This window comes from Streptomyces sp. NPDC048419, from assembly GCF_043200415.1.
Lineage (GTDB): Bacteria > Actinomycetota > Actinomycetes > Streptomycetales > Streptomycetaceae > Streptomyces.
The window spans coordinates 180,028-234,981 of record NZ_JBICXT010000010.1; the positions used below are offsets into that span (position 1 = coordinate 180,028).

52 protein-coding genes and 2 pseudogenes (2 of these 54 cut by a window edge) are annotated in these 54,954 nt (G+C 72.7%); 28 read left to right on the forward strand and 26 right to left on the reverse strand.

Features of this window, described 5'->3' with window-relative positions; genetic code table 11:
- The 3 genes from ACGFYN_RS22210 to ACGFYN_RS22220 all read left to right on the forward strand — a co-directional run.
- Positions 1-1,033, forward strand: the 3' portion of a protein-coding gene (locus ACGFYN_RS22210) for an SWIM zinc finger family protein (protein ID WP_393867570.1). Its footprint begins 374 nt before the window's first position; only the last 1,033 of its 1,407 coding nucleotides appear in the window; its start codon lies beyond the left edge, outside the window; it ends in the stop codon at positions 1,031-1,033.
- The gene (locus tag ACGFYN_RS22215) at positions 1,030-3,690 is read left to right on the forward strand and encodes a DUF6493 family protein (RefSeq protein WP_393867571.1); all 2,661 of its coding nucleotides are present in this window, start codon (positions 1,030-1,032) and stop codon (positions 3,688-3,690) included. Before ACGFYN_RS22210 ends, ACGFYN_RS22215 begins: the two co-directional genes overlap by 4 nt.
- A gap of 155 nt (positions 3,691-3,845) precedes the next feature.
- The gene (locus tag ACGFYN_RS22220) at positions 3,846-5,120 is read left to right on the forward strand and encodes a GNAT family N-acetyltransferase (protein ID WP_393867572.1); all 1,275 of its coding nucleotides are present in this window, start codon (positions 3,846-3,848) and stop codon (positions 5,118-5,120) included.
- Between the two features lie 20 nt (positions 5,121-5,140).
- Here ACGFYN_RS22220 and ACGFYN_RS22225 read toward each other — a convergent pair whose 3' ends face one another.
- Positions 5,141-6,340, reverse strand: coding sequence for a trans-sulfuration enzyme family protein (locus tag ACGFYN_RS22225; RefSeq protein ID WP_393867573.1), 1,200 nt, complete (start codon positions 6,338-6,340; stop codon positions 5,141-5,143).
- Positions 6,341-6,399: 59 nt separating this feature from the next.
- Here ACGFYN_RS22225 and ACGFYN_RS22230 point away from each other — a divergent pair, with 59 nt between their 5' ends.
- Together ACGFYN_RS22230 and ACGFYN_RS22235 are read left to right on the forward strand one after the other, a co-directional pair.
- A complete protein-coding gene (locus ACGFYN_RS22230; protein ID WP_393867574.1) occupies positions 6,400-6,891 on the forward strand; it encodes an Lrp/AsnC family transcriptional regulator in 492 nt (163 codons plus the stop codon).
- 33 nt (positions 6,892-6,924) lie between these two features.
- Positions 6,925-8,616, forward strand: coding sequence for a DUF885 domain-containing protein (locus ACGFYN_RS22235; protein WP_393867575.1), 1,692 nt, complete (start codon positions 6,925-6,927; stop codon positions 8,614-8,616).
- A 12-nt stretch (positions 8,617-8,628) separates the two neighbouring features.
- Here the strand turns inward: ACGFYN_RS22235 and ACGFYN_RS22240 are convergent, their stop codons facing one another.
- The 3 genes from ACGFYN_RS22240 to ACGFYN_RS22250 all read right to left on the reverse strand — a co-directional run bounded on the left by ACGFYN_RS22240 (position 8,629) and on the right by ACGFYN_RS22250 (position 10,601).
- Positions 8,629-9,474, reverse strand: a complete 846-nt coding sequence (locus ACGFYN_RS22240) for an SDR family oxidoreductase (RefSeq protein WP_393867576.1) — start codon at positions 9,472-9,474, stop codon at positions 8,629-8,631.
- Between the two features lie 90 nt (positions 9,475-9,564).
- Entirely contained in the window at positions 9,565-10,077 is a 513-nt protein-coding gene (locus ACGFYN_RS22245; protein ID WP_393867577.1) for an immunity 21 family protein, read from the reverse strand.
- A 47-nt stretch (positions 10,078-10,124) separates the two neighbouring features.
- On the reverse strand, positions 10,125-10,601 hold the full coding sequence (locus ACGFYN_RS22250; RefSeq protein ID WP_393867578.1) for a rhodanese-like domain-containing protein: 477 nt from the start codon (positions 10,599-10,601) through the stop codon (positions 10,125-10,127).
- A 94-nt stretch (positions 10,602-10,695) separates the two neighbouring features.
- Here ACGFYN_RS22250 and ACGFYN_RS22255 point away from each other — a divergent pair, with 94 nt between their 5' ends.
- Positions 10,696-11,142, forward strand: coding sequence for an Lrp/AsnC family transcriptional regulator (locus ACGFYN_RS22255; protein ID WP_384262051.1), 447 nt, complete (start codon positions 10,696-10,698; stop codon positions 11,140-11,142).
- Between the two features lie 21 nt (positions 11,143-11,163).
- Here ACGFYN_RS22255 and ACGFYN_RS22260 read toward each other — a convergent pair whose 3' ends face one another.
- The 6 genes from ACGFYN_RS22260 to ACGFYN_RS22285 all read right to left on the reverse strand — a co-directional run bounded on the left by ACGFYN_RS22260 (position 11,164) and on the right by ACGFYN_RS22285 (position 17,790).
- Positions 11,164-14,157, reverse strand: coding sequence for an AAA family ATPase (locus ACGFYN_RS22260; protein ID WP_393867579.1), 2,994 nt, complete (start codon positions 14,155-14,157; stop codon positions 11,164-11,166).
- Positions 14,154-15,317: an exonuclease SbcCD subunit D gene (locus tag ACGFYN_RS22265; protein WP_393867580.1), complete on the reverse strand. Its 1,164-nt coding sequence runs from the start codon at positions 15,315-15,317 to the stop codon at positions 14,154-14,156. Before ACGFYN_RS22265 ends, ACGFYN_RS22260 begins: the two co-directional genes overlap by 4 nt.
- A gap of 107 nt (positions 15,318-15,424) precedes the next feature.
- A complete protein-coding gene (locus ACGFYN_RS22270; protein ID WP_393867581.1) occupies positions 15,425-16,051 on the reverse strand; it encodes a YigZ family protein in 627 nt (208 codons plus the stop codon).
- A gap of 25 nt (positions 16,052-16,076) precedes the next feature.
- Positions 16,077-16,631: a SixA phosphatase family protein gene (locus tag ACGFYN_RS22275; RefSeq protein WP_393867582.1), complete on the reverse strand. Its 555-nt coding sequence runs from the start codon at positions 16,629-16,631 to the stop codon at positions 16,077-16,079.
- The gene (locus tag ACGFYN_RS22280) at positions 16,628-17,392 is read right to left on the reverse strand and encodes a hypothetical protein (protein WP_393867583.1); all 765 of its coding nucleotides are present in this window, start codon (positions 17,390-17,392) and stop codon (positions 16,628-16,630) included. Before ACGFYN_RS22280 ends, ACGFYN_RS22275 begins: the two co-directional genes overlap by 4 nt.
- A 65-nt stretch (positions 17,393-17,457) precedes the next feature.
- Positions 17,458-17,790, reverse strand: coding sequence for a DUF190 domain-containing protein (locus ACGFYN_RS22285; protein WP_393867584.1), 333 nt, complete (start codon positions 17,788-17,790; stop codon positions 17,458-17,460).
- A gap of 155 nt (positions 17,791-17,945) precedes the next feature.
- Between ACGFYN_RS22285 and ACGFYN_RS22290 the strand changes: the two genes are divergently transcribed.
- From ACGFYN_RS22290 to ACGFYN_RS22300, 3 genes are all read left to right on the forward strand, one after another.
- Complete coding sequence (locus ACGFYN_RS22290) at positions 17,946-18,353, forward strand: CoA-binding protein (protein ID WP_393867585.1); 408 nt, start codon at positions 17,946-17,948, stop codon at positions 18,351-18,353.
- Between the two features lie 174 nt (positions 18,354-18,527).
- Positions 18,528-20,165 (forward strand): APC family permease, encoded by a 1,638-nt coding sequence (locus tag ACGFYN_RS22295; protein ID WP_393867586.1) that lies wholly within the window; start codon positions 18,528-18,530, stop codon positions 20,163-20,165.
- An 83-nt stretch (positions 20,166-20,248) separates the two neighbouring features.
- Entirely contained in the window at positions 20,249-21,469 is a 1,221-nt protein-coding gene (locus ACGFYN_RS22300; RefSeq protein WP_393867587.1) for a 4-hydroxybenzoate 3-monooxygenase, read from the forward strand.
- Between the two features lie 15 nt (positions 21,470-21,484).
- Here the strand turns inward: ACGFYN_RS22300 and ACGFYN_RS22305 are convergent, their stop codons facing one another.
- Positions 21,485-21,844 (reverse strand): ArsR/SmtB family transcription factor, encoded by a 360-nt coding sequence (locus ACGFYN_RS22305; RefSeq protein ID WP_393867588.1) that lies wholly within the window; start codon positions 21,842-21,844, stop codon positions 21,485-21,487.
- Positions 21,845-21,905: 61 nt separating this feature from the next.
- Here ACGFYN_RS22305 and ACGFYN_RS22310 point away from each other — a divergent pair, with 61 nt between their 5' ends.
- Positions 21,906-22,988 (forward strand): cation diffusion facilitator family transporter, encoded by a 1,083-nt coding sequence (locus tag ACGFYN_RS22310; RefSeq protein ID WP_393867589.1) that lies wholly within the window; start codon positions 21,906-21,908, stop codon positions 22,986-22,988.
- A gap of 266 nt (positions 22,989-23,254) precedes the next feature.
- Here the strand turns inward: ACGFYN_RS22310 and ACGFYN_RS22315 are convergent, their stop codons facing one another.
- Both ACGFYN_RS22315 and ACGFYN_RS22320 read right to left on the reverse strand, forming a co-directional pair.
- Positions 23,255-23,809 (reverse strand): YbaK/EbsC family protein, encoded by a 555-nt coding sequence (locus tag ACGFYN_RS22315; RefSeq protein WP_393867590.1) that lies wholly within the window; start codon positions 23,807-23,809, stop codon positions 23,255-23,257.
- Between the two features lie 33 nt (positions 23,810-23,842).
- Positions 23,843-24,415: a helix-turn-helix domain-containing protein gene (locus ACGFYN_RS22320; RefSeq protein WP_393867591.1), complete on the reverse strand. Its 573-nt coding sequence runs from the start codon at positions 24,413-24,415 to the stop codon at positions 23,843-23,845.
- 136 nt (positions 24,416-24,551) lie between these two features.
- Here ACGFYN_RS22320 and ACGFYN_RS22325 point away from each other — a divergent pair, with 136 nt between their 5' ends.
- Positions 24,552-25,409: an EamA family transporter gene (locus ACGFYN_RS22325; protein WP_393867592.1), complete on the forward strand. Its 858-nt coding sequence runs from the start codon at positions 24,552-24,554 to the stop codon at positions 25,407-25,409.
- Between the two features lie 23 nt (positions 25,410-25,432).
- Here ACGFYN_RS22325 and ACGFYN_RS22330 read toward each other — a convergent pair whose 3' ends face one another.
- On the reverse strand, positions 25,433-26,197 hold the full coding sequence (locus ACGFYN_RS22330) for an acyltransferase (RefSeq protein WP_393867593.1): 765 nt from the start codon (positions 26,195-26,197) through the stop codon (positions 25,433-25,435).
- Positions 26,198-26,354: 157 nt separating this feature from the next.
- On the opposite strand from ACGFYN_RS22330, the gene ACGFYN_RS22335 reads away from it, so the two are divergent.
- The 6 genes from ACGFYN_RS22335 to ACGFYN_RS22360 all read left to right on the forward strand — a co-directional run bounded on the left by ACGFYN_RS22335 (position 26,355) and on the right by ACGFYN_RS22360 (position 30,106).
- Complete coding sequence (locus ACGFYN_RS22335; protein WP_393867594.1) at positions 26,355-27,005, forward strand: hypothetical protein; 651 nt, start codon at positions 26,355-26,357, stop codon at positions 27,003-27,005.
- Positions 27,002-27,448, forward strand: a complete 447-nt coding sequence (locus tag ACGFYN_RS22340) for an RDD family protein (RefSeq protein ID WP_393867595.1) — start codon at positions 27,002-27,004, stop codon at positions 27,446-27,448. Before ACGFYN_RS22335 ends, ACGFYN_RS22340 begins: the two co-directional genes overlap by 4 nt.
- A gap of 126 nt (positions 27,449-27,574) precedes the next feature.
- Positions 27,575-27,991, forward strand: a complete 417-nt coding sequence (locus ACGFYN_RS22345) for a hypothetical protein (RefSeq protein WP_393867596.1) — start codon at positions 27,575-27,577, stop codon at positions 27,989-27,991.
- Positions 27,992-28,009: 18 nt separating this feature from the next.
- Positions 28,010-28,978, forward strand: a complete 969-nt coding sequence (locus tag ACGFYN_RS22350) for a polyphosphate kinase 2 family protein (RefSeq protein WP_393867597.1) — start codon at positions 28,010-28,012, stop codon at positions 28,976-28,978.
- Positions 28,975-29,412, forward strand: coding sequence for a cation-transporting P-type ATPase (locus ACGFYN_RS22355; RefSeq protein WP_393867598.1), 438 nt, complete (start codon positions 28,975-28,977; stop codon positions 29,410-29,412). The genes ACGFYN_RS22350 and ACGFYN_RS22355 overlap by 4 nt, the downstream gene beginning before the upstream one ends.
- Before the next feature lie 559 nt (positions 29,413-29,971).
- Positions 29,972-30,106, forward strand: coding sequence for a hypothetical protein (locus ACGFYN_RS22360; protein WP_393867599.1), 135 nt, complete (start codon positions 29,972-29,974; stop codon positions 30,104-30,106).
- A 15-nt stretch (positions 30,107-30,121) separates the two neighbouring features.
- Here the strand turns inward: ACGFYN_RS22360 and ACGFYN_RS22365 are convergent, their stop codons facing one another.
- Entirely contained in the window at positions 30,122-31,438 is a 1,317-nt protein-coding gene (locus ACGFYN_RS22365) for a diacylglycerol/lipid kinase family protein (protein WP_393867600.1), read from the reverse strand.
- Positions 31,439-31,598: 160 nt separating this feature from the next.
- Here ACGFYN_RS22365 and ACGFYN_RS22370 point away from each other — a divergent pair, with 160 nt between their 5' ends.
- Entirely contained in the window at positions 31,599-32,132 is a 534-nt protein-coding gene (locus ACGFYN_RS22370; protein ID WP_393867601.1) for a gamma carbonic anhydrase family protein, read from the forward strand.
- Between the two features lie 18 nt (positions 32,133-32,150).
- Here the strand turns inward: ACGFYN_RS22370 and ACGFYN_RS22375 are convergent, their stop codons facing one another.
- The 4 genes from ACGFYN_RS22375 to ACGFYN_RS22390 all read right to left on the reverse strand — a co-directional run bounded on the left by ACGFYN_RS22375 (position 32,151) and on the right by ACGFYN_RS22390 (position 38,908).
- Positions 32,151-32,807, reverse strand: coding sequence for a DedA family protein (locus tag ACGFYN_RS22375; protein ID WP_393867602.1), 657 nt, complete (start codon positions 32,805-32,807; stop codon positions 32,151-32,153).
- 83 nt (positions 32,808-32,890) lie between these two features.
- Complete coding sequence (locus ACGFYN_RS22380) at positions 32,891-34,450, reverse strand: carboxylesterase/lipase family protein (protein WP_393867603.1); 1,560 nt, start codon at positions 34,448-34,450, stop codon at positions 32,891-32,893.
- Positions 34,447-36,912, reverse strand: coding sequence for a beta-glucosidase (locus tag ACGFYN_RS22385; RefSeq protein WP_393867604.1), 2,466 nt, complete (start codon positions 36,910-36,912; stop codon positions 34,447-34,449). The genes ACGFYN_RS22380 and ACGFYN_RS22385 overlap by 4 nt, the downstream gene beginning before the upstream one ends.
- A gap of 217 nt (positions 36,913-37,129) precedes the next feature.
- Positions 37,130-38,908 carry an RICIN domain-containing protein gene (locus tag ACGFYN_RS22390; protein ID WP_393867605.1) on the reverse strand — a complete coding sequence of 593 codons (1,779 nt, stop codon included), beginning with the start codon at positions 38,906-38,908 and terminating at the stop codon, positions 37,130-37,132.
- 360 nt (positions 38,909-39,268) lie between these two features.
- Between ACGFYN_RS22390 and ACGFYN_RS22395 the strand changes: the two are divergent.
- Positions 39,269-40,210 (forward strand): annotated as a pseudogene (locus tag ACGFYN_RS22395) (UTP--glucose-1-phosphate uridylyltransferase); the annotation flags it as partial.
- A 95-nt stretch (positions 40,211-40,305) separates the two neighbouring features.
- On the opposite strand, the gene ACGFYN_RS22400 reads toward ACGFYN_RS22395, so the two are convergent.
- Positions 40,306-40,758 (reverse strand): DUF4442 domain-containing protein, encoded by a 453-nt coding sequence (locus ACGFYN_RS22400; RefSeq protein ID WP_393867606.1) that lies wholly within the window; start codon positions 40,756-40,758, stop codon positions 40,306-40,308.
- A 71-nt stretch (positions 40,759-40,829) separates the two neighbouring features.
- Between ACGFYN_RS22400 and ACGFYN_RS22405 the strand changes: the two genes are divergently transcribed.
- From ACGFYN_RS22405 to ACGFYN_RS22415, 3 genes are all read left to right on the forward strand, one after another.
- Complete coding sequence (locus ACGFYN_RS22405; RefSeq protein ID WP_393867607.1) at positions 40,830-41,798, forward strand: hypothetical protein; 969 nt, start codon at positions 40,830-40,832, stop codon at positions 41,796-41,798.
- Between the two features lie 75 nt (positions 41,799-41,873).
- Positions 41,874-42,977, forward strand: a complete 1,104-nt coding sequence (locus ACGFYN_RS22410; protein WP_393867608.1) for a hypothetical protein — start codon at positions 41,874-41,876, stop codon at positions 42,975-42,977.
- Positions 42,978-43,048: 71 nt separating this feature from the next.
- Positions 43,049-44,356 carry an MFS transporter gene (locus tag ACGFYN_RS22415; RefSeq protein ID WP_393867609.1) on the forward strand — a complete coding sequence of 436 codons (1,308 nt, stop codon included), beginning with the start codon at positions 43,049-43,051 and terminating at the stop codon, positions 44,354-44,356.
- On the opposite strand, the gene ACGFYN_RS22420 is transcribed toward ACGFYN_RS22415, so the two are convergent.
- The 3 genes from ACGFYN_RS22420 to ACGFYN_RS22430 all read right to left on the reverse strand — a co-directional run bounded on the left by ACGFYN_RS22420 (position 44,318) and on the right by ACGFYN_RS22430 (position 47,448).
- Positions 44,318-45,163, reverse strand: coding sequence for a spermidine synthase (locus ACGFYN_RS22420; RefSeq protein WP_393867610.1), 846 nt, complete (start codon positions 45,161-45,163; stop codon positions 44,318-44,320). The two genes, ACGFYN_RS22415 and ACGFYN_RS22420, sit on opposite strands and share 39 nt — an antisense overlap.
- Positions 45,164-45,272: 109 nt before the next feature.
- Positions 45,273-46,442 (reverse strand): elongation factor Tu, encoded by a 1,170-nt coding sequence (tuf, locus tag ACGFYN_RS22425; protein WP_393867611.1) that lies wholly within the window; start codon positions 46,440-46,442, stop codon positions 45,273-45,275.
- A 283-nt stretch (positions 46,443-46,725) separates the two neighbouring features.
- Complete coding sequence (locus tag ACGFYN_RS22430; protein ID WP_393867612.1) at positions 46,726-47,448, reverse strand: DNA alkylation repair protein; 723 nt, start codon at positions 47,446-47,448, stop codon at positions 46,726-46,728.
- A gap of 49 nt (positions 47,449-47,497) precedes the next feature.
- Here ACGFYN_RS22430 and ACGFYN_RS22435 point away from each other — a divergent pair, with 49 nt between their 5' ends.
- Positions 47,498-48,265 (forward strand): TVP38/TMEM64 family protein, encoded by a 768-nt coding sequence (locus tag ACGFYN_RS22435; protein ID WP_393867613.1) that lies wholly within the window; start codon positions 47,498-47,500, stop codon positions 48,263-48,265.
- A 7-nt stretch (positions 48,266-48,272) separates the two neighbouring features.
- On the opposite strand, the gene ACGFYN_RS22440 is transcribed toward ACGFYN_RS22435, so the two are convergent.
- Entirely contained in the window at positions 48,273-49,442 is a 1,170-nt protein-coding gene (locus tag ACGFYN_RS22440) for a thiolase family protein (protein WP_393867614.1), read from the reverse strand.
- 107 nt (positions 49,443-49,549) lie between these two features.
- Between ACGFYN_RS22440 and ACGFYN_RS22445 the strand changes: the two genes are divergently transcribed.
- The 3 genes from ACGFYN_RS22445 (at position 49,550) to ACGFYN_RS22455 (ending at position 51,338) form a co-directional block, all read left to right on the forward strand.
- Positions 49,550-50,020: a winged helix-turn-helix transcriptional regulator gene (locus ACGFYN_RS22445; RefSeq protein WP_393867615.1), complete on the forward strand. Its 471-nt coding sequence runs from the start codon at positions 49,550-49,552 to the stop codon at positions 50,018-50,020.
- A 123-nt stretch (positions 50,021-50,143) separates the two neighbouring features.
- Positions 50,144-51,019 (forward strand): undecaprenyl-diphosphate phosphatase, encoded by an 876-nt coding sequence (locus tag ACGFYN_RS22450; RefSeq protein WP_393867616.1) that lies wholly within the window; start codon positions 50,144-50,146, stop codon positions 51,017-51,019.
- Between the two features lie 133 nt (positions 51,020-51,152).
- On the forward strand, positions 51,153-51,338 hold the full coding sequence (locus ACGFYN_RS22455; RefSeq protein WP_393867685.1) for a hypothetical protein: 186 nt from the start codon (positions 51,153-51,155) through the stop codon (positions 51,336-51,338).
- A 77-nt stretch (positions 51,339-51,415) separates the two neighbouring features.
- On the opposite strand, the pseudogene ACGFYN_RS22460 reads toward ACGFYN_RS22455, so the two are convergent.
- Positions 51,416-52,306, reverse strand: a pseudogene (locus ACGFYN_RS22460) (MsnO8 family LLM class oxidoreductase); the annotation flags it as partial.
- 122 nt (positions 52,307-52,428) lie between these two features.
- Between ACGFYN_RS22460 and ACGFYN_RS22465 the strand changes: the two are divergent.
- Both ACGFYN_RS22465 and lnt read left to right on the forward strand, forming a co-directional pair.
- Positions 52,429-52,926, forward strand: a complete 498-nt coding sequence (locus ACGFYN_RS22465; protein ID WP_393867617.1) for a nuclear transport factor 2 family protein — start codon at positions 52,429-52,431, stop codon at positions 52,924-52,926.
- Between the two features lie 71 nt (positions 52,927-52,997).
- On the forward strand, positions 52,998-54,572 hold the full coding sequence (gene lnt / locus ACGFYN_RS22470) for an apolipoprotein N-acyltransferase (protein WP_393867618.1): 1,575 nt from the start codon (positions 52,998-53,000) through the stop codon (positions 54,570-54,572).
- On the opposite strand, the gene ACGFYN_RS22475 is transcribed toward lnt, so the two are convergent.
- A protein-coding gene (locus tag ACGFYN_RS22475) for a Gfo/Idh/MocA family protein (protein WP_393867619.1) crosses the window boundary here: on the reverse strand, positions 54,496-54,954 show its 3' portion. 447 nt of this gene lie beyond the right edge of the window; 459 of the gene's 906 nt are visible here — the last part of the coding sequence; its start codon lies off the right edge, out of view; it ends in the stop codon at positions 54,496-54,498. The two genes, lnt and ACGFYN_RS22475, sit on opposite strands and share 77 nt — an antisense overlap.

Genomic DNA, 54,954 nt, shown 5'->3' on the forward strand with positions numbered 1-54,954 from the left:
CGTCAACAACCCTTTGCGCGAGGCGCTTTCACGGATCGGCTCCAACGATCCGCTCCATCTGCGCGTCGGACCGGAAGAGCTGGCCGTGACGACGCTGGACGGCCCGGTCGTGGAGAAGAAGGTGCCGCTTCCGGACCGGTGGCTGCGCGGTTTCGCGGAGGCTCAGGTGATCGCGGCGGGCTTCGATCTGCGGGCGGAACTGCCCGCGGCGGAGGCCGTGCGGTTCCTGCGCGCACTGCCGCGCGGCGGAGGGCGCGGCGCTTCGGCGGGCCCGCGGTGGGTGGTGCCCGCGGGCCGCACCCTGCGGCCGACCACCCGGCCCGTGCCCGGCGCGGTGTGCCTGCCCGGTCCGGAGCGGCTGATCGCCCTCCAGCGCGTGCTGCGCCACGCAACCGCCCTGCGGGTCTACGGCCCCGCGGTCGCCGGTGCCGCCTCCGCGGCCGGCGCCTGGGAGGCCGTCCTGCCCGGGATGCGGCTGACGCTCACGCTGTCGCCGGACGCCTCACGCGGGTTCTCCGGAGAGGGCGGCGTCCTCGACGCGCTCGTCACCGAGGAGGCGGCCGAGGACGCGGAGCTGATCTCGGTGCTCCTCGCCTGGGAGCCCCGCATCGACGTCGCCGGCCTGGCCGCCTCCTCGGGTCTGACGGCCGAGCGGGTCCGTGCGGCCCTGGTCCGGCTCGGCACCTCGGGGCGGGTCGGCTACGACACGGCGGAGGCGGCCTACTTCCACCGTGAACTGCCGTACGACGCCGAGCGCGTGGAGCGTCACAACCCGCGCCTGCGGGCGGCCCGGACGCTGGTGGAGGCGGGCGCGGTCGCCCTGGACGGCGCCATGGGGACGGTGACCGCGGACGACGGTCACGTGCACCGGGTGCGGGACGAGGCGGGGGTGCTCAGCTGCAGCTGTCTGTGGTGGGCGAAGTACCGGGGCGGGCGCGGACCGTGCAAGCACGCGCTGGCGGTGCGGATGGTGCGGCGGGGCGGCGCCGCGGTGGAGCAGGGCAGGACTCGGGTCGACGGGGGTGTGCGATGAGCGTGCTGGCGGATGCGGTAAGGGCGGGCCGGACGGCCGAGGTGGTGAGCCTGCTCGACGAGATGACGGATGCCGAACGACGTTCGGTGTTCGGTGAGTTGAAGACCGTGCGCAAGGAGCTGCGAGCAGCGCCCTGGGATGCCCACTCCCGCCGCGCCTATCCTCCGTTGTACGTTGCCGGGGTGGCGTGCCAGACGGGTGCCGCGGCCGTCGCGACCTGGATCGCGGCCGCCGACATGCGCTGGTCGCGGACGTCACCGGCGCTGCTGCTGCGCATCCTGGGCGACCGCGACCGGCAGTGGCTCGGCGACCTGACGCACCGGCTGGCGCAGCGTCCCGAGAGCGCCGGGGTGCCGTACGAGCTGATGGCCGGGCTGGTGCGTCTGTCGGGCTGCCCGGTGCCGACGACTGACGCGTACGTACGGGGCTGGCTGGGCCACGTCGCCGGAACCTGGCAGCGCGAGGAGACGGTCCTGGACCGGCTTCGGCAGGACCCGTATCTGCCGCAGCTCGTGGCCGCGCTCTTCGAGACAGACGACGTCGGCGGGTTCTTCGGATGGCTGGCCGGGGACGGCCCGAACAGCTGGTACGGCGCGCTGACGCAGCTCGCCGACGAGGGCACCCTGGACCGCCCGACGATGATCGGCGCCTGTGTGGCCCGGCTGCTGCGGGGCGGTTCCGCCGCCGATCAGCGGGCGTTCCTGCGCCTGTTGAAGGATCTGTCCCTCACTTCGGGTGAGCAGCGGGAGCGGACCGCTGACTGGCTGGCCCTCGCCTCCGACGCTGCCTCCCCGGTGGCCTCGCACGCCCAGTCGGTGCTCGGCACCCTCGCCCTTGCGGGCGAGCTGACGCCCCCGCAGCTGGCGGAGATGTCCGACGCGGTGCTGTTCCGTCCCGAGCGGAAGCTGGTGCGCGCCCAGCTCGTCCTGCTCGGGAAGGTCCTCGCCCGGGACGCCTCCGGTGCCCAGACGCTGTTGCCCGCCCTCGCGCAGGCCTTCGGACACGAGGACCCCGATGTGCAGGAGCGGGCGCTCAAGCTGGTGGAACGCCATCTGAAGAAGGCCGGTTCGTCGGATGTGCGGGCCGAACTGGCTGCCGCGGCGGGCCAGTTGCTCCCGGCGCTGCGCGCGCGGGCGGTCTCCACGCTCGGCGCCGAGCGGACGGCACCCGAGCCTGTGGCGTACGAGGAGGTGCTGCCTCCGGCCCCGCAGCCGGTCCGTGTGGCGCCCGCACCGCAGTCGGCGGCGGAGCTCGCCGAAGAGGTCAGTGCGCTGATGGCCGCGGAGGGGGACGTGGCCACGTTCGAGCGGGCGCTGGACGGTCTGGTGCGGCACGCCCACCGGGATCGGGGCACCCTGCTCGAGGCGCTGACCCCGGTGGTCGCCCGCCGCTGGTGGCACAGCGCGGACTCCGGGTACGTCCTGCACCCGGACGCCCACTTCAGCCGGGCCAACCGCGTCCACACCGCCGCGGACGGACTCGACCTCCTCCTCGCCACCCTCCAAGGACGCCTGCGCACCGCGACCCTTCTCGCGTCGGTCCAGCACGGGACCGCGGCCGATGCCTGCATCCACAGCCCGTTCCCCCGGGCCTTCGACGCCCGCCTGTGGGAGGTGGCGTACCGGCTGCGGACCGAGCCGCTGCCGTTCCTGCTGTCGACGCCCACCTGGAGCACCGGCCTGCTGGAGCCGGACGAACTGGTGGCCCGCCTGGACGAGTACCGGCGCCTGGGCGCGCGGGTCTCGGCGGCGGACTTCGCGCAGGCACTGCTGCGGGTGCGCCGCGCGGACCGGTCCGCGGCCGCGGCGGCCGCAGAGCGCGCGGCGGCGCTCGGTACGGCGGAAGGTGCGCGGCTCGCCCGGTGGCTGACCTACGAGGGCTCCGGTCTGCCGGCGGACCGGCGGCGCTCGTCGGGCGCCCGCATCCTGCTCGAACACGGTGAACTCCGGGAGATTCAGGAGGACTTCCCCGCGGAGTTCCGGCCGCTGGACGGGCCGGTGAGCGTGTTCAGGGAGCGCTGGTACTGCTACCACTGGGGCCTGGGCATGCGCGGTCACTGGCTGGCACTGCTGCCCGAGCGGCGTGAGCTGGTGGCGATGCGCATGCTGCGCGACGCATCCACCGCGGCCGTGGACGACGTGCGGGGCGCCGCCGCCTTCCTGCCCCTGCTGGCCGAGTCGGGCGGTGAGGCGGGCGAGGCCGTCCACCTGTGCCTGGCGTACGGTCTCGGTGCCCGGCAGCCGGAGGACCGGCTCGCCGCGGTGGACGCGCTGCTGACGCTGGCGGCGCGCGGGCAGCTCGACGGTGCCCGACTGGGCGCGGATCTGGGCCAGTTGATACGCCGCGGGGCGGTGAAGCCCCTCCGGCTCGCGGAGTCGGCCCGCACCGCGGCGGCCACGGGGGCGAACGCCACGATCTGGGGGATGCTGCGGCACACCCTGCCCGTGCTGCTGGCCGAGCTCGCGGTGGGCGGCACGGGCGCGTCGGCTCGCGGCCTCGGTGAACTGCTGGCGGTGGCCGCGGAGTGCGCCGAGCGTTCCGGGGCGCGGGGCGAACTGCCGCACCTGACGCAGACGGCGCAGCGCCGGGGCTCGTCCCGGCTGGTTTCGCAGGCCCGTCGACTGCGCAGCGCGCTGGCGCCGGAGCTCGCCGCCTGACCTCGTGCGGCCGGGCGCATTGTCCGCGCGCCCCACCGCACGACGCAACAGTCAAAATTTCCACAAAAGGAGCATTGAGATGCTTTACCCATCGGTCACAAAGCGTTCGTGATCACGCAACACCCTTCCTTCACAGTGGTTGCATGAGTCGAGACATGTCTGACGTGACGCGTGCGAAGCAGGGTCGTTCTGTGCGGACGGCGGTCCGGGACGCCAGGGAGGGGTTCCGGACGTGGTGGACACGCCGCCACGATCACGCACCCCCGTCGAGCGATACCGGCGCCCGGTCGCTGCCGCTGGAGCAGCAGGCCGGGCCGTCCGTGGAGCGTTCGCTGTGGCGGATGCGGACGACGGTGCAGGACGAACCGGGGTCGCTGGCCAGGCTGTGCACGGCGCTGGCCGGGCGGCAGGTCGACATCCTGAGCCTGCAGACGCATCCGCTGGGCGAGGGAACGGTGGACGAGTTCCTGCTGCGGGCTCCCGGTGAGCTCATGGCGGCCGAGCTCACCGAGGTGGTGTCGCTGGCCGGGGGCGCCGACACCTGGCTCGAGCGGGCCGACGCCCACGACCTGGTGGACGCGCCCACGCGGGTCCTGGGCCTGGCCGCGCGTACCGCCCTGGACTCGGCGGAACTGCCGCTCGCACTCCGGCAGTTGCTGGGCCGCTGCACCATCCGTCAGCTGCCGGCCGTGCCGGTCGGCGGCGGCCGGGCGGCACAGGGCGTGCCCGTCGAGGGAGCGCTGGAGGACACCGTCATGCGGCTGCGCGCGCCGGACGGCGGAGTGATCACCGTGGAGCGGCCGTATCTGACCTTCACGCCCACCGAGTTCGCCCGGGCGCGGGCGCTGGTGGAGCTGGACGCCCGGCTCGGGCCGCGCCTGCCGCACGGGCAGGACGTGCTGACGCTGCCCGAGGGCAACGAGATCACCGTGCGCCGGGCCGACGAGCGCGACCTGGAGGCCGCGAAGGCCATGCACGAGCGGTGCTCGTCGCGGACGCTCGGCCTGCGCTACCACGGGCCGGTCGGCGACGCGGCCCGCTACCTCAACCACTTGCTCAGCCCGCGTTTCGGCCGCACCTTGGCGGTGCAGACCGCCTCGGGGCGCATCGTCGGCCTCGGCCATCTGCTGTGGGACGGGGACGAGACGGAGGTCGCGCTGCTGATCGAGGACAAGTGGCAGCGCCGCGGCATCGGCGGTGAGCTGCTGGAGCGGCTGGTGTCGATGGCGGTCGAGGCGCGCTGCGAGAGCGTGTACGCCGTGACGCAGGCGTCCAACACCGGCATGGTGGGGGCGATGCGGGGCCTGGGGCTCCCCCTCGACTATCAGATCGAGGAGGGCACCCTGGTGATCACGGCCCGGCTGGACGAGTGCGCTGCGCGCGGAGAGCTGTCCGGTGCTGGCGAGTTCGGGCGGTCCGAAGCGCCGTAGGACTGCGGGTCGTCGGACGGCTACAGGCTCGCTGTGGCATGGCGCGCGGTTCCCCGCGCCCCTGCGGGGGCGCTCGCGCGTCCCAACGCCCCGTCCAGGTCCGTCCAGAGGTCCTCCACGTCCTCCAGGCCCACCGACAGCCGCAGCAGGCGGTCGCTGACGCCTGCGCCTCGGCGGTCGTCGGCGTCCACGATGCGGTGACTGATGGAGGCCGGGTGCTGGATGAGGGTGTCGACGCTGCCCAGGCTCACGGCCGGGGTGATCAGGCGGACGGCGGCGATGACCTCGTGCGGGTCGCCGGTCACCTCGAAGGCGATCATCGCGCCGCCGATGCGCGGGTAGTGGACGCGGGAGACACGGGGGTCGGCGGCGAGGCGGCGGGCGAGTTCGGCGGCGTTCGCGGAGGCCGCGCGCACCCGCACCGGAAGGGTCGCGAGGCCGCGCAGCAGCAGGTAGCCGGCGAGCGGGTGCAGGACGCCGCCGGTGGCGAACCGGACCTGCCGCAGCTGCCCGGCGAGCTCCTCGTCGCAGGCCACCACGCCCGCCATCACGTCCCCGTGCCCGCCGAGGTACTTGGTGGCGCTGTGCAGCACCAGCCGCGCCCCCTGTTCGGCCGGGCGCTGCAGCACCGGAGTGGCGAAGGTGTTGTCGGCGAGCAGCGGGACCGTGCCGCAGGCGTGGGCGACGGCCCGCAGGTCCAGTTCGGCGAGGGTCGGGTTGGCCGGCGTCTCGACCAGCACCAGGCCGGTGTCGGGGCGCAGCGTGTCCGTGATCCCTGCGGGGTCGGTCCAGGTCACCTCGGAGCCCAGCAGGCCGGCGGTCAGCAGATGGTCGCTGCAGCCGTACAGAGGGCGTACGGCGACGACGTGGCGCAGGCCCGCCGACGCCCGCACCAGCAGGACGGCGCTCAGCGCGGCCATGCCGCTGGCGAACGCCACGGCGGACTCGGTGCCCTCGAGGCGGGCCAGCGCGGTCTCGAAGCGGGCGACCGTCGGATTGCCGAGGCGTCCGTAGACGGGCGGACCCTCCGGCTCGGCACCGGTGGTGGCGAAGGCGTCGATCCGGGCGGCCTCGCCCCGGCTGTCGTACGACGGGTAGGTCGTCGACAGATCGATCGGCGGAGCGTGCAGTCCCTGCCGGGCGAGGTCGTCGCGGCCGGCATGGACGGCTTCGGTGGCCAGTGCTCTCGGCGAGCCGGGCAGTGCTCTCGTGGAGTCCATGAGCGCAGAATGAACAACCACCGGGCCTCGCGGGCCGGACACCGTGCTACGTTCGGCCGATGGCCGAATCTGTCGTACTGGATCCGGTGGACCTCGATCTGCTGCGGCTCCTGCAGAACGACGCCCGGACCACCTACCGCGACCTCGCCGCGCAGGTCGGCGTGGCGGCGTCGACCTGCCTGGACCGTGTGACGCGGCTGCGCCGCGCGGGCGTGATCCTCGGGCATCAGCTGCGGCTCGATCCGGCCAAGCTCGGGCGGGGTCTGGAGGCGCTGCTCTCGGTACAGGTCAGGCCGCACCGGCGGGAGCTGGTGGGGCCGTTCGTGGACCGGATCCGGGCGCTGCCGGAGTCCCGTACGGTCTTCCATCTCACCGGACCCGACGACTATCTCGTGCATGTCGCGGTGGCCGACATGGCTGATCTGCAGCGGCTGGTCCTGGACGGGTTCACCTCGCGGCGCGAAGTGGCGCGCGTGGAGACCCGGTTGATCTTCCAGCAGTGGGACTGCGGACCGCTGCTCCCGCCTTCGCCCTCGGCACAATCCACGTGACGTGCGGTGTCCCCTCGTATGAGGATGGACCGCATGTCACAGACCACGAACCCGCTGCCCCGAGAGGTCGCCGACGCCTACGTCGACGAGCTCATCGCCCTCGACCCGGTGACCGGCACGTACCTCGGCGTGAAGGAGAGTTCGAGCAGACTGCCCGATCTGTCTCCCGCGGGCCAGGAGGCGCAGGCGGAGCTGGCGCGGCGGACGCTGGCGCGCCTCGACGAGGCCGAGCGGCAGCCCGGCGCCGACAGTGACATCGAGCGCCGGTGCGGCCGTCTGCTGCGTGAGCGGCTGACCGCCGAACTCGCCGTGCACGAGGCCGAGGAGGGCCTGCGCGCGGTCGGCAACATGGCGACTCCCGCCCATTCGGTGCGCGACGTCTTCACCGTGACGCCGAACCAGTCCGACGAGGACTGGGCGGCGATCGCCGAGAGGCTGCGGGCGGTGCCCACGGCTCTGGCGGGCTACCGCGAGTCCCTCACGCTCGGCCTGGAGCGCAAGCTGTACGCGGCTCCGCGTCCGACGGCCACGTTCGTCGGGCAGCTCACCGAGTGGTCGGACACGAACGGCGAGGGCCGCGGCTGGTTCGAGGACTTCGCCTCGGCGGGCCCCGAGTCACTGCGGGCGGAGCTGGACGAGGCCGCCCGTACGGCGACCACGGCCCTGGTGGAGCTGCGCGACTGGATGCGCGACGTGTACGCGCCCGCCGTCGAGGGCGCGCCGAACACGGTGGGCCGCGAGCGGTACGCACGCTGGGCGCGCTACTTCAACGGCACGGACCTCGACCTGGACGAGGCGTACGCGTACGGCTGGTCCGAGTACCACCGGCTGCTCGGCGAGATGAGGCTGGAGGCCGAGAAGATCCTGCCCGGCGCTGCGACACCGTGGGTGGCGCTCGCCCGTCTCGACGAGCACGGCAAGCACATCGAGGGCGTCGACGAGGTCCGCGACTGGCTGCAGGGCCTGATGGACCAGGCGATCGACGAACTGGACGGCACGCACTTCGAACTCGCCGAGCGGGTGCGGAAGGTGGAGTCGTGCATCGCCCCGCCCGGCGGCGCGGCGACGCCGTACTACACGGCCCCCTCGGAGGACTTCTCCCGCCCCGGCCGTACATGGCTGCCGACGATGGGACAGACCCGTTTCCCGGTCTACGACCTCGTGTCGACCTGGTACCACGAGGGTGTTCCGGGGCATCACCTCCAGCTCGCGCAGTGGGCCCACGTCGCCGGGAACCTCTCCCGCTACCAGGCCACCCTCGGCGGCGTCAGCGCCAACGCAGAGGGCTGGGCGCTGTACGCGGAGCGGCTGATGGACGAGCTCGGCTATCTCACGGACGCGGAGCAGCGGCTCGGCTACCTCGACGCGCAGATGATGCGGGCGGCCCGGGTCATCGTCGACATCGGCATGCACCTGGAGCTGGAGATCCCGGCGGACTCGCCCTTCCACCCCGGCGAGCGCTGGACCCCTGAGCTCGCCCAGGAGTTCTTCGGTGCGCACAGCAGCCGCCCGGCGGACTTCGTGGAGAGCGAGCTGACCCGCTACCTCACCATCCCCGGCCAGGCGATCGGCTACAAGCTGGGCGAGCGCGCCTGGCTGCTGGGCCGCCAGAAGGCCCGCGAGCGCCACGGCGACGCGTTCGACCTCAAGGCCTGGCACATGGCGGCCCTGTCCCAGGGCTCGCTCGGCCTGGACGACCTGGTGGACGAGCTCGCCCAGCTCTGAGTCCGGACCGGCTCAGCGGCGGAAGCCGCCCTCCGAGTCGATCACCTGACCCGTGATCCAGTCCGCCTCGTCCGTGGCGAGCCACGCGATGAGGCGGGCCGGGTCGTCGGGCATCCCCCAGCGGCCCGCGGGGAAGTGGGCGGCGACCGCTGTGTGCGTCTCCCCGGTGGCGTAACCGGTGTCCACGGGGCCGGGGTTGACGGTGTTCACCGTGATCGCCTGTTCGGCGAGGGTGGTCGACAGGGAGCGGGTGATCGAGGCGAGGGCGCCCTTCTGGAGGGCGTAGGCGATCTCGTCGGGCATGCCGCCCGCGATGTCCTGGCCGGAGGTCATCATCACGACGCGTCCGCCGTGGGCGGGCGCGGGCAGCGCGGCGCGGTGCCGGGCGTAGGCCTGGACGAGGAGCAGCACCGAGCGGGTGTCGACGGCCCAGTGCGCGTCGAGCATCGCGGCGTCGATCGTGTCGAGGGTGCCGTCGCTGCCGCTGAGGGCGTGGTTGGCGACGAGGATGTCGAGCCGGCCGCCGAGCGCCGAGGCGGCCGTGGCGATGAGTTCGGCGGGCGCGGCCGGATCGCTCAAGTCACCCGGCCCTGCGGTGACTTGGGCGGTGGGGTCGCCGAGTGCCGCACGGACGGAAGCGGTCACGTCCTCGGTACGGTCGCCGCCCCAGGGCATGGCGGTGTCGTGCGGCACGTGATGGTGCAGATGGACGCTCGCGCCGTACGCGGCGAGCCGCCGGGCCACGGCATGTCCGATGCCGGCGCGTCTGCTCGCCCCGGTCACCAGGGCGGTACGGCCACGCAGGGGCAGCGGGTCGCGGCGAAGGTCTTCGGGTGCGGGACGCGGCAGCAGGGACATGGACGACCATGATGGAGATCGCCACACGGTCCCGCACGTGGTTTTCCGTACGGTACCGGCTTGTTCCCCCAGCCGTCCGTGGGCCAAGTGCTAAGGCAGCGGCCGCAGTTGTACGAGGCCCAGCCAGGTCTCCGGGCCCGGCCGGACGTTGGCCGCGCGCACCGAGTACCGGCCCGGTGCCAGTTGGACCCGGAGGCTGTCGGTGCGTTCCGTGTCGTTGCCGGGCCAGGACGAGTCGAACAGCAGGACCGGTCCCGGCACATCCCAGTGCACCTCATGACCCCACTCGGCCGTGGCGAGGGCGGCCGGTACGCCGGCGAGGAGTTCGTCCTCGGAATTCGCGGCCCACCACCGCACGAAGGTGCCGTGCTCCGGCAGGAAGGCGGTGGAGGCGGGCTCGTCGCCCAGGACCAGGGCGGCGGAGTCGCCGACCGGAAGCAGTCCTACGAAGCCGTCGACCTCACAGGCCCGGTCGTAGTCGGAGGCGTTCTCCTCGCCGTCGGCGCCCGCCCAGAAGGGCAGCACCGTCTCCGGCACCGCGATGAGCGGCCCGCCGCCCGACTCGACCCACTCCATCGCACCGGCTTCCGCGTATCGCACCATGGTGCGGAACGGTACACGTACCAGGAACTCACCACTCCGCTTTCATCTCAGCAGCCGCAGTCGTCCCCCGCCGCCGGCGCGGTCAACGGGTCCGGGGCGCGCCGCTCGCGCCCCTGCCAGGTCTCGAACTCGAAGCCCTCGCGCACCCAGTACTCGAAGCCGCCGAGCATCTCCTTGACCTGGTAGCCGAGTTCGGCGAGGGCGAGGGCCGCCCGGGTCGCGCCGTTGCAGCCGAGGCCCCAGCAGTACGTGACCACGGGCACGGACCTGTCGAGGAGTTGCCCGGCCTGCTCGGCGACGAGCGCGGTCGGCAGGTGCACCGCCCCGGGGACATGGCCCTGCTCCCAAGCCTCGGTCGAGCGGGAGTCCAGGACGACGAACCCGGGATCGCCGCCTGCCGCGAGCGCGGCGGCCACGTCGGACACGTCGGCGTGGAAGACGAGGCTCGCACGGAAGTAGGCGGCGGCCTCGGCCGGAGCGGCGGGGGCCGTGCGCAGAACGGGATTCACGGTGTCAGCGATCATGCGCAGAAATCTATGCCGGTCACGGGGCCGTCTGAAGCGACGATCCCCGGGCCTGCTCTTGATCGGCCGGGGATTCCCCTGCTATCCATCCTGGATGACCACGTTTTCCCCGGACGCCACCGACTGGCGCATCCTCGACGTCCTCCAGCGCGAGGGGCGCGCCAGCTTCGCCGAGCTGGCCCGCGCCGTCTCCATGTCGCCGAGCGCGGTGACCGAACGGGTGCGCCGCCTGGAGGAGGCGGGAGTCATCCAGGGGTACGCCGCCGTCGTCGACCCCGACCGGCTGGGCCTGCCGATCCTGGCGTTCGTGCGGCTGCGGTATCCGAACGGCAACTACAAGCCCTTCCACGACCTGGTCGCCGTGACGCCCGAGATCCTCGAGGCCCACCATGTGACGGGCGACGACTGCTTCGTCATCAAGGTCGCCGCGCGCACGATGCGCCATCTGGAAGAGGTGGCCGGCCGGATCGGCGCGCTGGGCTCGGTGACCACGAGCGTCGTCTACTCCTCCCCGCTGCCGCGGCGGCCGCTCGGCCACTGACGCGGGCGAGGGCCGACGGCCCTACCGGTTACCCCGCTGCCGCAGCACGGACCCGGATCTCCCCTTCACGACCTCCAGCTGGGCGTGGATGCGGCGTCTGAGGTCCGCCACGTGGCTGACGATGCCGACGCTGCGGTCCCGCTCGCGCAGGGAGTCGAGCACGTCGAGGACCTCGTCGAGAGTCTGTTCGTCGAGGCTGCCGAAGCCCTCGTCGATGAACAGGGTGTCCAGGCGGACCCCGCCGGCCTCGTCGGTGACGACGTCCGCGAGACCGAGGGCCAGCGCGAGCGAGGCGAAGAACGTCTCGCCGCCCGAGAGCGTCGCCGTGTCCCGCTCCCGTCCGGTCCACGCGTCGACGACGTGCAGCCCGAGACCGCTGCGGCCGCGTCCGGCCCGGTCGTCGGAGTGGACGAGGGTGTACCGGCCGGACGACATCCGCTGCAGCCGCACGGTCGCCGCCGCGGCCACCTGCTCCAGGCGGGCCGCCAGCACATACGACTCCAGGCGCATCTTGCGCTCGTTCTCCGCCGAGGTGCCCGCCGCGAGCGTGGCCAGCCGGGCCACCCGGTCGTACTCCTCGCGCAGTGGCGCGAGGCGCCGTACGCCCGCGGCCGACCGGACCGAGAGCCGGTCGAGTTCGCTGCACCGGCGGGCGGCCGCGTCGCGAGCGGAGGCGGCGTCGCGCAGCCGCTGCGCCGCGACGGCGGCGGTCCGTTCCGCCGCGGCGAGGTCGGCGGCCGGCTGCTGGGCGGCGGCCGCGGTGTCGGCCTCGGCGAGGACGGCCCGCACGGCGGCCTCCTCGGACTGCCAGGCGTCCAGGCGGTGCTGCAGCTCCCGGTGGGCGCTGGCGTCGAGAAGTGCGACGGCCGCGGCCTGCGGGGTCTCGAAGCCGGCGCGGAATGCCGCGTCGGAGAGCCGGGAGTCGGCGTCCTTCAGGCGCTGCGCGGTGTCCTCGGCCGCACGCGCGGTGTCGGCGCCCTCGGTGAGCAGCGCGGCCTGCCGCTCCAGCTGCGCGGCCCGCGCGGCGACGCTGACCGCCGTGCCGCGCGCCTGTGTCAACTCCTCCTCCAAGCCCGTCCGTTCACGGTCGAGCCGGTCGCGGTGGCCCACGCGGGACGCGGCTCGGACCGCCGCCTGCTGCCGTACCTCGGTCCGCCGCTCGTGCTCCTGCTCGGCCTGCCGCAGCTCCTCGTGCGCAGCGTGCAGGGCACCGGCGCCGGCCCGCGCCTGGCCGTACAGCCGCTCCAACTCCTCGATCTCTTCGGCGAGTCGGGCCGTAGGAGTGTCTCCCGCCTCCGCGGTGGCGGCGGCCAGGGCCTCCCGTACGACGCCGAGGCGGCGTTCCTCCTCGGCGCGCTGTTCGTCGGCGCGCTGGTAGGCGGCGAGGGCGCGTTCCTCCGCCTCGCGGTCGACGTGCCCGTCGACCTTGCGCGCGGGCGCGGGGTGCTCGGTAGCTCCGCAGACGGCGCACGGCTCGCCGTCGGCGAGGTTCGCGGCGAGCTCGGCCGCGATGCCGGTGAGCCGCTGTTCCTTGAGGTCGAGCCAGTGGGCGCGAGCCTCGGTGGCCCGTTCGCGGGCGGCCTGCACGCGCGCGTGGGCGTCCTCGGTGTCGCGTGCGAACGCGTCGCGCTGGCGGGCCGCGCCGAGCCTGCGCTGCGCGGGCTCGCGCTGCACACCGAGCTGTTCGGCCCTGGTCGCGGCCTCCTGCGCGGATTCGATACGGGTCTGCAGTCCGGAGCGGGTCGCCTCCCAGTCCGCGAGCCAGGCCTCGGCCTCCTGGAGCACGTCCTCGTCGGCGCGCTCCTGCCGGTCCAGGTCGGCGCGCTCCGCGACGAGCCGGGTCAGTCGCTGCTCGGCGCGGCGGGCGGACTCCAGGCCGCCCAGCTCCTCGGCACTGCGGCGTGCCGCGGTCGCGAGTCCGGCGGCGCCGGCGTCCGCGTAACTGCCGGGCAGCAGCGCACGCGCGCGTGCCTCGGCGGCGGCCGCCCGCCGGTGTTCGGCGTCCGCGGCCTCCCTCAGCTCCAGGGCGGGCGCGACCGCCTCGGCCTTGCGCGAACGCTCCATGCGGGCCTGCGCGTCCCGGTGCGCCCCGGCCCGGTCCTCCAGCCGGGCGGCGCGCTCCCTCGCCTCCGCGAACCGCCGCTGCAGGCGCGCCACTTCGCGTACGTCGTCCAGCGCCCGCTCGGCCGCCGCCTGCGCGGACTCGGTGGCGGTGAGCCGGCAGTGGGCGATGGTCAGCTGTTCGCGGGCGGTGCTGCGGGCGACGGCCGCGGCGGCGATGACGGCCTCGGCGAGACCCGGCTCCCCTGGTGTCAGCTCCGGCAGCTCCAGGGCGCCGTCCGCCGCCTGCTGCATGCGGTGGGCGTCGGCGAGCAGGGCGGCGTCCCCCTCGCGGACCTCGGCCTCGGCGGCGCGGCGGCGCTCGGCCAGGCGCTTCTCGACCTCGGCGAAGCGGTGGGTGTCGAAGAGGCGGCCGAGGAGCTTGCCGCGTGCCTCGGCGTCGGCGCGCAGGAAGCGCGCGAAGTCGCCCTGGGGCAACAGCACGACCTGGCAGAACTGCTCGCGGCTCATGCCGAGCAGCTGGGTGATCTCCTCTCCGATCTCCTGGTGCGAGCGGCTGAGGTCCTTCCAGGCGGCGGCAGTCGCGTCGTACTCGCGCAGCCAGCTCTGCGCCTTCTCCGTCGTCGTGCCCGAGCCGCGCTTCTTGGGGCGCTCCCAGGGCGGCTGCCGGGTGATCTCCAACCGGCGTCCGGCGACGGTCAGTTCGAGGGCCACTTCCGTGCGCGTGCCGGCCGCCGCGTGGTCGCTGCGCAGGGCCAGGCCCTGGCCGCTCTGGCGGGCGCCGGGGACGGAGCCGTAGAGCGCGAAGCACACGGCGTCCAGGACGGACGTCTTGCCGGCGCCGGTCGGTCCGTGGAGCAGGAAGAGCCCGGCCGCCGACAGCTCGCCGAAGTCGACGCTCTGGGAGCCGCCGAACGGCCCGAAGGCCGTGATGTCCAGCCGGTGCAGCCTCATCGCGCGACCTCCCGCACGGCCTCGTCGGCGCGCACCGCGTCGAACGCGTCCCGCAGCACGGCCTGTTCGCGCTCGTCGGGTCCGGCGCCGCGCACATGGGCGACGAAGTCCTCCGCGATCTCCTGCTCGCTGCGGTCCGCGAGCCGCCTGGCGTACGACACCTCGGGATCGTCCGGTGCCCGCTCGGGGTCGAAGACGAGGCTGAGCGTGTGCCGGAACCGCTCGGCGAGCCGGGCCATGGGGTCGGCCGGGCGGACCCGGTCGGTGAGCGTGGCCTCGACCCACGCCTCCTCGTGCCGGGTCAGCTCCGGATCGGCCAGCAGTTCCTCGAGGGGCCCGCGGATGCGGGCCAGTGCGCGCGGCACCGGGCAGTCGACGCGCTCGGCGGTGACGGAGCCGTCCGCGCCGAGGTCGACGAGCCACATGGTCTTGCGGTGGTCGGTCTCCGAGAAGGAGTACGGCAGCGGGGAGCCGGAGTAGCGCACGCGCCCGGTGATGGTCTGGCAGCCGTGCAGGTGGCCGAGTGCCGCGTAGTCCACGCCGTCGAAGACCCCGGCGGGTACGGAGGCGACCCCGCCGACGGTGATGTCCCGCTCGCTGTCGCTGGCCTCGCCGCCGGTGACGAAGGCGTGCGCGAGGACGACGGAGCGGGTGCCCGGCGCGCGGGTGGCGAGGTCGGCGCGGACCCGGTCCATGGCGGCGGCGAGCACCGCCTCATGTCCCGCCTTCTCCACGCCGAACTCGTCCTTGACCAGGGCGGGTTCGAGATACGGCAGTCCGTAGAAGGCCACGTCGCCGTGAGTGTCGGACAGCATCACCGGCGTCCCGCACGCCGACGGCTCGGTCCGCAGATGGATGCCCGCGCGTCCGATGAGGCCGGCGCCGACGCCGAGCCGGCGGGCCGAGTCGTGGTTCCCGGAGATCATCACCGTGGGCACGCCCAGGCCGGCCAGGCGGTGCAGCGCGTCGTCGTACAGCTCGACCGCGGCGAGCGGCGGGACCGCCCGGTCGTACACGTCCCCCGACACGACCACGGCGTCCACGCCGCGCTCGCGCACGGTCGTGACGAGGTGGCCGATGAACCCGGCCTGGGCGTCGAGCATGTTCACCCGGTGGAACGCCCGGCCGAGATGCCAGTCGGAAGTGTGCAGCAGCCTCATGATCCCCGACCCTAACGGCCGGGTCCGACAGCCCGGGCGGTTACTCCCGTATCGGCCCGTCATGAGGCGTCTCATACGGGTCCGTTACGCCCGTTTCATACGGAACGTCACACATCTCCGTAGGCTTCGCCGCCCAGTTCGAACCCGGCCGTCCCGGCGGTCGCGTCCGCGAGCCAGGAGCGGAAGGCGTCCACGTCGGCGTCCGGCAGGGCGATCTCGATGGTGACCGCCTCGGTGTAGCGCACCCCGCGCACCTCGCGCCCGGTCGAGCGCAGGTCGTTCTCCACCTTGCCGGCGCGCTGGTGGTCGACCGTCACCGTGGCGAGCCGGAACCGGCGGCGGGTGAGCGTGCCGATCCCGTCCAGGGCCTCGCCGACCGCGCCGCCGTAGGCCCGGATGAGGCCGCCCGCGCCGAGCTTGACCCCGCCGTAGTAGCGGGTGACGACGGCGACGACGTACCGCATGTCGCGGCGCAGCAGCATCTGGAGCATGGGGACGCCCGCGGTTCCGCCCGGTTCGCCGTCGTCGCTCGCCTTCTGCACCGAGGCGTCGGCGCCGATGACGTAGGCCCAGCAGTTGTGGGAGGCGTCCGCGTGCTCCTTGCGCACGCCGGCGACGAAGTCCTGGGCCTCCTGCTCGGTGGCCGCCGGCGCCAGGGCGCACAGGAAGCGGGAGCGGTTGACCTCGGTCTCGTGCACGCCCGCGTGGGCCACCGTGCGGTACTCGTCCTGCATCCGGCCAGCCTATGCGGCGCCCGTCCTACTTCTTCGCGTCGCCCTTCCTGCCCCGCGGCACGAGCATGTCCGTCAGAAGCGCGGTGCCCGGGTCGAGCATGTCCCAGGCGGGCCCGTGCCAGGCCAGTACCGCGATCGCCGAGGTCGGGAACTTCGCCCGCACCTCGTCCAGCGCGTCGTCGAGGTCGTCCCCGGCCAGGTCGAGGACGAGCTCCTCGAGGCCGGGGTTGTGGCCGACCAGGAGCAGCGTCTCGACCTCGGTGGACACCTCGCGCACGACGCCCAGCAGCTCGGTGGCGTCGGCGCCGTACAGCCGCGGGTCAAGGCGCACCGACGGCGGTGTGCCCCACTGGGCCGAGGCCAGCTCCCAGGTCTGCCGCGCGCGCACGGCGGTGGAGCACAGCGCAAGGTCCGGCAGGCAGTCGGCCTCGGCGAGGGCCCGTCCCGCGGCCGGCGCGTCCCGCAGACCGCGCGGCGCGAGCGGGCGGTCGTGGTCGGCGACGCCGACCGGCCAGGCCGACTTGGCGTGCCGGAGCACCACCAGGCGGCGCAGCGGGCCGGGTACCGCGCGCGCGATCACGCGGGGGATCCGATGTCGCGGGTGAGGTCGAGGCCGAGCAGCCGGTCGGCGTAGGCGTACGTCTCGAAGCGGGCGCCGTCGGGCAGTTCGGACTCCGTTTCGACCCAGGTCAGCACCTGGAGCACCGCGGGCACGTCCAAGTCGTCCTCCCAGGCGCCGCGAAGGCGCGTGCGCGCCTCCTCCGGGATCGGCCGCGACGGCCGCTGCGCCCAGGCGGCGACCGCACGGCGCCAGCGTACGAGGGTCGCCCGGGCCTCGGCGAGGGCGGCGGCGTCGAGCGTCACCGGCTCGGCGCGGCGCCGGGAGAGCAGGGCCAGGCGCAGGACGGCGGGGTCACCGCCCTCGGGGATGCCGGGTTCCGCCGCGTGCACGGGAGCGACGGCGATCCGCACGCCCTCGGGCGGCGCGTCGCCCTCCCCCACGACGTGCAGGACCTGCGCCTCGCCCAGCCCGGGACCCACGTCCCGCCTGTCCTCGAAGGGGCGGATGCCGAGGGCCGTCACCCCGGACCGCAGCTCGGCGTGTTCACTGCCGGCGTTCAGCACGCCCCACACCGGGGTGCCGCCGAGTTCCAGGGCACGCACGAGGACGTCGGCGACCAGCAGCACCCGCAGGGATCCGGTTCCGGAACCCGGGACATGGACTTCGACCCGGGTCAGCCCCCGGCGGGCCGGGGCGGCGTCGACGGAAGCGCCGGTTCGGGCGTCGATGATGCTCAGCACCCAGCGAGCGTAGGCGTGCACGCGCCCGTACGCAGGCATCCGGACCGAAATCAGGACACGGTGGCGGGATTCAACAACGCAAGTCAACAAGGAGTACGGGGGCGTCACGCACGCGCGCGTGGCGCGTGGACCCGTACCCGGTCGAGCACAGCGACCGCCGACGTCTCGCCGAGGACGTCCGCCACGTGCGGCAGGAAGTCCCGCAGCCGGGGCTCGTCGTCGACGATGACCACGGTGCACGGCCCCTTGGGCCCGTGGGAAGGCCGCTTGGGGTCGCCGGAGCCGAAACCGGTGACCCCGCGGAAGACGCTCGCCCCGGCCAGGCCCTCGCGGTGCGCCCGGTGGACGAGTTCGGCGTAGGCGGGCCGGTGGTGCCAGACGACGGCCGCGTCCAGGTGGATGGTCAGGCGTGCGGCGAGCATGTCGTGCGCGGGCATCGGGCACCCCCTGCCGGGCGGGACTGCCCAGAAGGTACTGCGCCACCGGCTCCCCGAACAGGCGTCAAGGACGCGCCGTGGCCGGGGAATCATCGTGTATCGCGAGCCGTTCACCCAACACGACGGCAGGTCCACGAGGCACAGGGAGGCCCAGGGTGTACGGCGACGAGGCAACGATCCGCAAGATCCTCACCGAGTCCGGCGACACCTGGGCCGTGGTGGGCCTGTCGTCGAACCGGCGGCGCGCCGCGTACGGCGTCGCCCAGGTGCTCCAGCGCTTCGGCAAGCGGATCGTGCCGGTCCACCCCAAGGCGGAGACGGCGCACGGCGAGCAGGGGTACGCCTCCCTCGCCGACATCCCCTTCGACGTGGACGTCGTCGACGTCTTCGTCAACGGCGAACTCGCCGGGCCGATCGCCGACGAGGCCGTCGCGAAAGGCGCCAAGGCGGTCTGGTTCCAGCTCGACGTGATCGACGAGGCGGCCTACGACCGCACGCGCGCGGCAGGCCTCGACATGGTGATGGACCGCTGCCCCGCGATCGAGATACCGCTCATGCGCTAGGGGTCACGGGCGGGTCTCCGCTTCGTACAGATCACCTGAAAGCCTGTTCAGGAACCTCCCAGGCGCTGGTCAAAACTTCACAACGGGTCTTCTGCTCGCCCCCCGCTGATTCCTAATCTGCGACGTCGCACTGACTGAAAGCACTTATTCAGAATGTGAGAGGTCGCTGAACATATGGTGAGCATCGAGCAGACCTCCGTGGAGGAGGCCAGAGGTCCGAGCGGCCTCAGGCGAGACGTCGGACTGATCGGCCTGATGTGGGCATCGGTCGGTTCGATCATCGGCTCCGGCTGGCTCTACGGCGCAGAGAAGGCGGTCGTGGCCGCCGGTCCCGCGGCGATCATCTCGTGGGTGATCGGCGCGGTGGCCATCGTCCTGCTGGCCCTCGTGCACGCCGAACTCGGCGGCATGTTCCCGGTCGCGGGCGGCACGGCGCGCTATCCGCACTACGCCTTCGGCGGCCTGGCCGGACTGTCCTTCGGCTGGTTCTCCTGGCTCCAGGCGGCGACCGTGGCGCCGATCGAGGTCGAGGCCATGATCGGCTACGCCGGTCACTGGAGCTGGGCGCAGGGCCTGCAGCACAAGGACCAGACACTGACACCCGCGGGTCTGGTCACCGCGGTCGTCCTCATGGCCGTCTTCGTCGCGGTCAACTTCTTCGGCGTCCGGGCCCTGGCGCACACCAACAGCGCCGCCACCTGGTGGAAGATCGCCGTCCCGCTGGGCGCGATCTTCGTCATCGCCATCGGCAACTTCCACCCGGCCAACTTCAGCTCCGAGGGCTTCGCCCCGTTCGGCGCCAAGGGCGTGCTGAGCGCGATCAGCGGCAGCGGCATCATCTTCGCCCTGCTGGGCTTCGAGCAGGCCATCCAGCTCGCGGGCGAGAGCCGCAACCCCAAGCGGGACCTGCCCCGGGCGACCCTCGGCTCGGTCGCGATCGGCGCGGTCATCTACGTCGCGCTCCAGGTCGTCTTCATCGCAGCGCTGCCGCACAGCACCTTCGCCAAGGGCTGGGCACACCTCGACTACCCCGGCATCAGCGGTCCCTGGGCGGGCCTCGCGACACTGGTCGGCCTGGGCTGGCTCGCCTTCATCCTCTACGCGGACGCCGTGATCTCCCCCGGCGGCACCGGCCTGATCTACACCACGGCCACCTCGCGCGTCTCCTACGGCCTCGCCAAGAACGGCTACGCCCCGAAGATCCTCGCCCGCACCGACCGCCGCGGCGTGCCGTGGTTCGGCCTGATCGTCTCCTTCGTGACCGGCGTGGTCTGCTTCCTGCCCTTCCCCAGCTGGCAGGAGCTGGTCGGCTTCATCACCTCGGCGAGCGTCCTGATGTACGCGGGCGCCCCGCTGGCATACGGCGTCTTCTCCCGGAACCTGCCGAACCACGAGCGCCCGTACCGGCTGCCCGCCGGCAGCGTCGTCGCCCCGCTGTCCTTCGTGGTGGCGAACCTGATCATCTACTGGTCCGGCTGGGACACCCTGTGGCGGCTCGGCATCGCGGTAGTCCTCGGCTATCTGCTCCTCGGCGGCTACGCCTGGTGGGCCAACGCCACGCACCAGCCCGACGCGCCACGGATGGACTTCAAGGCCGCCCAGTGGCTGCCCGTCTACCTGCTCGGCATGGGCGTCATCTCCGCGCAGGGCCAGTTCGGCGGCGCCGGCCACATCGCCCTGTGGTGGGACATCCTCGTCGTCGCCGCCTTCTCGCTGGTCATCTACTACTGGGCCCGGGCGACCGCCTCGCCCCCGGAGGAGATCGAGCGCAGCATCGAGGAGGTCGTGGTCACGGACGCGCCCGCGCACTGATCCGTCGTCCCCTCCCTCCCCGGAACGGCCCGTCGGCCACGGCTCCCCTGCCGCGGCTGACGGGCCACCGTCATAATGCTCGCGTGACGTCGACCACCTCTCAGCCCAACTTCCTTCCCGCGCACCGTTTTCCGGTGGTGATCGTGGGCGCGGGCCCCGCCGGTCTCACCATCGGCAACATCCTGCGGGCCGCCTCCGTCGACTGCCTGGTCCTGGAGATCGAGACGCGCGAGTTCATCGAGCGGCGGCCCCGGGCCGGCGTCATCGAGGAGTGGGCCGTACGCGGACTCCAGGAGCGCGGCCTTGCGGACAACCTGCTGGAGCGGGCGGAGTTGCACACCCAGTGCGAGTTCCGGGTCGGCGGGGAACGGCACCGCTTCTCCTACACCGAACTGACGGGGCATCACCACTTCGTCTATCCGCAGCCGTTGCTGGTGACGGATCTCGTGCGCGAGTACGCGGACGTGCGCGGCGGTGCGATCCGGTTCGGTGTGCGGGACGTCCAGCTGCACGGCCTGGACTCGGACCGGCCGACGGTGTCGTACACCGACCCCGAGAGCGGTCAACGAGAGCTCCTGCACTGTGAGTTCGTCATCGGCTGCGACGGGGCCCGCGGCGTGACCCGGGCCGCGCTGCCGCAGCACGCCCGCTTCGCCCGGCAGGACTACGGCGTCGGATGGCTCGCGCTGCTCGCCGAGGCGCCGCCGTCCAGCGACTGCGTGGTGTTCGGCATCCATCCGCGCGGTTTCGCCGGGCACATGCCGCGCAGCCCCGAGGTCACCCGCTACTACCTGGAGTGCCCGCCCGGCGACGACCCGGAGAGCTGGTCGCACGACCGGGTCTGGGCCGAGCTGCAGGAGCGGCTCGGCGCGCAGGACCGGCCGCCGCTCACGGAGGGGCGGCTGATCGAGAAGCGCGTCCTCGACATGCACAACTACGTGGTCGAACCGATGGTGTTCGGGCGGCTCTTCCTCGCCGGGGACGCAGCCCATCTCACCGCGCCCATCGCCGCGAAGGGCATGAACCTCGCCCTGCACGACGCCTTCCTGCTCGGCGACGGCCTCGTCGCCCACCTCACCAAGGGCGAGAGCGCCGGTCTGGAGACCTACTCGGCGACCTGTCTGGACCGCGTGTGGGACTACCAGGAGTTCTCGCAGTGGCTGTCGGAGGTGTACCACGGCACGTCGTCGGGCGACGCGTATCGGGCGGGCACGACGCTCGCCCGGCTGCGGCGCCTCTTCGAATCCCCGGCAGCGGCGGCCTCGTTCGCGGAGCAGTACCTCGGCAAGAGCTCCGCGTCCTGACGCTCGAGGACCGGCTCAGTCGTGCGGCGGGCGGTCGCTGAGCCGGTGGTCGGCGACCTTCAGCGCCTCGTCCACGAGCCGCCGCAGATGCCCGTCGCGCAGCGAGTAGACGACCCTGCGCCCTTCCTTGCGGGTGTTCACCAGACCCGCGAGCCGCAGCCGCGCCAGATGCTGGCTGACCGCGGGACGGGCCGCGCCGCAGGACTCCGTGAGCGTCGTGACGTCGGCCTCTCCCCTGGTCAGGGCGTGCAGCAGGGCGAGCCGGGTGCGGTCGCCGAGCAGGGCGAGGAGTTCGGCGGCGAGGGCGAACTGTTCCTCGCCCGGGGTGCGCGGATGCGCATCGTGCGCAGGTGACAGGTGCATGCGTGCGCTCATACGCACATAATGGCTTCGTGGGCCCGACACGTCCACTCCCGCGGCCCGGAAGGGGACCCACGTGAGCGACCGGCACCGCCACCACGAGCACCACGCACATCCGCACCGGCACGGCCACGACTCCCCCGGCGTCCGGCACCGCCTCGGCCACCTGCTCAGCCCGCACTCCCACGAGAGCGCCGACAAGCTGGACTCCGCCCTGGAGTCCTCGGCGCGTGGGATGCGTGCGCTGTGGGCCTCCCTCGCCGTCCTCGGCGTGACGGCGCTGGCGCAGGCCGCGGTGGTCGCCGTGTCCGGTTCGGTGGCGCTGCTCGGCGACACCGTGCACAACGCCGCGGACGCGCTGACCGCCGTACCGCTGGGCATCGCCTTCGTGCTCGGGCGGCGGGCGGCCACGCGGCGGTTCACCTACGGCTACGGGCGGGCGGAGGACCTCGCGGGGATCGCGATCGTGCTGACGATCGCCGCGTCGGCGGCGTTCGCGGCCTGGGCGGCGGTGGAGCGGCTGCTCGATCCGCGGCCCGTGGCGCACGTGCCGGCGGTGGCCGTGGCGGCGCTGGTGGGGTTCGCCGGGAACGAGTGGGTGGCCCGGTACCGGATCCGGGTGGGCCGGGACATCGGTTCGGCCGCGCTGGTCGCCGACGGGCTGCACGCCCGTACCGACGGGTTCACCTCGCTGGCCGTGCTGCTGGGGGCCGGCGGTTCCGCGCTCGGATGGCAACTCGCGGACCCGCTCGTGGGGTTGGCGATCACCGCGGCGATCGCGCTGGTGCTGCGGGACGCTGCGCGCGAGGTGTTCCGGCGCGTCATGGACGCCGTCGACCCGGCCCTGGTGGACCGGGCCGAGCGGGCGCTGCGCGAGGTTCCGGGCGTGCGCGAGGTCGGCGAGCTGCGGCTGCGCTGGATCGGGCACCGGCTGCGGGCCGAGGTCGCGGTGGTGGTCGACGGCGACGCGACCGTACGGGCCGCCCACGCGATCGCCGTCGAGGCCGAACACGCCCTGCTGCACGCGGTCCCGAAACTCACCGCGGCCCTGGTACACGCCGACCCCGCCCCGGCACCGGGCGAGGAGGACCCGCACCTGGCACTGGCCCACCACACGGGAGCCCGGCCGGCAGAACTCGGCCCCACGCCGCCGATCTGACACCGAAGCCGACAGCGGACCTTGCCCTACGCCCCCACCACACCCGGCACCCGGCACCCGGCACCCGGCACCCGGCCAGTGCGAGCCGCGCCGGGCGTCGGCGTATCCGCGACCGGCGCGGAAGGCGGCGCCCGGCCGCCGACCTGACGCCCGACGGAGGTGGCAGCGGACCTTGCCCGGCACCCGGCACCCGGCACCCGGCACCCGGCCAGTGCGAGCCGCGCCGGGCGTCGGCACATCCGTCGACGTGGCCCGTGCGGGAGGTTCTAGGCCCCCAGGCCCTCCAGCACCGCCGCGCCCGGCAGTTCCGCGAAGGCCTTGCCGGGGATCAGGAGTTTGCCGCGGCGGCGGCCGCTGCCGACCAGGACGTAGGGAAGGTCGACGACGGCCGAGTCGACCAGGATCGGCCAGCCGGACGGGAGGCCGATCGGGGTGATGCCGCCGTACTCCATGCCGGTCTCGCCCGTCGCCGTGTCCATGGAGGCGAACGAGGCCTTGCGGGCGCCGAGTTGGCGGCGGACGACGCCGTTGACGTCGACGCGGGTGGTGGAGAGCACGATGCACGCGGCCAGGGTCGTCTCGCCGCCCCGCTTGCCGGCCACCACCACGCAGTTCGCCGACCGGTCGAGCAGCTCCTGCCCGTAGTGCTCGACGAAGACAGCGGTGTCGGCCCACTGCGGGTCGGTGTCGACGTAGACGATCTGGTCCGCCGGGACGCTGCCCTTCCAGTTCCGTACGGCCTCGGCGACCGGGGCGGTCAGGTCGTCGAGGGCATCGGGGGCGGGGACGGCGGTGTCGAAGTGTCCGATGGGTGCGCGCATGGCCGCACGCTAACAGGGGCCCGGGGGTCCGTCTCAGCGCACCGGGGGTACCGAGACGGCCATGACCATCTCCATCGGTTCGCCGCCCTCGTTGCCGTAGGTGTGCGGGGAGTCCGCCTCGAAGGAGGCGCTCGACCCGGCCGGGATGCGGTGCTTCACGCCGTCGACGGTGAGCGTCAGTTCGCCCGCGAGGACGTGCACGAGCTCGACCGTGCCGGTGGGGTGCGGGTCGGACGGGCTGCTGTCGCCGGGCATCAGCCGCCAGTCCCACATCTCCAACGGGCCGGGGGCCTCGGTGCCCGCGAGCAGCCGGTTGAAGCTGCCGGCGTCGGTGCTCCACAGCCGGACCGCCTGGTCCGCGGGGACGATACGGACCTGGGGGCCCTGCTCGTAGTCGAGCAGGGTGGTGATGCTGACGCCCAGCGCGTCACCGATCTTGACGACCGTGCCGATGCTCGGGTTGGTGCGGGCCTGCTCGATCTGGATGAGCATGCCGCGGCTGACCCCGGCGCGGGCGGCGAGCGCGTCCAGGGTGAAGCCGCGGTCGTTGCGCCAGCGCTTGACGTTGCGCGCCAGGGACTGGGTCAGCAGGTCGAGGTCCGACACGTTCCGTCCAATGTCCGTATGTGGGGAGGTGAAGCAAGGAGGGAGCAAGGCCAGTATTTTAGATGACCGAGTTCACTTCGCTGCACTACCCTGTGCTGCACCCGATCGTTCACCGAACTGTACTGCGAGGCACCCCGTGACAGCACTCTTCGCCCTGGCCACCAGCCTGCTGTGGGGGCTGGCCGACTTCGGCGGTGGACTGCTGACCCGGCGCAGCCCGGCCCTCACCGTGGTCGTCGTCTCGCAGACCATCGCGGCGACGGTGCTCGGCGCGGTCGTGGTGGCGACGGGCGGCTGGAGCGAGGCGGGACCCCGGCTGTGGTTCGCCTTCGCGGCCGGTCTGGTGGGGCCGGTGGCGATGATCGCCTTCTACAAGGCGCTGGCCCGGGGTCCGATGGGCGTGGTCTCCCCGCTCGCCACGCTGAGCGTGGCCGTTCCGGTGAGCGTGGGCCTCTTTCTCGGCGAGCGGCCCGGCCTGATGCAGGTCGCCGGGATCGCCGTGGCCGTCACCGGCGTGGTGCTCGCGGGCGGCCCCCGGCTCGGGGGCGCCTCCGTGCAACGGCAGACCATCCTGCTCACGCTCGTCGCGGCGCTCGGTTTCGGCACGGTGTTCGCTCTGATCGCGGAGGCCTCCACGACCGTCACCGGCCTGTTCCTGGCGCTCTTCGTGCAGCGGGTGACGAACGTGGCCGCGGGTGGCATCGCCCTGTTCGCGTCCGTCAGGCGAGGCGCCGAGGCCCTCCCCGAGGGCGGCTTCCCCTGGGCCTCTCTGCCCGCACTCGGCTTCGTCGGTCTCGCGGACGTCGCGGCGAACGGCACCTACTCGGTCGCCGCCCAGCACGGCCCCGTCATGGTGGCGGCCGTACTCGCCTCGCTCTACCCGGTGGTGACCGCCCTCGCCGCCCGCGGTTTCCTGCGCGAACGCCTCCTCGGCATCCAGGCGGCGGGCGCGGGCCTCGCCCTGGTGGGCACGCTGCTGCTAGCGACGGGCTAGGGGGTGTCGGCGCCGGTCATGGACTAGGCGTCGGCGTCCAGTTCCGCCAGCCTCGACACCGTCTCCTCGTCCAACTCCGAGAGGGCAAGGAGCTGTTCGGGGGTGACGCCGTCCGGTATCGGGACCGGCGCCGGTGTCCTCAGCGGTGGCTGCCAGCCCTCAGCGGCGGTCCAGCGGCGGACGACGCGGGCCGGCGCCCCGGCCACCACGGCGTGGTCGGGCACGACACCCCGGACCACCGCGCCCGCGGCCACCACCACGTTCCGCCCGATCCGCGCGCCCGGCAGGATCACCGCGCCGGTACCGATCCAGCAGCCCGGCCCGATCTCCACCGGCTCCATCCGCGGCCACTGCTTGCCGATGGGTTCGTGCGGATCGTCGTAGGAATGGTTCGTGGACGTCACGTAGACGTACGGACCGAAGTAGCAGTCGCTGCCGATGGTCACCGACGTGTCGGCGATGACGTGGCTGCCGCGGCCGAGGACGACGCCGTCCCCGATGCGCAGGATCGGCTCCGTGCCGAGGTCGAGGTCGGGCATGAGGCCGGCGGTCAGCGTGACCTGCTCGGCGACGATGCAGTGCGAGCCGATGTGGATCCAGGGCTCCCCGAAGACCGTGCCGAGCGGGAAGGCCAGCCGGGTGTGGGCACCCAGCGCGCCGAAGCGGAAGCGCCCCGGACGCTCCGCGGTGACCGAGCCGGTGCGCTGCACCCAGGCCCAGCCCGCGTGGACGGCGCGCTGCGTGAGGCTTCGCCGCCAGGATGAGAACGTGTTCTTGCGCTTCGGCACCCGCACACCGTACTCAGCGCGAGGTGCACCGATGAGGTCCGCGCCCTGTGATCTTCACCCCACCGCGAGCCGCTCCATCGCGAGCACGCGCCGTCCGGGGCACGGATCACCCGTAGCGGATGAGGCGGCCGCGGCTCAGCTGTGGTGCCGTGCAGAGATGACCAGGATCGGCCTCGTGAACCCCTTCGACCTCGCCGGACGGGTGGCACGGTACGCGCTGGGGACCGCGGGATGGATCGCCGACCGGTTGGTGCCCGCAGTGACGGCCGCCGTCCTGGACCGGCTCGATCTGGACGGCGTGGCCGGCCGCCTCGACGTCAACCGGATCGCCGACCGGGTGGACGTGATGCGCGTGGCCCGCCGGGTGGACGTCGACGACATCGCCGACCAGGTCGACGTGGACCGGGTGGCGGCCCGGGTGGACGTGGACGCGGTGGCCGCCCGGCTCGACGTGGACCGGGTCGCCGAACGCATCGACCTGGAGCGGATCGTGGCGCGTCTCGACATGGACCGGATCGCGGCGGGCATCGACGTCGACCGGATCGCCGCCCGCCTGGACGTGGACGCCGTGATCGACCGGGTCGACCTGGCCGCGCTCACCCGGGCCGTGCTGGAGGAGATCGACCTGGGCCGGATCGTCCGCGACACCAGTGGGGGGATGGCCGAGGAAACGGTCGACGCGCTGCGGCTGCGGAGCATGCGGGCCGACCGGATGGTCAACCGGGTCGCCGACCGCCTGATGCACAGACCCGGCACCGTACCGGACCGCGTCGACGGACTCGCGCCGCCGAACGGGCAGGCGCCGTGACGCATCCGGACCGGGGGGAGGTGCAGGGCGGCACGGCGGGGGTCGTGTCGCGGTGCCTCGCGGCCGTGGTCGACGCGATCGTGGTGGTCTGCATCGGGCTGGCCGTGCAGCTCGCGTTCAGCGGGCTGCGGCTGATCGTCACCGGGCCGCCGTTCCACATGCCCGACCTCTCGCTCTGGCTCACCGGCGCGCTCGGCTGGGCCATCGCCGTGCTCTACCTGGGCACGAGCTGGGCCACGACCGGCGGCACCCTCGGCGACTGGCTGCTGGGGCTGCGCGTCACCTGCCGCACCGGACGGCTGCTCGGCATCACCCGCTCACTGCTGCGCGCCGTCCTGTGCATCGCCCTGCCCGTCGGCCTGTTCTGGATCCCCTTCAGCCGGCGCCACGCCTCGGTGCAGGACGTCGCCGTGGCCAGCGCCGTGCACTACCACCGCTTCTGAACCGTGCACCCTCGTCACCTCCGGCCCCGGCCTCACCCTTCCGAGGTGACGCCGGGCCGCCGACGCCGGCGTAGGAGTGGAGAAGATGCCGCGTCACGCGGCCGTTCCGAGGACGGAGGTCCTGCCATGACCACCACCACGCATCACCGGCGCTCGGAGGGAACCCTGGCGGTCGCCGGCGGACTGACGGCGTTCGCCGCAGTGATGCTCGTCATGTGCGGCATGCTCGACATCTTCCGCGGCATCATGGCGATCGCGGACGACGAGGTCTTCATCAACACCCCCCACTACGTCTTCAGGTTCGACCTGACGAGCTGGGGCTGGATCCATCTGGGCCTCGGGGTCGTCGCCATGGCCGTCGGCATGGGTCTCGTCATGAAGGCGACCTGGGCGAGGGTCATGGGCGTGGGCGTCGCGGCGCTGCTGATCATCGCCAACTTCCTCGACATCCCGTACCAACCGTTCTGGTCCGTCACCCTGATCGCGCTGTACGGCTTCATCATCTGGGCGCTGTGCGTGGTGCAGCCGGACGAGTCCTACTGACGACCGGGGACCGCGCTCATGAAGGACGAACGCGCCGAGCGGATCGCCGAGTTGATCGCACCGCTGCGGGTGGAGCCGGGGTCGAAGGTGGACCTGGCCACCGACTTCGACCCGGGCGACAAGACCGGCATCCGCAAGAAGAAGGACGGCCGGGAACTGCTGGAGACCGGTGTCGCGATGCTGGCCGACTACCAGCGGCGGCTGGCCGCCGAGGGCAGGAACGGCGTGCTGCTGTGTCTGCAGGCCCTGGACGCCGGCGGCAAGGACGGCACGATCCGGCACGTGATGACCGGGGTGAACCCGCAGGGCATCCACGTGTCGAACTTCAAGGTGCCCTCCAACGAGGAACTCGACCACGACTTCCTCTGGCGCTACGCCTGCCGGCTGCCCCGGCGCGGTGAGATCGGCGTCTTCAACCGCTCGCACTACGAGGAGGTGCTGGTGGTGCGGGTGCACCCCGAGCTTCTCGACCGCCAGCGGCTGCCGGAGGAGGCCAAGCGCAAGGGCAAGTGGCGCCGTCGCTACCGGGAGATCAACGACTGGGAGCTCTATCTGCACGACAACGGCTTCCGGGTGGTCAAGCTGTTCCTGAACCTCTCCAAGGAGGAGCAGCGCACCCGCTTCCTCAAGCGCATCGACGTACCGGAGCGCAACTGGAAGTTCTCCGCCTCCGACGTGCGGGAACGCGCCTGGTGGGACGACTACCAGCTGGCGTTCTCCCGCATGCTGTCGGCCACCAGCACCAGCTGGGCGCCGTGGTACGTCATCCCCGCGGACCACAAGTGGTACGCCCGGATCTGCGCCGCCTCGGTGCTCGCCCACACCCTGATCGACCTCGACCCCCAGTACCCGGAGGTCGGCGAGAAGGCCCGGTACGAGCTGGGGCTGGTGAAGCAGGACCTCGAGGCGGAGGCCTCGTCCGGCGCGCCGGCCGATCCCTACGCCGCGTCGGTCGCGGGCCACAGGAAGCGGCAGCACGGACGATGACCTCCCCGGCGGGGAGAGAACGGGGCCGCGCGGCCGCGGCCGAACCCTGGTACGCACAGCCGCCCCAGGCCGTGGCGGACGTCCTCGGCGTGGACCCCGCCGTCGGTCTCAGCGGCGCGCAGGCGGCCGAACGGCTCGGCCGGGACGGCCCGAACGCCCTGCCGGAGGAGCAGACCCGGCCCGGCTGGCGCCGGTATCTCGACCAGTACCGCAGCTACATGCAGACCATCCTGATCGCCGCGGCGATCGTGTCGCTGGCCATCCAGGAGTGGGGCACCGCGGTGCTGCTGCTCGTGCTGACGGTGATCAACGCGGGCATCGGCATGCGCCAGGAGGGCAAGGCCGAGAGCGCCATGAACGCCCTCAAGTCGATGATGAAGGCGACGGCGCGGGTACGGCGGGACGGTATCCGGCCCCCTTCTTTCCGACGCTGAGGCGGCCGTCGCCGCGTACCGCGCCCAGACCGGCGCGGTGTGGGCACCGGCGGCGAACGGGCGGCCCCCGGCGGAGGCCGCCCTCCACGAACCGCCGGCCGGCTGGGCCGCAGCGACCGGCAGCACGTGCGTGCCCCAGCCGTCCAACGCGACTTACAGCCCGGGCCGGTCAACGCCCAGGCGCGGATGCCGACTTCGGGCCAGGACAGGCGCACGCGGCCCTGGGCGGGGCGCCGGAGAGATTGAACCGTACGAGCGCGCCGGACGGAAGACGGTGGCCGCGCGCGGCGGCAGCAGGCCCACCAGGGCCCCCGGGCGGCCACCTCACCCGCCGCGGGTGAGGCAACTCCGCAGGCGAACAGGCCTGTTCGGCCCTGCGGGCGGGCGAACGCGACGACGCGCAGGCCGGCCCGGACCGTCTTGGGGTGGCCCTGCCCCGGTCCGGTTCCTCACCTGCGGCGGGTGACGCGGACCGGGACGGATCGCGGCTGGATGGACCTCGACCACGTCGAAGGGAGCGGCCATGGCCGGTATTGCGTCTCCTTCGAGGAGCCAGAACGTGCGCGATTATCCGCACGACGTCAACGTCACCTCGTGGGGATGGCTGCACCTGGGCTCCGGCGTCGTCCTCGCGGCCGCCGCCTTCACGCTCTTCCGCGCCGAGGCGCACAAGGCCTACGTCGCACAGAGGTAGCCGGGACGTGCGTCCTCAGCCGCGCGGTCCGCGCACGGCCGGGAGGCCCATCCGGGCCAGCCGGCGCCATTCGAGCCGGGGCCGCGCCGCCCGCATGCCCGGGCGGTGCCGCGGCACCAGCACGCGCAGCGCGTGCGGCCGTACGACGCAGTGCACGGGGACGGGCAGGACCAGCGCCTCGCCGTCGATCCCGGCCGGGATCGACGGCCGGTCCGCGTCGACGACCACCTCCGCCGCCGTCGCCTGCGTCAGTCCGGCGGCGTGGCGCCCGCGCAGCAGGCCGGCGGCCTGGGCGGCGCTGTTCACGACCACGCCGACCGCGCCCAGCACCCCGCCGTCCAGGCGTGCCCGGCGGCCCAGGCCCGCGATGTCGCCGGTGCCGTACGGGTTGTTGCTGACCAGCAGGGCCTGCGGCGAGGTGAAGAGGGTGCCGCCCGCGCGGGCCGTCAGGGTGGCGCCCTTCTCGCCCAGGAGCAGGTCGGGCAGCAGCTCCAGGGTGGTGCGGGTCTTGCCGTCGCGGTACGCCGAGCTCCGCACGACTTCGGCGTAGGCGCCGAAGGACACGTTGTTGACGAAGGGGCGCCCGCCCGCCCGGCCGAGGTCGACCCGCAGCTCCACTCCGTCGCGCAGGGCCTCCAGAGCCTTCGAGGGGTCCTCACGGTCCAGGCCCAGGTCGAGCGCGAAGTGGTTGCGGGTGCCCGCGGGGATCACCAGCAACGGGAGGTCGAGCCCCGCGGCGACATCGGCGACCAGTGCCTGGGTGCCGTCCCCGCCCGCGACGCCGAGCAGATCGGCGCCCTCGGCCGCGGCCCTACGGGCGAGCTCGGAGACGTCGGTCTCCCCCGGGCCCGCCAGGAGCAGCACCCGGGCGCCCAGCGACTCGGCCTTCGCGCGCAGCCCGAACCGCTCGACCTTGCCGCCGCCCGACCGCGGGTTCATGATCAGCACGGCGCGTTCGACGCGCGGCGCGGGGCCCTCGGCCGGCACGGCAGGCCGGTCGGTCCGCACGAGGGCACCCCGGCCGGCCGCGAGCGCGAGCAGCCACAGTGCCCACGCCACGAGCACGACCCGGAGCAGATGGGCGCCGGTGTAGGCCACGAGCATCCAGACCGGCGCGGCCACCGCCAGCAGCGCCGCGAGCAGACGGACCGGGCCGCGGCGGGTCAGGATCCACCACAGAGCCGCGGCGGTCACCACCGTGCCGAACAGTCCGACCACCAGCAGGCCGAAGGTCTTCAGCCCCGCGAACACGAGGAGGACGAGCACCGACGCCGCGGCGGCCGCCAGTGACGCCCGTGCCAACCAGCGCTGACGCGGCGTCGTGGGCTCCATGGCACCACGGTCCGACGACGCTGCCCGGCGGGCATCACCCACGGCAGGTGACCCGTACGGGCCTCCCCCGCTCGCCCACGGCGGGTGACGCGCGACCTGGCGGGCCGCCCGGGGAGTCCATCGCTTACGGTGCGTCTTGAACCGAGGACGAGGAGAGGCGATGACGCACAAAGCGTTGATCACGGGGATCGGCGGCAGGGAACCGAAGATCGACAACGAGGCCTTCGTGGCACCCACGGCGTCGGTGATCGGCGATGTGACGCTGAAGTCCGGGACGAGCGTCTGGTACGGCGCCGTCCTGCGCGGCGACGTGGAGCGGATCTCCGTGGGAGCTCAGGCGAACATCCAGGACAACTGCACGCTCCATGCCGACCCGGGCTTCCCCGTGAGCATCGGCGAGCGGGTGTCCGTCGGGCACAACGCGGTGGTGCACGGGGCGACCGTCGAGGACGACTGCCTGATCGGCATGGGGGCGACGGTCCTCAACGGCGCGGTGATCGGCGCCGGGTCGCTCGTCGCCGCGCAGGCGCTGGTGCCGCAGGGGATGCAGGTGCCGCCGGGCTCGCTGGTGGCGGGCGTGCCGGCGAAGGTGAAGCGGGAGCTGACGCCGGAGGAGCGCGAGGTCGTCACCCTGAACGGCACGCTCTACGCGGAGCTGGCGAAGACGCACCACGAAGTGCACGAACAGGCGTAGGGCGACGGCGGGCGGCGCTCAGTCGACAGCCGGTACGGCCTCCGCCTCGGCCGCTTCCCGCTCCCTGGCGGCGGCCGCCTTCGTCGCCTTGCGCTTCAGGACCAGCATGGACGTCAGGCCGATCAGCACGGCGACCACCAGCCCGAGGTAGGAGAACCTCTTCAGCCAGTCCTCGGCGACGATGCCCACGTAGTAGATGACGGCCGTCGTGCCGCCCGCCCAGCAGATGCCGCCGAGGACGTTGGCGATGAGGAACTTCCAGTACGGCATGTGGAGCACGCCCGCGAGCGGGCCCGCGAAGATGCGCAGAAGGGCGACGAAGCGGCCGAAGAAGACGGCCCACATGCCCCACTTCTCGAAGGACCGCTCGGCGGTGGCGACGTGTCCCTCGCTGAAGTGTCTGGGGAACTTGGTGCCCAGCCAGGCCAGCAGCGGCCGTCCGCCCTTGCGCCCGATGGCGTAACCGATGGAGTCGCCGACGACGGCGCCCGCGGTCGCGCACGCGCCGAGCACGATCGGGTTGATCCCGGAGTGCTGGGAGGACAGCAGGGCGGCGGAGACCAGGACGATCTCGCCGGGCAGCGGGATACCCAGGCTCTCCACGCCGATGACCAGGGCCACCACCGCGTAGACGGCGGCCGCGGGTACCGTGTCGAGCCATTCCTGGACGTGCAACGCCGGTCCTCCCGTTTGTGACCCTTTGTTCCTGCGTTCCCGGCGCGCGCCCGCGCGGGGCGCACACCGGGAAGCCTACCGGGTCAGCCGTTCGAGGCGCCGTCCCACAGATCGCACTGGTGTTCCTGATGGACAGAGGTGCTCAGGGTGTTCCCGCCCTTGGACGCCGTCTTCAGGGAGAGCACCGTCCCGGGGCCGGCGGGCATCGTGGGCTGCCCCTCGGCACGGGGCACTCCGGTCCGCACGAAGGATCCCCAGTACTGGACCATCTGCCGCGACAGGGCCTTCTGCTCGGCGTTCAGCGGGGAGTCCAGTCCGAAGTGCTTGAAGAGGTACTGGATCTCGTTCACATGGGTCGCGCCGAAGTCGAAGTCGGTGTGCAGATTGCGCAGCGAGGCGAACGGCGGGGAGGTGCGGTCGGCGAACTCGTACGAGTAGACCGGACCGCGGGCGGCGAGCAGGCCGTCGAGCCGCAGCGCCGGGCAGCTGAACAGGGTGTCGCCGAGCGCGGTGGCGAAACCGATGGTCGGCGTCGGGTAGTCCGCGAGCGGGTAGCGCCCGAGGGCCTCCTCGCCGAAGTTGTCCCGCATGACCCCCGGGTACTGCTCGGCCGTGAGGGGCGTGCCGCCCAGGTCGAACGAGGAGAAGGCGAAGAGCCGTCCCTCGTCCTTGTTCGAGCCGTTGATCACCGGAACCCGGGAGGCGGTCCCGTCCGCGACGGCCTGTTCGGGCTGCACCGGCAGGAAGGCGCCACCGGTCACCGGGCCCCAGTCGAAGTCGCCCTGGGCCTCGAGGACCTCGCGGGCGGACTTGCCGCGCAGGCACGACACGGTCGAGCAGCCGAGCTTCTGGGCGAAGGAGGTTCCCTGCGTCACCGCGTCCTGATGCGTCCGTGCGCTGCAGTCGTCGTAGGCACCGCTCTCGATGATGCCCGCGCGGAACAGGCCGCGGGCCGTGGGTGAGGCCAGCTGGGTGCAGACCGAGCGGCCGCCGGCCGACTCTCCCGCGATGGTGACACGGCCCGGGTCGCCGCCGAAGCGGCCGACGTTGGCGCGCACCCAGCGCAGGGCGGCCTGCTGGTCGAGCATGCCGAAATTGCCGGAGACCCCGTCGTGGGTCTCGCCGTCGAGACCGGCCATGGCGAGGAAACCCATCGCGCCGAGGCGGTAGTTGACGGTCACCACGACCGTGCCCGTCTGCCGTGCGAACACGTCGGGGACGACGTCCTGACCCGCGCCCGCGGTCAGTCCGCCGCCGTGGAACCAGACCAGGACCGACCGCCGTGCGGACCCCTCGGGCACATACACATTGAGGTCCAGGCAGTCCTCGGTGTACGAGGGCTGCTCGTAGCCGGGGTCCCAACTCGACGTCTGCACGCACTTGTTGCCGAAGTCCCGTGCGGAGCGCACCCCGTGCCAGGGCCGCACGGGGTGCGGTGCGCGCCAGCGCAGACTGCCGACCGGCGCCTCCGCGTACGGGATGCCGAGGAACTGCCGCCCCTCGGCGGTGGTTTCACCCCGCACCGGACCCGCCTCGGTGCGGACGACGGGGCTCCCGCCCGCCGACGCGGCCTGCGCCGCCGGGACGGGCGCGACGAGCGCCGCCGCGAGGGCCGTCAGGCCGATGACGATGCGCCGGATCATCTGCTCACCTCCACGTTCGTACGCAGCCGGAGATCGCCCGAGGACGACCCGGCCCAGACGGCGCGGCGGCCGGTGCCGAGCACCCAGCCGTGACGCCCGGTGTCCCAGGAGGACAGGGTGCGCGCGGTGACAGTCACGGTGACGCGCCGCCGCTCCCCCGCGCGCAGGGCCAGCCGCCGGTATCCGCCCAACACCCTTACCGCCTGGTCGAGTCGCAGGTGCGGCGAGGGCCCGACGTAGACCTGCGGCACGGCGACGCCGTCCCGGCGGCCGGTGTTGCGGACGGTGAGGGACACCTCCAGGCCGTGCCCGGTCCGCCGCGCCCGCAGGTCCTCGTAGGAGAAGGAGGTGTACGACAGTCCGTGCCCGAAGGGGAACAGCGGCCGTACGCCCTCGGCGTCGTACCAGCGGTAGCCGGCGTGGATGCCCTCCGAGTACTCCTCGGTGCCGTCCACGCCCGGGTAGCGGCGGGGGTCGCCGGCGACGGGGTGGTGGTCGTCGTCGGCCGGGAAGGACTGGGTGAGGCGGCCGCCGGGGTCGCACTCGCCGTACAGGACGGCCGCGGTGGCGGCCGCGCCCTCCTGGCCCGGGTAGTACATCTGGAGCACGGCGCCGGTGCGCCGCAACCACGGCATCGACGTCGAGGACGAGGTGTTGAGGACGACCGTGGTGCGCGCGTTGGCCGCCGTGACCGCCTCGATCAGCTGCTCCTGGTGGCCGGGCAGGGCGATCGTGCCGCGGTCCAGGCCCTCGGTGGCGTCCTCGTAGGCGAACAGCACCACGTCGCGGGCGACTTGGGCGGCGGCGACGGCCTCGGCGACGTCCTGCGCCCGGGTGGCGCCGGTGCTCCTGCGCAGCCGGAACGTCAGCCCGCCGGCTCCCCCTTGCGCGGTGATCCGCAGCGAGTGGGAGCCCTTGGCGAGCGTGCGGGTCGCGCGGCGCACGGACAGCCCGTCGGGGGCGGCCGAGACGAGCCCGCCCGTGAAGAACTCGCCGTATCCGGGGGCCTGCGGGAAGAGTTCGGTGCCGTCGAGGAGGACCTTGGGGCGGGCCGTGGGCGCGGAGGAGAAGTGCAGGACGAAGGTCCACTCGTCGGTCTCCGGGGCGGCGAGCGTCCCGTCGTACGTCCAGATCTGCCCGGCGGCCACCTGCCGGCCCTCGCTGTCGAAGGCGGGGCTGAGCGCGGACGCCGGGATCGCCTTGCCGAAGAGGTCCTCGCCGAGCGCGTAAGTGACCTTGCCCGCGCGGGACTTGACGGCGTCCAGCGGGCTGTCGGCGTGGTCCGGCACGACGTGGGCGCTACCGCCGCCGCTGACGAAGGGCAGGCTGCCGGTGGGGCCGATCACCGCGACGCTGCCGCCGGGTCTCAGGGGCAGCGTGCCGTGCTCGTTGCGCAGCAGGGTGGCGCCCGCCTTGGCGACCTCCAGGGCCAGGGCCGCGCCCGCCGGTGCGTCGCGGTCGGGGCGCGGCGGGACGCTGCCGTCGAGCAGTCCGAAGCGGTCCATCACGCCGAGGATCCGGCGCACGGCCCGGTCGACGTACCGCTCGGGCACGCTGCCGTTCTGCACGGCCGACTTCAGCGCCGTACCGAAGTAGGCACCGTCGGGCATCTCCATGTCGAGGCCGGCGGTGATCGCCGCGAGGGTGCTGTGCGCGGCGAACCAGTCGGTCATCACCCAGCCCCCGAAGCCCCATTGCTCGCGCAGTATGCCGGTCAGCAGTGTCCGGTTCTCGCAGGCGAAGGTGCCGTTGACCTTGTTGTAGGCGCCCATCACCGCGCCGGTGCCGGCGTTCACCGCGGCCTCGAAGCCGCGCAGTTCGAGCTCGTGCATGGTCTGCTCGTCGACCCGCACGTCGATCGACATGCGGTCCTGCTCCTGGTTGTTCATCGCGTAGTGCTTGACGGTCGCGACGAGGTGCTCGCCCTGGATGCCGCCGATCTCCGCGGCGACCAGGTCGGCGGCGAGCAGCGGATCCTCGCTGAGCGTCTCGAAGTTGCGGCCGGCGTACGGGGTGCGGATGAGGTTGACCATCGGGGAGAGCAGGACGTCCTGGCCGAGTGCGCGGCCCTCGCGGCCGACGACCTGGCCGTAGCGGCGGGCGAGGGACGGGTCGAAGGCGGAGGCGAGCAGGACGGGCGCGGGCAGGGCGGTGGCGTGCCGGGTGACGCGGACACCGGCCGGGCCGTCGGTCAGCCGCAAGGGCGGGATGCCGAGGCGCTGCACCCCGGGGACGTAGCCGGCCTGGCCGAGCGGGTTGGGGTCGGTGGCGCCGTGCAGGAGGGAGATCTTCTCGTCGAGGGTGAGCTTGCCGATCAGGCCTTCGACGCGGGGGCCGGCCCCCGCCTCGGGTCTGCCCAGCGCGTGTGCGGGGGGTGTGAGACCGCTGGTGGCCGCCGTGGCGACGGCTATGGCGCCGCCCAGCAGGCGCAGTGCGGATCTCCGGGAGACAGTGTCGGTCATGGGCCGTCACTCCTTCGGTGCGCGAACACGACGATGTGCGTTCGGACTGTGAACGCACCATGCGTTGCGGCCGACTTGACACTCCGTCGGCCACGAGGGGCGCGGCGGGAAAACTATGACCGGCAGTGACTCGTGTCAATGAAGCGAACAAGAAACGCTCTCGTGCCGACAAGAAACGAAGACGGGGCCGCCCGGTGGGGCGGCCCCGGGTGACGCTCTACGGGTGTAGGGCCATGTTCAGCGCAGGTTCGAGCGGGGACTTGACCGACTTGAGCCGAGCCTCGACCGCGCCCACTGCGTGACGGGGGGCCGTCGAGGCAGAGCCGCTGCCGGCCGGGGCGAACCGCTCCTCGTACTGCCCGTCCTCGGACTTCCGCGGCGGGGACTTCACCCCGGGCGGCTTCGGCGTGCTGCCGGGAGAGTCCTTCGTGGGCTCAACCCCCTTGCCCGTACGGCCACTTCCGTCATGGCCGGCATCGAGCGCCCAGCGCTGCCCGGCCGTACCGTCCCGCGCCGTCACCACGACCGACGTCCCCCTGCCCGGCGCGACGAGCAGCCCCTTGCCGTCGCGCAGCAGAAGCTCGCCGCGGACCGTGAGGTCGTAGCGGATCTCGCTGCCGTGCACCAGGCACCCGGCCAGCGTCACCGGGCGCGCGCCGACGCCGGAGGCGAGGCACAGGGTCGGGTCCAGGCCGCTGCGCAGCAGGCCGTCGCTCTGGTACGACCACTGCTGCGAGCCGGCGGAGGAGCAGGCCGCCAGGACGGCCGCGGCACCGGACGCGGCCCGGCCGCCCTCGACGTCGAGGCAGAGGCCGGCCCCGATGCTGCGGAACCTGCCGCGTCCGATTTCGACGGGCTGCCCCACGGAGGCGGGCTGCCCCAGAGAGGCGGGCCGTCCCGCGGAGGCGGGCTGCGTGCCGTATGGCGGGGTGCCCTCCGCGGAGCGCGACGGGTGCAGGGTGCTGCTGCTCTCGGCTCCCCAGGTGGCCTGCCGTCCGGGGACACCGTTGTCGTCGGTCCAGCCCTTGACGGCGAGCACGGTGGCGAGCAGGGCGAGGGCTGCCACACCGACACTCACGGCGACCGCCATGGTGTGTCTGCGCGACGGGATCGGGCGGTGGCGGCCGTCGCCTCCCGGCCGCAGGGGGCCGCGCCCGGGCGTCGGCGCGAGGCCGCCGCCGCGGCGGGGGCGGGAGTCGAGATAGCGCCGGGCGCCCCAGCCGAGCACGGTTCCGGCGAGCAGTTCCTCCAGACCGCCCTCGAAATGGCTGAGCTGTTCGGCGGCGTGACGGCAGTAGCGGCAGGCCATCAGGTGCTGCTGGACATCCGGGAGCAGGGCACCGCCCCGGCGTATCGGGACATCGAGGAGGCGGTTGTAGAAACGGCATTCCTTGCCGGGCGCGAGTTCCCGGTGTGCGCGCACACAGCCCACTCTGAATTGCTCGCGCGCCTGCTCCAGCGCGGCCGCCGCGGTGCCCGGATCCACCCCCAACAGACCAGCCGGTACGGATATGGGCTCCGCCTCGACCTCGGTGTGCCACAGGAGGCATTGCGAAGCTCCCGGAAGTGCCTGAAATGCCCGCTCCGCAAGGCGCCGCCTTTCCGGTGTCACGGGCCGCGCGGCACGCAGTCCGCGCCCGCCGGTCGGTTTGCGGAGTTCCGGCAGAACAACGGAGATACCGTCATCTGCCGCCCACTCCTTGACCGTGTCCCGTACGGCCGTGAGGAGGTGCGGCCGCAGGGCGCCGCCGGTCGGTCGGCGCAGGACCCGGTGGAACGCGGCGGCCGCGGCCATGGCCGCCGGGTCCTCCCCGGAGGCCAGGCAGATGACCGCGTAGTCGAAGGTCGCGCGCCAGTGCCGGGCCAGCAGCAACGCGGATGCGCGGGCTCCCTCGGGGCCCTGGCCCAGCTGGGCGAGAAGGTTGCGGTCGGACTCGGGTGTACCCGATCCGGGACGGGGTGGATAGGGCGGGCGTGGGGGGTAGGGGGATTGCACGGAACCATTTCCTTCCATGCGGCGGACGGTGGGGGGAAAACGCATCCAACGGAAATCAGACGCCCGATTGGTGCGTACCTATACCGCGTCGAGTTCTGGGACCCGTATAGGGTCGCTCACTTTCGCACAATTGACGTACAGGAAACAAGGAGTTCGAACAGCTCCGAACCAAAAGGCGCTAACCTCAAATAAGTTACCGGCGGTACCCGCACCCGCATTCGAAATATTCGTTGATCCGTCCACCAAGTTGTGTGCGCCATAGGGCGGTTGGCACACGAAATCTCCACCGCCCGCGGACCCACAGCGGGCTCCGAAGTTCCTCTCGGCCGGCTCTCATCCGCGTCCGCCAGCATGCGCCGCATGATCGCCCCCCACGCTTCCAGCACCCCCGCCCGCACCGTCCGCAAGGCCGTCGTCCCGGCGGCCGGACTCGGTACGCGGTTCCTGCCCGCGACCAAGGCCACGCCGAAGGAGATGCTGCCGGTCGTCGACAAGCCGGCCATCCAGTACGTCGTCGAGGAGGCGGCCGCGGCCGGGCTGGCCGACGTCCTCATGGTCACCGGCCGGCACAAGCGGGCCATCGAGGACCACTTCGACAACGCCTTCGAGCTGGAACAGGCGCTCACGGCCAAGGGGGACGCCGAAGGGGGACGCCGTACGCCTGGACGCCGTACGCGACCCGGCCCGGCCGGCCAGCATCCGCCACATCCGCCAGGGCGAGCCGCTCGGCCTCGGTCACGCTGTGCTGTGCGCCCGCCGCCACGTCGGCGACCAGCCCTTCGCGGTCCTGCTCGGCGACGACCTGGTCGACCCGCGCGAGACGCTGCTCAGCCGGATGCTCGACGTCCGCGACCGGCACGCGGGAAGCGTCGTGGCGCTGGTGGAGGTCCCGCCGGAGCAGGTCCATCTCTGCGGCTGCGCGGCCGTGGAACCGACCGGCGAGGAGGACGTCGTCCGCGTCACCGGCCTGGTGGAGAAGCCCGCGCCCCAGGACGCGCCGAGCCGGTACGCGGTGATCGGCTGCTACGTCCTCGACCCGGCCGTCTTCGACACCTGGAGCGCACCCCGCCCGGCCGGGGCGGCGAGATCCAACTCACCGACGCCCTCCGGGAACTGGCCGCGGGCGGCACGGTGCACGGCGTCGTCTTCGACGGGCTGCGCTACGACACGGGCGACAAGGCCGACTATCTGCGCACGGTGGTCCGCCTGGCCTGCGACCGGGACGACCTGGGCCCCGAATTCGTCGCCTGGCTCAAGGAGTTCGTGGCCGGTCTGGAGGGCGGCGCGGCGGCGAAGGGCCGCCGCTCGCGGCCTGACGGCGCACCGAAGGCCCGGCCTGGCGGCGCACCGAAGGCCCGGGAACGGCACGTACCCGGGCCTCAACTCACCATCGTCGTTCAGCCGTTGGGGCGCAGGGTCCACACCACGGTCATCTCACCGGTGACCGCACCGTCCGCGCGCCGGATCTCGATCGACACCGGGAACTCGGGCCGCTCCCCTGCGTCCAACTCCGCCACGACGTCGGCGGCGGGCCGGCCGAGGGTCGCGGTGGCGGTGACGGCACCCATCGCCAGCTTCCGGTAGGCGATCTCGGCGCTCACGGCGAGCGGCACGGCCCGCGCCAGCTGGTCCCCGAACGCGGCGAGCACGATCGCCCCGCTCGCGGACTCCCCGAGCGTGAACATCGCGCCGGCATGCGGCCCGCCCACGTGGTTGTGGTACTCACCCTGGTCCGGCAGTGCCACCACGGCCTTGTCGGCCGTGGTCTCGAGGAACTCGAGATTCAGGGTCCGGGCCATCGGCACCGTCGCGGCGAGCATCTCGCCGATCGACATCTGGTCTGCGCTCATGAGGTGGATGTTACCCACGAGTAGCGACAGCTGGCCAGACTCGTACGGTGATCGCCGTATCGTTACGGTCCATGTGGCCAGGACAGCAGCAGCCGGGGGGCGGTCAGGAACCGCAGCAGCAACCGGCACAGGGCAATCCGTACCAGCAACCCGGATACCAGCAGCCCAATCCCTATGCGGGGCAGCCGACTCCGTACGGAGGGCAGCCGCCGACCGTCGTCGCGGGTGCGGCCACCGGCGGGCCGTCCGGGCCTCCGGGCGGCGGCCGCCGTACGAAGGTGATTGCTGTCACAGCGGCCGCGGCCGTCGTGGTGGCCGCCGCGGTGACCGGCGCCGTACTGCTCGGCGGCGGCAGCGACGACAAGACCGATCCGGACCCGACGCCTTCCTCGGCGTCGCCGACCGCCACGGCGGATCCACGCGCCGGCGGGAAGCTGAAGCCCACCGTCGCCGGCTGGAAGGTCGTGGTGAACGCCGACGCCGGCATCGCCTTCGACGTACCGGCCAACTGGGCCCTCCAGTCGCCGGGTTGGGTGTCCTACGTGGCGGAGAACGACGACCCCGACGACAAGCCCCTGGTCGCCATGAAGGCTCCCGCACTGCTCAAGGCGAAGTGGTGCGCGTCCGACGACGACAAGGACGGCCAGGCCGACTACACCCCCCTGGCCAGCGCGGGCACCAGGAAGAACAACGGGGCCAGGAGCACCGCGGAGGCGGCCCGCTCCGACTCGGCCGCCTGGGTCTACGGCACCTACACCCAGCCCGACCACAAGAAGGTCGCCACCGGCCCGGCCGCCTCCTTCACCACCACCTCGGGGCTCACCGGCAGTGTCGTCACGTCGCGGTCGTCCGGGGTGACGAAGCGGCACAAGTGCGACTCCGACGGCAAGGCGACGACCTTCGCCTTCAAGAACGGCGACGGCGATTTCGCGTCCTGGTCGTTCGTCGGCGCCAAGGGGGTCGGCGAGGAGGTCCCGGACGCCACGGTCAGGAGAATCCTCGGCACCGTCCGTCTCTACACTCCGCCCGAGGAATCCTGACGCCCCCGTATTGCTACGGCCCCGACGAGACACAGTGACCGAATCGTGTCCCGGGCAGCACTAGGGTGGCTCTTCATGTGGCCAGGACAGCAGCCGCCCGGGGGCGAGCAGAATGCGCAGGGGCAGAACCCTCAAGCGCAGAACAACCCGTACCAGCAGCCGGGGTACCAGCAGTCGAATCCGTATCAGCAGGGCAACCAGCAGAGCGGGTACCAGCAGCCCAACCCCTATGCGCAGCAGCCGCAGTGGGGGGCGCCGGGAGCGCCCGGCACGCCTCAGCCGCCGACCGGCGGTGGCGGTGGCGGTGGCGGTGGCGGTGGCGGTGGCGGTGGCGGTGGCGGTGGCGGTGGCGGTGGCGGCAACCGTACGAAGCTGGTCGCGATCGTGGCGGCCACGGCCGTGGTCGTGGCGGCGGGCGTCACCGGCTTCCTGGTGCTCGGCGGCAAGGACGACGACAAGGCCGACAGCGCCAAGGGCAAGAAGGTCAGGGAGTCGCCCACCGCGTCGGCCGATCCGAGCGCCTCGGCGTCCGGATCCGACGACAATCCGCGCGGTGGCGCCGGCGCGAAGGCGACCGTCCCGGGCTGGAAGGTCGTGGTGAACCCCAAGTGGGGCACCGCATTCGACGTTCCGGCGGACTGGGAGGTCGACTCCCCCGGTATGACCATCGGGTTCGAGGACGACAAGGACCCGAGCGGCAAGCCGCTCATCGTCATGTCGGCACCCGCCTACTACAAGTCCAAGTGGTGCACCTCCGACGCCGACAAGGACGGGCACTCGGACAACACGGCGCTCGCCGCCGTGGGCACCAAGGGTGCCGACGGTGCGAAGAGCACCGACGAGGTCGCCGTGAACCAGGTGCCCTGGTGGGTCTTCGGCGGTTACACGCAGCCGGACAAGAAGAGCCTCACCTTCGACAAGAAGGCCAAGTCCTTCAAGACGGCCGCCGGCATCACGGGCAAGTACGCCTGGGCCAGGTCCCACAACAGCCCGCAGATCGGCAAGTCCAAGTGCGCGAGCGACGGCAAGGCGATCACGTTCGGCTTCAAGAACTCCGCCGGTGACTACGTGGCCTGGAACTTCTACGGCGCGACCGGCGTCAAGGGAGAGGTCCCGGACGCGACGATCATGAAGATCCTGAGCACCGTACGGCTGTCCGGCGAGCCGACCGGCGGGTGACGGACCCGGGCGAACGGGGGGTCCGCTGAATCGGTTTGTCGCGAGGCGGGGTCCCTGGCCATGGTTCGCTGGTGACCGAACCCGCCGCCTCCCGTCGTCCGCTGCGCCCCGTGTGGGCGGGCCGCAACCACGGCCTGCTCACCGCCGCCGCCGTGGTCACGAACCTCGGCGGCAACGGCGCGTTGATCGCCGCCGCCTTCGCCGTGCTGGACGCGGGCGGCGACGGTGGCGACGTGGGGCTGGTGGCCGCCTCCCGCACCGTGCCCCTCGTGGTGTTCCTGCTGATCGGCGGCGCGGTGGCGGACCGGCTGCCCCGGCATCGCGTGATGGTCGCGGCCAACGCCCTCAACTGTCTGTCCCAGGGGGCCTTCGCGCTGCTCGTCCTCACCGGGCACCCGCAGTTGTGGCAGATGATGCTGCTGACCGCGCTCGGCGGCACCGGCCAGGCGTTCTTCGGTCCGGCCGCCGAGGGCATGCTGATGTCGTCGGTCCAGGGCGAGCACGCGAGCCGCGCGTTCGCGGTGTTCCGGATGGCGATGCAGGGGGCGGGACTCGGCGGTGCCGCGCTCGGCGGCGCGATGGTCGCCGTGGTCGGACCGGGCTGGGTGCTCGCGGCGGACGCGGCTGCGTTCGCGGTCGCCGGATCGCTGCGCGCCTTCCTCGACGTGAGCCATGTCCCGCCTCGAGCACCCGGTGGCGGGATGGCGGCCGATCTGCGCGAGGGCTGGCGGGAGTTCACGGGACGGCCGTGGCTGTGGGGCGTCGTCGTCCAGTTCTCGATCGCCAACGCCGTGGTGGGCGCCGCCGACGCGGTCTACGGCCCGCTCGTCGCCCGGGACGACCTGGGCGGGGCGGGACCATGGGGCTTGGCGCTGGCGTTCTTCGGCGCGGGCACGGTCGGCGGCGCCCTGCTGATGACCCGCTGGAAGCCGCGCCGTCTGCTGCTCGCCGGCACCCTGTGCGTCTTCCCGATGGCCCTGCCCTCGGCCGCCCTCGCCGTTCCGGTCCCGGTGGGCGTCCTGTGCGCCGTGATGCTCTTCTCCGGCGCGCTGGTCGAGGTGTTCGGGGTGTCCTGGATGACCGCGCTGCACCAGGAGATACCCGAGGACAAGCTCTCCCGCGTCTCGGCCTACGACTGGTTCGGCTCCATCGCGCTGGTCCCTGTCGCGACGGCCCTCGCGGGTCCCGCCGAAGAGGCCTTCGGACGTACGGCGTCGCTGTGGGGCTGTTCGGTGCTCGTCGTGGTCGTCACGGCGGCGGTCCTGTGCGTGCCGGATGTGCGCAACCTGCGCCGCACCACCAGGCCCGTGCTGGAGAGCACGGGCCCTGCGAAGGACGCCTCAGCCGATGCCGAACGCCCCGTCGGGGGGCTCGGGTGACGGCACCGCCTCCTCGTCCCGTACCGGACGTGCGTCGGCGATGAAGTGCTTGACGCCCGGGCCGTGTTCGACGCGCGCGGGGAACGCGTCCGCGGCGGTGCGGCGGGCCAGGGCGGGGATGTCGACGGGGTGGTGGGCGGCGACCAGGATCGCGTTGCCGAAGCGGCGGCCGCGCAGGACGGCCGGTTCGGCGATCAGTACCAGCTCCTCGAAGACCGTGGCGAAGGTGGCCAGTTGGGAGCGGAGGAAGGCGAAGGGCGCGGCGTCGGCGAGGTTGGCCAGGTAGACGCCGTCGTCGCGCAGCACCCGCCCGGCCTCGCGGGCGTAGGCGACCGAGGTGAGGTGCGCCGGGACGCGGGAGCCGCCGAAGACGTCGGCGACGAGTACGTCCGCGGAGCCGGCGGGTGCCGCCTCCAGCCAGGCGCGTGCGTCCGCGCTGTGCAGGGTGACGCCGGCGCCGTCGGGCAGCGGCAGATGCTCCACGACCAGCTCCAGCAGGGCGCGGTCCGCCTCGACGACGTCCTGCCGTGAGCCGGGCCGGGTCGCGGCGAGATACCGGGGAAGGGTGAGCCCGCCCCCGCCGAGGTGCAGCACGTCCAGCGGGCTCCCCGGCTCCGCGACGGTGTCCAGCACATGCCCGAGCCGCCGCGCGTACTCGAACTCCAGGTGCTCCGGGGCGTCCAGGTCCACGTAGGACTGGGGCGCCCCGTCGACCATGAGCAGCCAGGCACACTCGCGGTCGACGTCGGGCATGAGCTTGGCGACGCCGAAGTCGACGTTCCTGGTCACAGGTATGGGCTCGGTCACGGATCCATTGTGCTGCGGTTCGGGACACCGGGTCCGGCAACGCCTCGAAGCGGCGCGGGGGACTGCGCGGCCGGCCACAGCGGCCCGCGGCCCCCCACCCACATCAGCCTCACTCCACGGCGGTCACGGTTCCCGCTCCCACGGTCCGCCCACCCTCACGGATGGCGAAACCGAGCCCGGGCTCCAGCGGAACCGCCCGCCCCAGCTCGACGGCCATGGTGACCGTCTCCCCGGGGCGCACGACCGCCGCCGCACCGAGGTCGACGTCGCCGACCACGTCCGCGGTGCGGATGTAGAACTGCGGTCGATAGCCGCTGGACACCGGTGTCGTACGACCGCCTTCGCGCGCGGACAGGATGTAGACCCGCGCCGAGAACCGCCGACCGGGCACGACACTCCCCGGCGCGGCCACGACGTGCCCGCGCCGCACCGCGTCCCGTGGCACGCCGCGCAGCAGCAGCGCCACGTTGTCGCCGGCCTGCGCGTCCTCCATGGGCTTGCCGAAGGTCTCCAGGCCGGTGACGACGCTCTCCAGCCCGGCGCCGAGCACTTCGACCCGGTCGCCCACGCGGACGACACCCCGTTCGACGGCGCCCGTCACCACGGTCCCCCGGCCGGTGATGGTGAGCACGTTCTCCACCGGCAGCAGGAACGGCGCGTCCAAGTACCGCTCGGGCATGGGCACATACGTGTCCACGGCGTCGAGCAGCGCCTCGATGGACGCCGTCCAGCGCGGGTCGCCCTCCAGGGCCTTCAGCCCGGAGACCCGTACGACGGGTACGGAGTCGCCGCCGTAGCCCTGCGCGGTGAGCAGTTCGCGGACCTCCAGCTCGACCAGGTCGGTGAGCTCCTCGTCGCCGGCGTCCGCCTTGTTGAGCGCGACCACGATGTGGTTCACGCCCACCTGCCGGGCGAGCAGGACGTGTTCGGCCGTCTGCGGCATGATCCCGTCGACGGCGGAGACGACGAGGATCGCCCCGTCGAGCTGCGCGGCTCCGGTGACCATGTTCTTGACGTAGTCGGCGTGGCCCGGCATGTCCACATGCGCGTAGTGCCGGGTGTCCGTCTCGTACTCGACGTGCGCGATGTTGATGGTGATGCCGCGGGCGGCCTCCTCCGGGGCCCGGTCGATGCGGTCGAACGGCACGAACGTGCCGGTGCCGCGCTCGGCCAGCACCTTGGTGATGGCGGCGGTCAGGGTGGTCTTGCCGTGGTCGACGTGGCCCATGGTGCCGATGTTCAGATGCGGTTTGGTGCGCACGTATGCCGTCTTGGGCATGGCGATACCTCGAAGCCTCTTCGTAGGAGAGTTCAGGACCCCAAGGACTTGCCGACCCTCCCCCTGCGGGGTCCGTCGGACGATCCGGAGAGGGTCAGCTTCGAGCGCCGTCGACTGCGGCGACGAGAAGGGAGACGGCAGCCTTCGTGGCATCCGCGACCGCGGATGCTGCGAGGTGGAAGGCGTACCGGAACATGACGCCGATCATCGCCGACCGGTCGCCGGACGTCTAATGGTTTTCCCCCCGGCCGGTGCTTCCCGGCGCGAGTGGGCAACGGGCCGGTCAGGCCCCGATGTTCTTCAGCGCCTCCCGCACCGACAACGGCGCGAACCGCCCCCGCTCCCGCGCCAGGAACGTCCGTACGGCCTCGGGGTCGGTCTTGGCGTACTCGCGCAGACACCAGCCGATGGCCTTGCGGATGAAGAAGTCGGGGTGGCCGGACTGGCGGAGGCAGTAGGCGAACAGGCGCTCGGTGTCGGTGCGTTCCTTGTAGCGCAGCTGGTGCAGCAGGGCGGTGCGGGCCACCCACAGGTCGTCGTCCACGATCCAGGCGTCCATGTCCGCCGTCAGGGCCGGATCGGCCGCCACCAGCGCGCCCACCACATGGGCGGCGAGGAGATCGACGGTGTCCCACCAGGAGACGGTGGAGACGAGGTGCCGGGCCACCGGCAGGAAACCGGAGGTGCACGCGCGGGCGTGGCGGCGCAGATAGTCGACGGCGAAGTAGTGGTACTCACGCTCGGGCAACTGCCAGCAGCGCAGGGCGATCGCCGTGCAGTCGGCCTCGGCGGGGCGGGGCAGGCCCGCCACGACGGTGCGGGACAGGGCGCGGCGCGCGGGCGTGGTGAGGCCGAGGAAGGGGGCCACGTCCTTCATGTACGCGCGCATCGGAGCGGCCCGCTCCGGGTCGGCCCCGGCGGCGTACGTGGCGGTGAGCCGCTCCAGCACGGTGTCGGCGAGTGTGCTCGACGGCACATGCGCGCTGACCACCCGTGTGACGCTCATGAGACGAACCATACGGCGATCACGGACATTTGTCGGTTAGTGTCACTGGATGCTCGATGCCACCACCCGCTCTGGGGGCACCGCCACGGCCTCTCCCCGGGCCACCGCCACGGAGCTCGCCGTCGCCGTACCCGCACCGCCGGGACCGAGCACGCGCGTCACGCGCGTGCTGCTCTCCCCGTGGTCGCGGTTGGCCCTGCTCGTCGTCCTGCTCGCGGCCGCCGCGAGCACCGTGCTGCTCTACGAGCCGCAGCGGCTGCTGGCGCACGGCTGGCCGCCGCAGTTCGGCGGGGCCGCCGCGGCCGTGATCTTCGCCGCGGCGTACGGACTGTGCAGCGTGGCCTTCGTGCCGCGACCGCTGCTGAACCTCGGGGCGGGTGCGCTCTTCGGCTCCCAGCTCGGCACCGGGGCGGCCCTGACCGGCACGGTGCTCGGCGCCGGCATCGCCTTCGGCCTGGGCCGGGTGCTCGGGCAGGACGCGCTGCGCCCGCTGCTGCGGGGCCGGCTGCTGAAGGCCGCGGACGGGCAGCTGAGCCGGCACGGCTTCCGCTCGATGATGGCGGTCCGGCTCTTCCCCGGAGTGCCGTTCTGGGCCGCGAACTACTGCGCCGCCGTCTCCCGCATGGGCTGGGTCCCCTTCCTGATCGCGACGGCGCTCGGCTCCGTTCCGAACACCGCCGCCTACGCCGTCGCCGGCGCCCGCGCCTCGTCGCCGACCTCCCCCGCCTTCCTGATCGCCATGGCCCTCATCGCCGTACCGGCTCTGATCGCCGCGGTGGTGGCCTGGCGCAAGCGTCACCACCTGCGCGGACAGTGAGCGCCGGCTACACGCTCTCGAGCACCATCGCGTTGGCCAGTCCGCCCGCCTCGCACATCGTCTGCAGGGCGTAGCGGGCGCCACGCGCGCGCATGGCGTGCACGAGCGTGGTCGTCAGACGTGCGCCGCTGGCCCCGAGCGGATGGCCGAGGGCGATCGCGCCCCCGTGCACGTTGACCTTCGCGAGATCGGCTCCCGTCTCCTGCCGCCAGGTGAGCACGACACTGGCGAACGCCTCGTTGACCTCGAACAGGTCGATGTCGTCGAGGTTCAGCCGCGCCCTGCGCAGCACCTTCTCGGTGGCCGGTACGACGCCCGTGAGCATCAGCAGCGGATCGGAGCCGGTGACCGCGAAGCTGTGCAGCCGCGCGAGGGGACGCAGGCCGAGGCGGGCCGCGGTCTCACTGGAGGTGATGAGCACGGCGGAGGCGCCGTCGTTGACGGGGCTCGCGTTGCCCGCGGTGACGTTCCACTCGATCTGCGGGAAGCGCTCGGCGAACACCGGGTCGTGGTAGGCGGGCCTGAGTCCGGCGAGGATCTCGGTGGTGCTGCCCGGCCGTACGCACTCGTCACGCGTGACGCCCTCCAGGGGCGCGACCTCCGCGTCGAGGAGACCCTGGTCCCAGGCCGCGGCGGCCTTGCGGTGCGAGGAGACCGCGAAGGTGTCCATCTGCTCGCGGGAGATCGACCACTTCGCGGCGATGAGCTCGGCGCTGATGCCCTGCGGGACCAGGCCCTCCGGGTAGCGCTCGGCGACGCCGGGGCCGAAGGGGTCCTTGCCGGGCGGCACGTTCGACCACATCGGCACCCGGCTCATCGACTCCACGCCGCAGGCCACGACTAGGTCGTACGCACCCGAGATGACCCCCTGCGCCGCGAAGTGCACGGCCTGCTGGGAGGAGCCGCACTGGCGGTCCACGGTGGTCGCCGGGACGGTCTCCGGGAAGCCCGCGGACAGCAGGGCGTAGCGGGTGGTGTTCATGGCCTGCTCGCCGACCTGGTCGACGGTGCCGCCGATGACGTCGTCGATCAGTGCGGGGTCGACGCCGGAGCGCTCCACGAGGGTGCGCAGGGTGTGAGCCAGGAGTTCGACGGGGTGGACGTGCGCGAGGGCGCCACCTGGCTTGCCCTTGCCTATCGGGGTGCGTACGGCTTCGACGATGACTGCGTCACGCATGTGCGGGCCTCCATGACGAGCGGCGGGCGACTACCGGTGAGTAGGAAATCCAAACTCACCATAGCTCGGTGGGTTGGAAAATCAAACCCTCCCCTAGACTGGGCTTCATGGCCGTCCCGAAAGATCCGCGCCCCTGTTCCATCGCAGACACCCTGGCGCTCGTCGGCGAGAAGTACTCGCTGCTGGTGCTGCGGGAGGTGTGCCTGGGCAACGGCCGCTTCGACCAGCTGGTGCGCAACATCGGCGCCCCGCGCGACATCCTGGCCACCCGCCTGCGCCGCCTCGTCGACGCCGGCATCCTGACCAAGAGCGTCTACAGCGAGCGGCCGCAGCGCTTCGAGTACCGGCCGACCCAGGCGGGGCTCGACCTGGAGCCCGTCCTGATGACCCTCATGGAGTGGGGCGACAGGCATCTTCGCGAGGAGGACGGCCGCCCCATGGTCATCGAGCACGTCTGCGGCCATGAACTCGTCCCCGTCGTCACCTGCCGGGACTGCGGCGAGGCCGTCCGGCACGAGGACCTGACCGCCCATCCGCAGGCCGAGGGGTGGACGGTCGCGGGCCCCACGGCGGCCTGACCCCCGTCAAACCCCTGTGCCGGGCACGTCATTCGGGGACGCTACGCTGCCCGTGATCACCACGCCGGGTGGTGCGGTGCGCCTTGCGCCCTTCCACGATCAGCACTTGGACTCCGTGACTTCATGTCTTGGTTCGAATCCCTCGTCCTCGGACTCGTCCAGGGGCTGACCGAGTTCCTCCCGGTCTCCTCCAGCGCGCATCTGCGGCTGACCGCCGCCTTCTCCGGCTGGAAGGACCCGGGGGCGGCCTTCACGGCGATCACCCAGATCGGCACCGAGTCGGCCGTACTGATCTACTTCCGCAAGGACATCGGGCGGATCGTCTCGGCGTGGGCTCGCTCGCTCACCAGCAAGGAGATGCGCAAGAACCACGACGCGCAGACGGGCTGGCTGGTGATCGTCGGCTCGATCCCGATCGGCGTGCTCGGGCTGCTGTTCAAGGACCAGATCGAGGGGCCGTTCCGCGATCTGCGGATCACCGCCACCATGCTGATCGTCGTCGGTCTGGTCATCGGCGCCGCCGACCGGCTGGCGGCACGCGACGAGACGGGCGGCCGGCACCGGGCGCCCAAGCAGCGCAAGGCACTTGAGAACCTCGGCGTGAAGGACGGCCTGATCTACGGCCTGTGCCAGTCCGCCGCCCTCATCCCCGGCGTATCGCGCTCCGGCGCGACCATCAGCGGCGGCCTGTTCATGGGCTACAAGCGGGAGTCCGCGGCCCGTTACTCCTTCCTGCTCGCCATTCCCGCGGTGCTGGCGTCCGGCCTGTTCGAGCTGAAGGACGCGATGGAGAGCGACCATGTCCCCTGGGGCCCGACGCTGTTCGCGACGGTCATCGCCTTCGCGTCCGGCTATGCCGTCATCGCGTGGTTCATGAAGTGGATCTCGACCAAGAGCTTCATGCCGTTCGTCTGGTACCGCGTCGCCCTCGGCATCGTCATCATCGCCCTGGTGACGGCGGGCGTACTGAGCCCGCACGCGGCCGAGTCGGCGGACTGAGCGCCCAACGCCCTTGCGGACAGGGCTTGTTCAAGATTCAAACCGGGAAATCGAAAAATCCGTGACCCATCACATACGGCCTCGGTAGCCGTCCGGTAGCGCACTGTCAGTCCTTCCCCCTAGGCTTGAGCGCATGTCCCCCGACTCCATGCCCCCTGGTTCCGTACGCTTACGGTCCGCCGCCGAGGTGAACGAGCAGATCCGCGCGCTGTGGATGCGCGCGGGCGGTACGTTGTCGGCCCAAGAGCGCGCGGAGTACGAGCTGTTGGTGGTCGAGTGGGCGGCCGCGATCCGCGGCGCCGTCATCGAGGCGGCATGACGACGTTCTGCTGCACCGGTTCGTACTGAGCGCAGGCGGTCGGCCACCGCGTAGACCGGCGTCGCCAGCCTGAGTTCGTCCGCCGCGGTCACCTCCACCAGCTCCGTCAGCCGCTCGGCCACGGTGTCGGGCGCGCCGTACGCCTGCTGAGCGCGGAAAACCGCCGGCGCCTGTTTCTCCTCCGCCGTGAAGGTGTGGGTGGCCGCCTCCTCCGGAGTGGGGAAGGGAAAGTCACTACGGCCCTTCAGCAGCCCGGCCTTGACGACGTCCATCCGGCCCGCGAGCCAGGCCGCCTCCTTCTGCGTCTCGGCGCACACCGTCTCCACGCAGACCAGCACGCGCGGGCGCGCACCCCAGCGGGACGAAGCGAAGTGCTCGCGGTAGGGGGCCAGCGCGGCCCGGGTGTTGTCCGGACGGATGTGATGCGCGAAGGCGATCGGCAGCCCGAGTTCGGCGGCGAGCGCCGCGCCGGCCGTGCTCGACGCCAGCAGCCACGGCTCCGGCAGCGGACGCAGGGCGACCTCGTCCACCAGGAGACGCAGAGTCTGCTCCACGTCGTCGCGGTACTCCTGGTCCGTCGCCGGCCCGGCCCCCCGGCGCAGGGCCCGCGCCGTCGGCTCCTCGAAGGTGCCGGGACCGCGGCCGATGCCCAGATCGATCCGGCCCGAATGCAGCGCGGCCAGCGTGCCGAACTGCTCCGCCAGCATGATCGGGGCGTGGTTGGGGGCGAGGACGCCGCCGGAACCGAAGCGGAGGGTGGAGGTCAGGGCGGCCGCGTGCGCGCCCAGGACCACGGGCGGGAACGCGCCGATGGCCGGGGAATGGTGATGCTCGGCGTACCAGAGGCGCCGGTAGCCGAGGGCCTCGATGCGCCGGGCGAAGGCGGTGGTGTCCCGGAGCGTGTCCTCGGGCCGGGCCCCTGTCTGGACCATGGCCACTTCGAGCGCGCCGAGCGGAACCGTGATCATCCGGTCAGTACAGGAAGCCGCAGGCTGCGGCCGGGGCCGCGGACGGCCCTCGCGGGGAGGGAACTTGTGTTGGTGCCGCGCACCCTCTTGGCCCGGCACGTCCCATGCTCAACACTGATCCAATGACCCAGCGCGTGGAGCTCGCGACCGTGATGGACCGGCTGGCCGTCGACGAAGTCGTCACCGACTACGCCGCGGCGGTGGACGACGGCGACTGGGAGGCGTACCAGGAGCTGTTCACGCCCGAGGGGCGGGCCGACTACCGCTCGGCCGGCGGCATCGAGGGAAGCGCGGGGAAGGTGGCCTCCTGGCTCGCCGAGAGCATGCGCCTGTTCGCCATGCGGCAGCATCTGATCGTCAACCGCCGGGTGCGGTTCGAGATCCTGGAGCAGGACACCGGCGACACCGCGCGCGTGCGGGCCGACTACGTCAATCCGATGCGGTTCACGGCGGACGGCTCGGCGGACGGCGGGGGCGCGGCCACCCCCGACTTCGTGTGCGGCGGCCGCTACGCCTTCGCCCTGCTGCGCACCCACGACGGCTGGCGGCTGACCGAGGTCGTCGTACAGGAGAAATGGCGCCGCCTCCCGGAGGCGAAAGAGGCGCCCGCGGCCGGCTGAATCCGGGTCCTCTGTCCACGATCAGCGAAACAACGCACACTGGAGCCACCTGGCGGGTAGGGAGGCTCCGTATGAAGTCCTTCGCTCACTGGCTCGCCTCCCCGTGGCGCCGCTCGGCGGTCGCCGCGCTGGCGGGCGCCCTCCCCGTGTTCGCTTTCCCCGCCCCGTCGCTGTGGTGGTTCGCCTACGTCGCCCTGGTCCCCCTGATCGTCCTGATCCGCGCGGCTCCGACCGGGAGACGGGCGGCCTACGACGGCTGGTGCGGCGGTTTCGGCTATCTGCTGGCGGTGCACCACTGGCTGCTGCCGAGCCTGCACGTGTTCATCTTCCTCATCGCGGTGCTGCTGGGCGCGCTGTGGGCCCCGTGGGGCTGGCTGGTGCGGCGCCTGCTGGGCGGGGCGCCGGGTCCGGGACGGGGCCTGGCCGCCCTCGTCGTGCTGCCCTCGGGGTGGCTGGCGATCGAGCTCGTCCGCTCCTGGCAGGGCCTGGGCGGCCCGTGGGCCATGCTCGGCTCCAGCCAGTGGCAGGTGGGGCCCGCGCTGCGGCTCGCCTCGGTCGGCGGGGTGTGGCTGCTCAGCTTCCTGGTGGTGGCCGTCAACGTCTCGGTCGCCGTACTGGCCTCGGTGCGCGAGTCGCGGGTGCCGGCCGTGGCCGGACTGGTCGCGACGGCCGCCGCGACCTCGGCGGCCTGGGTGTGGTCCCCGCGTCCCGACGTGGACGGGCGGGTACGGATCGCCGTGGTGCAGCCCGGCGTCGTCGACGGCTCCGCCAGTGGCGACAAGCGCTTCGAGCGCGAGGAGCGGCTGACCCGGCAGCTCGCCGGACGTGACGTCGACCTGATCGTCTGGGGCGAGAGCAGCGTCGGCTTCGACCTGGGCGACCGGCCCGACCTGGCGCGGCGGATCGCGGCGCTCTCACGCGAGACGGGGGTCGACATCCTGGTCAACGTGGATGCCCGGCGCTCCGACAAGCCCGGCATCTACAAGAGCTCGGTGCTCGTCGGCCCGGACGGCCCGACCGGCGACCGCTACGACAAGATGCGCCTGGTGCCGTTCGGCGAGTACATCCCGTTCCGCTCGGTGCTCGGCTGGGCGACCTCGGTGGGCAAGGCGGCCGGCGAGGACCGCAGGCGCGGCACGGAACAGGTCGTGATGAACGTCGGGCACGGGCTGCGCATCGGCCCGATGGTCTGCTTCGAGTCGGCGTTCCCCGACATGAGCCGCCACCTGGCCGAGGACGGCGCGGAGGTGCTGATAGCGCAGTCCGCGACGTCGACGTTCCAGCACAGCTGGGCCCCCGAGCAGCACGCCTCGATCGCCGCGCTGCGCGCCGCGGAGACGGGCCGCCCCATGGTGCACGCGACGCTGACCGGAGTCTCGGCGGTGTACGGACCCGGCGGGCAGCGGATCGGCTCGTGGCTGGGCACGGACGCGAGCAGCTCGCAGGTGTACGACATCCCGCTGGCGCACGGCGTCACGCCGTACGTCCGCTACGGCGACTGGCCGGTGCACGCCGCCCTGCTCGTGCTCGCCGCGTGGTGCGCGAGCGAGGGCGCTCGGGCCGTCCGGCTCAGGCGGCCCGGTCCTGAACCGCACGTACCACCCGCTCGCACAGTTCGTGAGTCGCCAGCGCGTCCCGGGCGCTGAGCACCTTGCCCGCGCGCACGGCGTCGAGGAAGGCCAGCACCGCCTGCTCGATGCCGCGCTGCCGGGCCACGGGCACCCAGTCGCCGCGACGCCGCACAGTCGGCTGGCCCTTGTGGTCGACGACCTCGGCGAGGTTGAGCACCTGGCGCTTGGTGTCCTGACCGGACACCTCCAGGATCTCCTCCGCCGAACCGCTGAGCCGGTTCATCACGCCCAGCGCGGTGAACCCGTCACCGGAGACCTGGAGCACGACGTGGTGCAGCAGCCCGTCCTCGACGCGGGCGCGCACGGTCACGTCGTCGACCGGCCCGGGCACCAGGAAGCGCAGCGTGTCCACGACGTGGATGAAGTCGTCGAGGATCATCGCTCGCGGCTCCTCGGG

Excerpts from the sequence above, each read along its gene's own strand:
- ACGFYN_RS22445 (WP_393867615.1), top strand. The coding sequence starts at position 49,550 with ATGGCCGTCCCGAAAGATCCGCGCCCCTGTTCCATCGCAGACACCCTG.
- ACGFYN_RS22385 (WP_393867604.1), bottom strand. The coding sequence starts at position 36,912 with ATGACCGACACTGTCTCCCGGAGATCCGCACTGCGCCTGCTGGGCGGC.
- ACGFYN_RS22305 (WP_393867588.1), bottom strand. The coding sequence starts at position 21,844 with ATGAGCGCACGCATGCACCTGTCACCTGCGCACGATGCGCATCCGCGC.
- ACGFYN_RS22365 (WP_393867600.1), bottom strand. The coding sequence starts at position 31,438 with ATGGAGCCCACGACGCCGCGTCAGCGCTGGTTGGCACGGGCGTCACTG.
- ACGFYN_RS22465 (WP_393867617.1), top strand. The coding sequence starts at position 52,429 with ATGACCCAGCGCGTGGAGCTCGCGACCGTGATGGACCGGCTGGCCGTC.
- ACGFYN_RS22260 (WP_393867579.1), bottom strand. The coding sequence starts at position 14,157 with ATGAGGCTGCACCGGCTGGACATCACGGCCTTCGGGCCGTTCGGCGGC.
- ACGFYN_RS22295 (WP_393867586.1), top strand. The coding sequence starts at position 18,528 with ATGGTGAGCATCGAGCAGACCTCCGTGGAGGAGGCCAGAGGTCCGAGC.
- ACGFYN_RS22280 (WP_393867583.1), bottom strand. The coding sequence starts at position 17,392 with ATGCCTGCGTACGGGCGCGTGCACGCCTACGCTCGCTGGGTGCTGAGC.
- ACGFYN_RS22430 (WP_393867612.1), bottom strand. The coding sequence starts at position 47,448 with ATGAGCGTCACACGGGTGGTCAGCGCGCATGTGCCGTCGAGCACACTC.
- ACGFYN_RS22380 (WP_393867603.1), bottom strand. The coding sequence starts at position 34,450 with ATGATCCGGCGCATCGTCATCGGCCTGACGGCCCTCGCGGCGGCGCTC.
- ACGFYN_RS22455 (WP_393867685.1), top strand. The coding sequence starts at position 51,153 with ATGTCCCCCGACTCCATGCCCCCTGGTTCCGTACGCTTACGGTCCGCC.
- tuf (WP_393867611.1), bottom strand. The coding sequence starts at position 46,442 with ATGCCCAAGACGGCATACGTGCGCACCAAACCGCATCTGAACATCGGC.
- ACGFYN_RS22235 (WP_393867575.1), top strand. The coding sequence starts at position 6,925 with ATGTCACAGACCACGAACCCGCTGCCCCGAGAGGTCGCCGACGCCTAC.
- ACGFYN_RS22215 (WP_393867571.1), top strand. The coding sequence starts at position 1,030 with ATGAGCGTGCTGGCGGATGCGGTAAGGGCGGGCCGGACGGCCGAGGTG.
- ACGFYN_RS22230 (WP_393867574.1), top strand. The coding sequence starts at position 6,400 with ATGGCCGAATCTGTCGTACTGGATCCGGTGGACCTCGATCTGCTGCGG.
- ACGFYN_RS22315 (WP_393867590.1), bottom strand. The coding sequence starts at position 23,809 with ATGCGCGCACCCATCGGACACTTCGACACCGCCGTCCCCGCCCCCGAT.
- ACGFYN_RS22440 (WP_393867614.1), bottom strand. The coding sequence starts at position 49,442 with ATGCGTGACGCAGTCATCGTCGAAGCCGTACGCACCCCGATAGGCAAG.
- ACGFYN_RS22370 (WP_393867601.1), top strand. The coding sequence starts at position 31,599 with ATGACGCACAAAGCGTTGATCACGGGGATCGGCGGCAGGGAACCGAAG.
- lnt (WP_393867618.1), top strand. The coding sequence starts at position 52,998 with ATGAAGTCCTTCGCTCACTGGCTCGCCTCCCCGTGGCGCCGCTCGGCG.
- ACGFYN_RS22405 (WP_393867607.1), top strand. The coding sequence starts at position 40,830 with ATGTGGCCAGGACAGCAGCAGCCGGGGGGCGGTCAGGAACCGCAGCAG.
- ACGFYN_RS22345 (WP_393867596.1), top strand. The coding sequence starts at position 27,575 with ATGACCACCACCACGCATCACCGGCGCTCGGAGGGAACCCTGGCGGTC.
- ACGFYN_RS22355 (WP_393867598.1), top strand. The coding sequence starts at position 28,975 with ATGACCTCCCCGGCGGGGAGAGAACGGGGCCGCGCGGCCGCGGCCGAA.
- ACGFYN_RS22240 (WP_393867576.1), bottom strand. The coding sequence starts at position 9,474 with ATGTCCCTGCTGCCGCGTCCCGCACCCGAAGACCTTCGCCGCGACCCG.
- ACGFYN_RS22250 (WP_393867578.1), bottom strand. The coding sequence starts at position 10,601 with ATGATCGCTGACACCGTGAATCCCGTTCTGCGCACGGCCCCCGCCGCT.
- ACGFYN_RS22220 (WP_393867572.1), top strand. The coding sequence starts at position 3,846 with ATGTCTGACGTGACGCGTGCGAAGCAGGGTCGTTCTGTGCGGACGGCG.
- ACGFYN_RS22285 (WP_393867584.1), bottom strand. The coding sequence starts at position 17,790 with ATGCCCGCGCACGACATGCTCGCCGCACGCCTGACCATCCACCTGGAC.
- ACGFYN_RS22270 (WP_393867581.1), bottom strand. The coding sequence starts at position 16,051 with ATGCAGGACGAGTACCGCACGGTGGCCCACGCGGGCGTGCACGAGACC.
- ACGFYN_RS22410 (WP_393867608.1), top strand. The coding sequence starts at position 41,874 with ATGTGGCCAGGACAGCAGCCGCCCGGGGGCGAGCAGAATGCGCAGGGG.
- ACGFYN_RS22255 (WP_384262051.1), top strand. The coding sequence starts at position 10,696 with ATGACCACGTTTTCCCCGGACGCCACCGACTGGCGCATCCTCGACGTC.
- ACGFYN_RS22265 (WP_393867580.1), bottom strand. The coding sequence starts at position 15,317 with ATGAGGCTGCTGCACACTTCCGACTGGCATCTCGGCCGGGCGTTCCAC.
- ACGFYN_RS22435 (WP_393867613.1), top strand. The coding sequence starts at position 47,498 with ATGCTCGATGCCACCACCCGCTCTGGGGGCACCGCCACGGCCTCTCCC.
- ACGFYN_RS22400 (WP_393867606.1), bottom strand. The coding sequence starts at position 40,758 with ATGAGCGCAGACCAGATGTCGATCGGCGAGATGCTCGCCGCGACGGTG.
- ACGFYN_RS22335 (WP_393867594.1), top strand. The coding sequence starts at position 26,355 with ATGACCAGGATCGGCCTCGTGAACCCCTTCGACCTCGCCGGACGGGTG.
- ACGFYN_RS22245 (WP_393867577.1), bottom strand. The coding sequence starts at position 10,077 with ATGGTGCGATACGCGGAAGCCGGTGCGATGGAGTGGGTCGAGTCGGGC.
- ACGFYN_RS22450 (WP_393867616.1), top strand. The coding sequence starts at position 50,144 with ATGTCTTGGTTCGAATCCCTCGTCCTCGGACTCGTCCAGGGGCTGACC.
- ACGFYN_RS22350 (WP_393867597.1), top strand. The coding sequence starts at position 28,010 with ATGAAGGACGAACGCGCCGAGCGGATCGCCGAGTTGATCGCACCGCTG.
- ACGFYN_RS22225 (WP_393867573.1), bottom strand. The coding sequence starts at position 6,340 with ATGGACTCCACGAGAGCACTGCCCGGCTCGCCGAGAGCACTGGCCACC.